We start from the raw sequence: 57671 nt of genomic DNA on the forward strand, positions 1-57671 counted from the left end.
AAATGAGCGCCGGGGTTCTGGCGTTTACGTGCGTGGAAAATACGCAGCCAAACCCACAAGTCTCGCACATAACAAAAAGCCGACCCGTGAACCTCGCAGGCCGGCTTTTTCGTTGAAGCCGCCGCGAATCCCTACTTCTGGGCCAAAAATTTCGTCGCGAGATGTACCCAATACGATGCGCCAACCGGCAGCAACTGATCGTTGAAGTCGTAGCTGGCATTGTGCAGCATGCATGGTCCCGCGCCGTGGCCCGCGTCGCGGTGCCCGCCGTCACCGTTGCCAAGGAACGCGTAGCAGCCCGGTTTCTCCAGCAACATGAACGAGAAGTCCTCGGCGCCCATGGTGGGCTCGATACCGTCGTCGACGCGATCGGGGCCCACGACTTCCTTCATTACCTGCGCGGCGAATTGCGCCTCCGCGCTGCTGTTCACCGTCGGTGGATAGTTGCGATGGAACGTGACGTCGACCGTGCACTCGTAGGCCTCCGCCGTGCTCTCTGCTATCTTGCGTAGACGGGTCTCGATAAGGTCGAGTGTTTCCGTTGTGAAGGTGCGTGCCGTCCCCGCAATCCACGCCGTGTTCGGCACCACATTCACGGCATCGCCGGCGTGAATCTGCGTAATCGATAGTACTGCTGTATCGATCGGCTTCTTGTTGCGCGTGATGATGCTTTGCAGTCCATTGGCAATTTGCACCGCAGTGAAGACCGGATCATGTCCGTTGTGCGGCAGCGCGGCATGCGATCCCACGCCTTTGATTTCGATGCGAAACTCGTTGCTGGACGCCATGATCGGCCCCGCGGTCACGCCGAAGTATCCCGCCGGCATGCCAGGCCAGTTGTGTATGCCGAACACGGCGTCCACGGGAAAGCGCGTGAACAGCCCATCGTCGATCATGGCTTTCGCACCCGCACCGCCTTCCTCCGCGGGTTGGAAGATGAACACGATGGTGCCGTCGAATTGACCGTGCTTTGCGAGATGTTGCGCTGCACCGAGCAGCATCGCCGTGTGGCCGTCGTGGCCGCACGCATGCATCTTCCCTTCGTTGTGAGAGCGATGCTCGAATGTGTTCAACTCTTGAATGGGCAGAGCGTCCATATCGGCGCGCAGGCCAATGGATCGTGCGCCGCTGCCTCTTTTTAGCACGCCGACAACCCCCGTTTTGCCCAGCCCCCGATGCACCTCGATTTCCCATTCGGCAAGCTTCGATGCAACCAGCTCGGCCGTTTGGGTTTCTTCGTAGCGCAGTTCCGGGTGGGCGTGGATCGCTCGTCGTAGGCCCTGGATTTCGCCTTGGGCGGCCTGGATTTCCGGGATCAGTTTCATGGCGGACAGTGCTCGGGGAAGTGGGCGCCCACGCTCTCAATTCGAGGCGGGCCTGGACGGACCATTCTACGCCGAACCTTTTTTTTCGCGGCAACCGCCCGGGTGTGCGCAGGTTACGCGCGCCGGACATAATAAAATTGCGGTATCGACATTACCTCCCATCGACGGATTCCTCATGAACGCCCGAGCCGAATTTGCTCGCGCAGTCTGTCCCCACGACTGCCCCGACACCTGCGCGATGCGCGTGACCGTCGAGAACGGCAAGGCCATCAAGGTGAGCGGCGACCCCGATCATCCGCCGACGCAAGGGGTGCTCTGCACGAAAGTGACCCGTTACGCCGAACGTGTGCATCACCCGAAGCGCCTCACGCAACCGATGAAGCGCGTCGGTCGCAAGGGCGAAGGGCGCTTCGAGCCGATCAGCTGGGACGAGGCATGCGCGATCGCCGCCGCCCGGCTTGGTGAAATTGCGCAGCGCGCGCCCGAAGCGATCCTGCCGTATAGCTATGCAGGAACGATGGGCCTCGTGCAGGGCGACAGTATTGCACAGCGCTTTTTCCACAAGCTCGGGGCGTCGCGGCTCGATCGCACTATCTGTGCAGCGGCGGGCGCAGCAGGTCTGCGCTACACGTATGGATCGAGCTTGGGCATGCTCACCGAGCATTTCGCCGAGAGCGAAGTGATCCTGATCTGGGGCGCGAATCCGATCGCCTCGAACCTGCATTTCTGGACGCGCGCGCAGGAAGCCAAACGCAATGGCGCGAAGCTGATCGCGATCGACCCGTATCGTTCGCTCACGGCGGAGAAGTGCCACCAGCACATCGCGCTGAAGCCCGGCACCGACGGTGCGCTCGCGCTCGGCATGATGCACGTGCTGATCATGGAAGACCGTCTCGATCACGACTACATCGCAGCGCATACGCATGGCTTCGAACAACTGAAGGCGCGCGCACTTGGCCATACGCCTGCGCGTGTCGCACAGATCTGCGGCATCGAGGAGCAGACCGTCATCGATCTCGCGCGCCTCTACGCTTCTACGCGCAAGGCGGCGATCCGCACGAATTATGGTCTTCAGCGCGTGCGTGGCGGCGGCAACGCGGTACGTGCCATCGCGTGTCTGCCGGCGCTGACTGGCGCATGGCGCGAGCGGGCGGGAGGCATGCTGCTGTCGTCGTCGGGTTGGGCGCCGGTCGATGCAAATGCGCTGCAGCGTCCCGATCTGATTCCTGGCTGGCCCAAGCATCAGCCGCGTGTCATTAACATGAACCAGATCGGCGACGCGCTCACCCATGCGGGCGACACAGCGTTCGGTCCGAAGATCGAGGCGATCGTCGTGTATAACTCGAACCCGGTGGCGGTCGCGCCGGACTCGACGAAAGTCGCTGCCGGCTTTGCGCGCGAAGATCTGTTCACGATCGTGCTCGAGCAATTCCAGACCGACACGGCCGACTATGCCGACTTGCTGTTGCCCGCCACGACCCAGCTCGAGCACCTCGACGTTCATAAGTCCTACGGCCATACGTATGTGATGGCCAATCTGCCGGCTATCGCACCGGTGGGTGAGGCGCGTCCGAACACTGAGATCTTCCGCTCGATTGCGCGCGCAATGGGCCTGAGCGAACCGGCGCTTTTCGAGAGCGACGAGGAAGTGGCCGCGCGCGCGTTCGACTGGAGCGATCCCGCGCTCGCCGGCGCCAATTGGGCGAGGCTCAAGCAGGATGGCTGGGTGAAGCTGAATATCGCCGATGCGCCGTTTGCCAACGGCGGCTTTCGCACGCCCACGGGCAAGTGCGAGTTCTACAGCGAGGCGCTCGCGAAGGCCGGCCTCGATCCAGTGCCCGACTACCTGCCGCCGTACGAGTCGGCGGACGGCGCGCCCGAGTTGGCCGCCCGCTATCCGCTCGCGATGATCTCGCCGCCCGCTCGTAACTTTCTCAACAGTACCTTCGTGAATGTCGAGAGCTTGCGGGCGACAGAAGGCGAGCCGCACCTCGATCTCCATCCCACCGACGCCGCCCGACGCGCCATCGCCGACGGCGACCAGGTGCGTGTCTTCAACGACCGTGGGTTGATGCAAGCGCGTGCTCGTGTTTCCGACCGTGCGCGCGAAGGCCTCGTGGTGGGGCTGTCGATCTGGTGGAAGAAGCTCGCACCGGACGGCCGCAACGCGAACGAAGTGACGAGCCAGGCGCTCACCGATCTGGGCGGCTCGGCCACGTTTTATGACTGCCTCGTGGAAGTCGAACGCGTGTAAACCCTGAAAAAATACCGCCTAAAAAGCGCTTGCAGTAGTTCGAGGGGACTTTCTAACTCGCTGATTCGAGGAAGAAAAGCGCCTGCTGCATGCTACGATCAGCGCTTTAGCACGACCATTCGAAAATATTCAGGAGGAGACGCCGCATGGATAAAGTCTGGCTGAAATCATACCCGCCCGGCGTACCCGCGGAAATCGACGCTAGCCAATATGCGTCCATTACGGCGCTGCTCACGGAGAGCTTCAACGCCAACCGCCCGAAGCCCGCGTTCGCGTGCATGGGCAAGTCGATCACGTACGGCCAGCTCGACGAGCTTTCGACGCGGCTCGGCGCATGGCTTCAGTCGCGGGGTATCGCGCCCGGCGCGCGCATCGCGATCATGATGCCCAACGTGCTGCAGTACCCGATCGCGCTGGCCGCGATCCTGCGCGCTGGCTATGTCGTCGTGAACGTGAATCCACTCTACACGCCGCGCGAGCTGGAGCATCAACTCAAGGACAGCGGCGCCGAAGCCATCGTCATCCTCGAGAATTTCGCGGTCACGCTGCAGGCGGTCGTCGCCCGGACGCGCGTCAAGCACATCGTGGTGGCGTCGATGGGCGATCTGCTTGGCGCGGCGAAGGGCTTCATCGTCAACTATGTCGTGCGCAACGTGAAGAAGATGGTGCCTGCCTGGAGCCTGCCGGGTCATGTGAGCTTTAACGACGCGCTCTCGGCCGGCGCGCGCATCACGTTCAAGCCTGTCGAGCAGAAGCCTGAAGACATCGCGTTCCTCCAGTACACGGGCGGCACGACCGGCGTGTCGAAAGGCGCTACGCTGCTGCATCGCAACCTCATCGCGAATGTGCTGCAATCGGCGGCGTGGACCGAGCCCGCGCTTGCGCGCCTGCCCGCCGGCACCCAGCCGGTGACGGTCGCGGCGCTGCCGCTTTATCACGTGTTCGCGCTTACTGTCTGCGGCCTGCTGACGATGCGCACGGGCGGCCTCGCCATACTGATCCCGAACCCGCGCGATATCGCGGGCATGATCAAGGAACTGCACGGCTATTCGATCACGACCTTCCCTGCGGTCAATACGCTCTACAACGCGATCCTCAATCACCCCGATTTCGACAAGCTCGACTTCTCGCATCTGCTGGTGGCCAACGGCGGCGGCATGGCGGTGCAGGAAGCCGTGGCGAAGCGCTGGTACGAGCGCACGCATACGCCGATCGTCGAAGGCTATGGCCTTTCGGAAACCTCGCCTTGCGTGACCTGCAATCCGACCAACGCGACCGAGTACACGGGCACGATCGGATTGCCGATGCCGTCGACTGAAATCTCGATTCGCGACGACGATGGCAATGAGCTGCCGATCGGCGAAGCGGGCGAGATCTGCATTCGCGGTCCGCAGGTGATGGCGGGCTACTGGCAGCGCCCGGAAGAGACGGCCAAGGTCATGACCGCCGACGGCTTCTTCAAGTCCGGCGACGTGGGGGTGATGAGCGATCGCGGCTACGTGAAGCTCGTCGACCGCAAGAAGGACATGATTCTCGTGTCGGGCTTCAACGTCTATCCGAACGAAATCGAAGATGTGGTGGCCAAGCTGCCGGGCGTGTTCGAAGTGGCGGCCGTGGGGGTGCCCGACGCAAATTCCGGTGAGGCAGTGAAGCTCTATATCGTGAAGAAGGACCCGGCGCTTACCGACAAGGACGTCTTCGAGTACTGCAAGGCGCAGCTCACCGGATACAAGCGACCGAAATCCATCGAGTTCCGCACTGACCTGCCCAAGAGTAACGTCGGCAAGATTTTGCGGCGCGAGTTGCGCGACGCGCGCGTGTAATCTCTCTGCCGACTGAGCGGCACTGAAGGGCCTCCCCGCGAGGGCGGGCCCTTTTCTGTTGGGGGGCCGGCAAGCATGCCGGGCGTAGGCCGCACCAAAGAAAAAAGGCGCCCGCAGGCGCCTTCGAGGCTGAAACAGCTGTTCTTATTAGAACTTGTGACGGATACCGATGCGAGCCGTGAGCTGGTTGTTGTTGCTCGACGGGGTCAGGCCGTTGATCGAGGCAACGGCGTTGTGACCAGTCGAGTCCGTGCCCGTAGCGTGCTGGTACACGCCGACCACGTAGACGTCGGTACGCTTGGACAGGAAGTAGTCCGCGCCGAGTGCGTACTGGAAGTACTGAGCGCCGTCGTTCTTGGTGCCGTTCGCGTAGGTCACGCTGCCGCCGTCGGTCCAGTCGAACGCGAAGCCAGCCAGCAGAGCCGGCGTGAACTGGTACTTGAAGTTCGCTTCGACGTTGTTGAACGTGGCATTTTCGCCGCGCTGGTAAGCCGGGCCGGCCTTGACGATCGCGGCCGTCTGGAACGAGTCGAGGTTGCGGAAGCTGACGTTCGAGTACGTCAGGCCGAAGGTTGCTGCACCGAACGTATAAGCGCCGCCTGCACCGATCGACTGATAGGTGTTGGCCGACTGATAGCCGCCGTAGACGGGCGTGCTGACCGGCGCCTTGGCGTCGGTGGCCGAGCCGCCGTTGTTGAACAGGCCGCCGTTTGCTGCCGGCGTGCGTGCGTTCAGGTAACCGGCTGCCAGCACGAGCGGGCCGTTGCTGTAGTTCGCGCCGAGCGACCAGATCTGGTTGTGCGTGAAGTCGCCTGCGGTGTTGCCGAAGCTGTACGTACCCGTGAAGGTCAGGCCAGCGTAGTTGGCGCTGGTGTACTTGACGGTGTTGTTCGTACGGTAGGCGTTGTTGAAGTTGTCGAGGTCACCCGGGTGGGCGCCGATGTAACCGGCCCACTGGTCGCCGGCTTCGAGCGGACCCACGTTGTCGACGAGCGCGTCGTACTGGCGGCCCATCGTGACCCTGCCGTAACTATCGCTGCTCAAGCCGACATAGGCTTGACGGCCGAACATCAGGCCGCCCTGGCCGAGTCCGCCGCTGTTCACGTCGAAGCCGTTTTCGAGCACGAAGACCGCTTTCAGGCCACCGCCGAGGTCTTCAGCACCACGCAGACCGAAGCGGCTGCCTTGCATCACACCGCTCGAGAGGTTGTACAGGTGCTTGCCACCCGCGTTCGTGTTGATGTTGAAACCTTCATCGATGATGCCGTACAGCGTGACGCTGCTTTGAGCGTGCGCCACGCCCGCAAACGCGCCCAGCGCAGCGAGCGCGAGAAGCGACTTCTTCATTGAATGATCTCCAGTGTTTTACGACTTTTATGCGTCTTGTCAGCGAGGCCGATTTATTGTCTAGCGGGGGGCCTGGCCATCCAACTTCGCGAGAAGTTGCCCGGTAATGTAGCAAACCGTTTATGCCCGACAAAGGAAAAGCCAGGCGGCACGTAAGTACCTGTTTCGTTTACACAACATGGTCTAAAATATGCGCCTGAAATCGGCTCTGCCCCGGATTGACGGCGCGAGGCGAGTTCCTGTAGTGATTTGGAACGTCCGGTCGGTCGGGTTTTTGCGCTTACGCTTTGCGGCCAGGCGCAGCGGTTTGCGGTAGATACGAAGGGAGGTTGGATGACGTTTGACGAATTGATTACCGAGTTCGATCGGGGGCTGCGCTCGATCACCGGCGTGTCGCGCATGTCGCGACCCATGCCGCAGCCGTCAGCCGATGCAGCCGATCTTCCGGCCGCCGCCGCGGATTTGTCCGCGTCGCCCGCAGCGTCTGGCGAACTCACGCCCGTCGAGCGTGCTCATGCGGCCGGCCTCATGCGCGTGAATCACGTGGGCGAGGTGTGCGCCCAGGCGCTTTATCAGGCGCAAAAGCTTTCCGCTCGCTCCCCCACGCTCAAGGCTGCGTTCGAGCAGGCCGCGCGCGAGGAGGAAGACCACCTCGCGTGGACTGCGCGCCGCCTCGAAGCACTCGACTCGCGCCCGAGCCTGCTCAATCCGCTCTGGTACGCCGGAGCGTTGGCCATCGGCCTCGCGGCAGGACGTCTTGGCGACAAGATCAGCCTTGGCTTCATGGCCGAAACCGAGCGCCAGGTGGAGCATCATCTGGACAGCCATCTCGATGCGCTGCCGCCCGCCGACCTCGAATCGCGAGCGATCGTAGAGCAAATGCGCGCCGACGAGATCGCTCATGCGAAATCGGCCACGGATCTGGGCGGCGTTGATCTGCCGCTGCCCGTGCGCTCGCTGATGCGCGTGGCGTCGAAAATCATGACCCGCACGGCGTACTACGTTTGATATGCTCCAACGGGCCGGTTTCCTGACCGGTCCGTCCAAGTCCCTGGATTTTCACCGCCTTCACTCGTCCGGATTAATCCCCGCCAAGTCCCCGCACCATCGCGGTTTTCTCCGCGCATTTCACGTATCACCTTCACAACCTTCGTTAGCTCATTCATTCATAACGGTTTTTGGTTTTTTGTCTGACTTGAACAAGCGCTGCTAAGTCCTTGTTCTAGCGGATAAATTTCGTCAAAAATCGCGTCCGCCACCTTGACCCTCGTAGGTCGTTCCTCTAAAGTGGGAGACAGTGTGAGAAAGTGTATTTTTGTGTGATTTCAGAAGCGCATTCGGGTAAATTTCCTGAGATTTAGTAGATGGGCGGCGATCGGCGCCGCATGAGGGGGAGCAAATTGTTCCAGGGGGCGTCGGCGCTGACACTCGATGCGAAAGGACGGATGTCGATTCCGTCGCGCTATCGGGATGCGCTGCAACAACAGGCAGAAGGACGGGTGACGATCACCAAGCACCCGGACGGCTGCCTGTTGCTATTTCCGCGCCCCGAATGGGAAGTGTTCCGCGCGAAAGTCGCGGCATTGCCGATGGACGCGCACTGGTGGCGCCGCATTTTTCTCGGCAACGCCTCCGACGTCGATCTCGACAGCGCGGGCCGCGTGCTCGTCTCGCCTGAATTGCGTCTGGCAGCAGGAATGGAAAAGGAAGTCATGCTGCTCGGCATGGGTAGTCATTTTGAGTTGTGGGATGCGCAGACCTACGCCGCCAAGGAACAGGCGGCGATGGCACAGGGCATGCCCGACGCCTTGAAGAATTTCACGTTCTGATCGCGGTTTAAAACGCTATGGCATCTGCGATGGGACAGGGATTGCAGCATCGCACGGTGCTGCTCGATGAAGCGGTCGATGCGCTCGTGACGCGCGCGGACGGCGTCTATGTGGACGGCACGTTCGGGCGCGGCGGCCATAGTCGCGCGATCCTCGGCCGGCTTTCCGAAGCCGGGCGTCTGATCGCGTTCGACAAGGATCCGCTCGCGATCGCCACGGCTGAACAGGTGGGCGACGCGCGGTTCTCGATCGTGCACGAGAGTTTTGCTTCACTGCGCGACGCCATGGCGGCGCGCGGGGTAGGGCGTGTGTCGGGTGTGTTGCTGGATCTCGGCGTGTCGTCGCCGCAAATCGACGACCCGGAGCGGGGTTTCAGCTTCCGCGCCAATGGTCCGCTCGACATGCGGATGGACCCGACGCGCGGCGAGTCCGCTGCCGATTGGCTCGCGCGGGCCACGTTGCAGGAACTGACGGAGGTGATTCGAGATTATGGGGAAGAACGGTTTGCTTTTCAGATTGCAAAGGCGCTTGTTGCTCGCCGGGCAGAGTCCGACCGTCTCGGGCCTCTCGACAGCACGGGCGAGCTTGCCCAAATCGTGGCTAACGCCGTCAAAACCCGTGAGAAGGGTAAGGATCCGGCAACCCGCACCTTTCAGGCTATACGGATTCACGTCAATCAAGAGCTTGCGGAGCTGCAAGTCGTTCTAGAAGCAGCCATGTCGTTGCTGGAGCAGGGGGGGCGGCTCGTGGTCATCAGCTTTCATTCGCTGGAAGACCGTATCGTGAAGCGGTTCATGCAGGCGCACTCCACGGCGCCTGCGGTCGATCGCCGTTTGCCGATTCGTGCCGTCGACCTGCCCAGCCCGCCCTTGAAGCTGGTCGGGCGCGTGTTCGCGAGCGACGAGGAAGTCGCCGCCAACCCCCGTGCCCGCTCGGCCGTGATGCGCATTGCGGAGCGCGTCACGCCATGAACCGTCTGAATATTTTCCTGCTGATCGTCGTGATGGGGTGCGCGCTGTCGGTCGTCAACTCCACCAATCAGCAGCGTCAGATGTTTTTCCAGTTGCAACGCGCGCAGTCGCAGGAGCGGCAGCTTCAGCAGGACTACGCGCAGCTTCAATATCAGCAGAGCGCGCTGTCGCGGACGTCGCGCGTCGAACAAATCGCTACCGATTCGCTCAAGATGCAGCCCGTCACGACCGGACGCACGCAATATCTGACACTCGCACCGGGCGCGGCCAGCGCCGCGGATGCGCCGGTGCCTACGTCCGCGCCTGCCCAGGGCGCGGCCGCCACGAAGGGCCGCCGTGGGGGTACGCGATGAAAAAAGGCAATAACCGCAAGAGCGTCGCCTTTACCCCGAACCCCATTCTCTCGGTGCGCTTGCCGATGTGGCGCTCGAAGTTCGTCGTGTTCATGCTGTTCATGGCGTTCGTCGCGCTGGCCGCGCGGGCGTTCTGGATTCAGGGGCCCGGCAACGCGTTCTATCAGAAGCAGGGCGAGAGCCGCTATCAGCGCACGATCGAGCTGCCCGCCACGCGCGGCCAGATTCTCGACCGCAACGGCCTCGTGCTCGCCACGAGCCTGCCCGTGCGCGCGATCTGGGCGATTCCCGAAGACGTGCCTGACGATCTCGGCGCCGACAAGCTCACGCAGCTCGGCGCGCTGCTGAACATGTCTACCAAAGAACTGCGCAGCAAGCTCTCGGTGGACAAGACCTTCGTCTACGTGAAGCGCCAGGTTCCGATCGATGTTGCGCAAAAAGTGGTGGCGCTCGACATTCCCGGTATCTATCAGCGCAACGAGTACAAGCGCTTCTATCCCGAAGGCCAGGTCACCGCTCACCTGATCGGCTTCACCAATGTCGAAGATGAAGGCCAGGAAGGCGTCGAGCTTTCTGACCAGAAGATTCTCGCGGGCACGTCCGGGATTCGCCACGTCATCAAGGACCGCGTGGGTCATATCGTCGAGGACGTGGACGAGACGGTCGTGCCGCATAACGGGCAGGACGTCGAACTGTCGATCGACAGCAAGATCCAGTACATCGCCTATTCGAACCTGAAGGCGGCGGTGGAGAAGACGCATGCCAAGGCAGGCGCTGCGATGGTGGTGGACGTGCGCACCGGTGAAGTGCTCGCGCTCGTGAACTATCCCACTTACAACCCGAACGACCGCTCGCACCTCACGGGCGAGCAGCTGCGCAACCGCATCCTGACCGACGTGTTCGAGCCGGGCTCGATCATGAAGCCGTTCACGGTCTCGCTGGCCCTCGATTTGCATCGCGTCTCGCCGACTACACTGGTGGATACGGGCGGGGGCAAATTCACACTCGATGGCGCCACCATCACCGACGACGCCGGGTTCGGCGTGCTGACGGTGGGCGGCGTGATCCAGAAGTCGTCGAACATCGGCGCGACCAAGATCGCGATGACGCTCCGGCCCGAAGAGATGTGGAACATGTATACCAGCATCGGTCTCGGGCAGGCGCCGAAGGTCGGGTTTCCCGGCGCGGCGGCGGGCCGTCTGCGTCCGTGGAAAAGCTGGCGCCGCATCGAGCAGGCGACCATGTCGTACGGCTATGGCCTGTCGGTCTCGCTGTTCCAGCTCGCGCGCGCGTACACGGCCATTGCGCACGACGGCCAGATCCTGCCGGTGACGATCTTCCGCCACCCCGGCGACGACCAGCCCGTGATCGGCACGCAGGTGTTCGCGCCCACCACGGCGCGCGAAGTGCGCACGATGCTCGAGAGCGTAGTGTCGAAGGACGGCACCTCGCCCGACGCGGCGGTGCCCGGTTACCGCGTGGGCGGCAAGTCCGGCACGGCGTACAAGCATGGTCCGCATGGCTATGACCGCTCGAAGTACCGCGCGTCGTTCGTCGGCATGGCGCCGATGCCGAATCCGCGCATCGTCGTCGCGGTGTCGGTGGATGAGCCGACGGTCGGCAGCCACTTCGGTGGCGCGGTCTCGGGCCCGGTGTTCTCAGGCATCGTCGGCGATACGCTGCGTACGCTCAACGTGCCGCCCGACATGCCGGTCAAGCAGCTCGTGGTGTCCGACGACAGCGCTTCGGCGCCTGCCGTCGCCAATGCAGCATCCTCGCCGGCCGCTTCCGTGAAGCGCACTGCGAACGTGCCGGCAAGCAAGAGTCCTGTCGGCGCGCGTCATATGACTGTCGCTGACAACGCGAAAAACCGTCCCGGAGTGGTCCGATGAGCGCCCCGCGCACCCAGCATCCCGCGCACCGGCAGATCGCGGACGCGCTCGCGTGGCTGCGCGCGCGCGTGGCGCCCGAAGCCAACCTGCACGCCGACACGCGCTCGCTCAAGGCCGGCGACGTGTTTCTCGCCTATGCCGTCGAAGGCGCCGACAACCGCCCGCATATCGAAAGCGCGCTCGCGAAAGGCGCGGCGGCGATCGTCTATCAGCCGGAGGGCCATGCGGGTTCGTTTGACGGGGCTCAGGCCCAAAACGCGCTCGCCGTGCCGCAGCTGGACGTGCTTGCGGGCGAGATCGCGAGCGGCTGGTACGGCAACCCGAGCGACGCCATGCTCGTGGTCGGCGTGACCGGCACGAACGGCAAGACTTCGTGCAGCCAGTGGGTTGCCTCGGCGCTCACGGCGATCGGCCAGAAGTGCGCCATCGTCGGCACGCTCGGCAGCGGCTTTCCGGGCCAGCTCGCGCATACCGGTTTCACGACGCCCGACGCACCGCAGTTGCAGCGCTCGCTCGCGCAGCTGCGCGAGCAGGGCGCGCAGGCCGTGGCGATGGAAGTCTCGTCGCACGCGCTGCATCAGGGCCGCGTGAACGGTACGTCGTTCAACATCGCGGTTTTCACGAATCTCACGCAGGACCACCTCGACTATCACCGCACCTTCGAAGCCTACGAGGCCGCGAAGGCGCGTCTGTTCGCGTGGCCTGGCCTGCACGCGGCGGTGATCAACGCGGATGACGCGGCAGGCCGGCGTCTTCTGGCCGCTACGCGCGGCACGCTGCGCACGATCGCCTACGGCGTGGCGACGCCTGCCGCCGATCTGCCCGCCGCCGATGCCTGGGTGCGCGCAGCCGACGTGCGCGCGACCGGCACGGGCACGGCGTTCCATCTGGAAACATCGGACTGGGGCGAGGCGAATGTCGAAGTGCAGACGCTCGGCCTCTTTAACGTGAGCAACCTGCTGGGCGTGCTCGGGGCGCTGCTCGCGGCGAATGTGCCGCTCGTCGCGTCGCTCAACGAACTCTCGAAGCTGCAGCCGGTGAACGGCCGCATGGAGCGCCTTGGCGGGCGCATCGATCAGGACGAACCGCTCGTCGTGATCGATTACGCGCATACGCCCGATGCGCTCGAAAAGACGCTCGACGCGCTGCGCCCGATCGCGGCGGCGCGCGGCGGCCAGCTCGTCTGCATGTTCGGCTGCGGCGGTGATCGCGACGCCACCAAGCGTCCGCTGATGGGCGCGATCGCCGAGCGTCTGGCCGATCAGGTCGTCGTGACAAGCGACAACCCGCGAAGCGAATCGCCGGCGGCGATCATCGACCAGATCGCGGGCGGCATGCGCGAGCCCGCAAAGGCGCGCCGCATTGAGGACCGCGCGAGCGCGATTCTGCAGGCGGTGCGCGGCGCAGCAAAAGAAGACGTCGTCGTGCTGGCCGGCAAGGGGCACGAGGCAACTCAGGAAATCATGGGCAAGAAGCGCGCGTTCTCGGATCAGGATCACGCGCGGCTTGCTCTCGCAGCTCGTCCGACTTCGGATCGGCATGGACGCGGAGGCGGTGAATGACCATGCTTACCCTGCGCGAAGCAGCGGCGCTGATTCCCGGCGCGAGCGTTCTCGGCGACGAGAATGCAACGTTCGAGCGCATTGCAACCGACAGCCGCACGGCTGGCCCCGGCGATCTCTTCGTCGCGCTCAAGGGCGACCGTTTCGACGCGCACGACTTCCTGTCCGAAGTGGCGGGACGCCATGTGAGCGCGGCGCTCGTGTCGCGCAGCCCTGGCGACTGGCGCATGCCGGCGCTGCGCGTGGACGACACGCGCACGGCGCTCGGCGCGCTCGCGCTTGGTTGGCGCCGCCGCTTCACGATGCCGCTCGTCGCCGTCACGGGCAGCAACGGCAAGACCACGGTCAAGGAGATGATCGCGTCGATCTTCGCGGTGGCCGTGGGCGAAGACGCGCGGCTCGGGACCGCGGGCAACCTGAACAACGATATCGGCGTGCCGCTCACGCTGTTGCGCCTCAATGCTGCGCACAAGCTGGCGGTAGTCGAGCTCGGCATGAATCATCCGAACGAGACGGAATTGCTCGCGAAGTTCGCCGAGCCCACCGTCGCGGTCGTGAACAACGCGCAGCGCGAGCACCAGGAATTCATGGCGACGGTCGAAGCCGTTGCACTCGAGCACGCAAGCGTGATCCATGCGCTCAAGCCGGAAGGCACTGCGGTGTTTCCCGCTGACGATGCCTACGCGGGCATCTGGCGCGTGGCGGCCACGGGGTCGAAGGTGCTCGATTTCGCGCTGCATACGGATGAGCGTGCGGTCGAAGCGGCGGTGACGGGCAAGCTCGTGGCGAATGTTGGCAACAGCGTGGGCGCAAACCGGCTCGCGATCGCCACGCCTGAAGGCCATCTCGAAGTGGAGCTGCAAGTGCTCGGCGCGCACAACGCGCACAACGCGCTCGCTGCCACCGCTGCGGCGCTGGCAGCGGGTGTTTCGCTCGATGCGATCCGCCGCGGCCTCGAAGCGTTCCAGCCGGTGAAAGGCCGCTTGCAGGTCAAACGCGCAGCGCTTGGGGAACTCGCGGGCGCGCTCGTGATCGATGACACCTACAACGCGAACCCCGACTCCGTGCGTGCGGCCGTGGACGTGCTGGCCTCGCATGCTTCGCCGCGGGTGCTGGTGCTCGGCGACATGGGTGAAGTCGGCGAAGACGGTCCCGCGTTCCACCGCGAAGTGGGCGCATACGCGAAGGAGCACGGCATCGACGCGCTCTATACGCTAGGCGTTGCCGCGCGCGACATCTCGGCGGCATTCGGCGCGAACGCGCTGCACGCCGCCGGCGTGCCCGAGCTGGTTCGCGCGCTGGCCGGCGCCGGTTACGGCGCGGGTGCAACGATCCTCGTGAAAGGGTCGCGCTTCATGCAGATGGAGCGCGTGGTGGCCGCCCTCACGAATCCGCAACTTTGCGCACCGGACGCGGCGTCCGGCGCGCACTGAAATTCGAAGGAATACAAGGCATGCTACTGGCGCTGGCGCAATGGCTGCAGAATGACGCAAGCTTCTTGCGCGTGTTCAGTTATCTGACGTTCCGTGCGGTGATGGCCACCATCACCGCGATGGCGATCGGGCTTTTCCTCGGCCCCTGGGTCATCCGTAAGCTCACCGAAATGAAGGTCGGTCAAGCGGTGCGCACCGACGGCCCGCAGACTCACCTCGTGAAGTCGGGCACGCCCACCATGGGCGGCGTGCTCATCCTGCTGGGCATCGCCGTGGCCACGCTGCTGTGGGGCGATCTCACGAACCGCTTCATCTGGATCGTGATGCTCGTGACCTTCGGCTTTGGCGCGATCGGCTGGGTCGACGATTATCGCAAGGTCGTCTACAAGGACCCGCGCGGCATGTCCTCGCGCGAGAAGTACTTCTGGCAATCGGTGATCGGTCTGTTCGCTGCGGTGTACCTCGCGTTCAGCGTGTCCGAGGCGAGCAATGTGCGCGTGTTCGACCTCTTCATGGCGTGGGTGCGCAGCGGCCTCTCGATGGGCCTGCCCGCGCGCGCGGACCTCTTGCTGCCGTTCCTCAAGTCGATCAGCTATCCGCTCGGCGTATGGGGCTTCATCGCGCTCACGTATTTCGTGATCGTCGGCGCGAGCAATGCCGTGAACCTCACCGATGGCCTCGACGGCCTCGTGATCATGCCGGTCGTGCTCGTGGGCGCGTCGCTCGGCGTGTTCGCCTACGTGATGGGCAGCTCGGTCTACTCGAAGTATCTGCTGTTCCCGCACATTCCCGGCGCGGGCGAACTGCTGATTTTCTGCTCGGCGATGGGCGGGGCAGGGCTCGCGTTCCTCTGGTTCAACACATATCCGGCGCAAGTGTTCATGGGCGACGTGGGCGCGCTCGCGCTCGGCGGCGCGCTCGGCACCATCGCCGTGATCGTGCGCCAGGAAATCGTGCTCTTCATCATGGGCGGTATTTTCGTGGCCGAAACGCTCTCCGTGATGCTGCAGGTCACCTGGTTCAAGTACACGAAGAAACGCTATGGCGAAGGGCGCCGCATCTTCAAGATGGCGCCGCTGCATCACCATTTCGAGCTGTCCGGCTGGAAAGAGACGCAGGTGGTCGTGCGCTTCTGGGTCATCACGCTGATGCTGTGCCTGATCGGCCTGTCGACTTTGAAGCTGCGTTGATCGGCACTCCATCAAGGTAAGAAAGGGAAGCAACCGATGTTTGGCGAGAAGTTTCGGGATCGGCAAAAGCCGATGGTGCTCGTGCTGGGGCTCGGCGAATCGGGTCTGGCGATGGCGCGCTGGTGCGCGCGCCATGGCTGTCGCCTGCGCGTCGCCGATACGCGAGAAGCGCCAGCAAATTTGCCCGAACTCGCCGCGCGCGGCATCGACGCGGACTTCGTCGGCGGCCCGTTCTCCACGGCGCTGCTCGATGGTGTCGAACTCGTCGCCATCAGCCCTGGCCTCTCGCCGCTCTCCGCCGACCTCGTGCCGCTGATCGCCGCCGCGCGCGAACGCGGCATCGACGTCTGGGGCGAACTCGAACTCTTCGCGCAGGCGCTGCGCCATCTCGGCGAGAGCGGTTACGCACCGAAGGTGCTCGCCATCACGGGCACCAACGGCAAGACCACCACCACGAGCCTGACGGGCATGCTCTGCGAGCGCGCGGGCAAGACCGTGGCAGTGGCCGGCAACATCAGCCCGGCGATGCTCGACAAGCTCGCTGAGGCCATCGACAACACGGCGCTGCCCGACGTCTGGGTGCTCGAGCTTTCGAGCTTCCAGCTGGAAACGGCGCACAGCTTCGCGCCCGACGCGGCGGCAGTCCTCAATATCACGCAGGACCATCTCGACTGGCACGGCGGCATCGACGCCTACGCGGCGGCGAAGGGCCGCATCTTCGGCCCGCAGACCACACGCGTGCTCAACCGCGACGACGCGCGCGTGATGTCGCTCGCGAGCGTGCAACAGAGCGGCGACGCGAAGGTCGTGACCTTCGGTCTCGACGAGCCGCGGCGCGAGGGCGACTATGGCATCTCGCGCGACAACGGCATGTTGTGGCTCGTGGCTGCGCACGACCGCGACGCTACGGACGAGCCTGTCTCCGCACGCCGGCGCAAGCAGCTCGACGCCGCGCCCGTGCATCTCACGATGAAGCGCCTGATGCCCGCAGACGCGCTGCGCATCCGCGGCCTGCACAACGCGGCGAACGCGCTCGCGGCATTCGCGCTCGCACGCGCGATCGATCTGGCGCCGGCGGCGCTTTTGCACGGTCTGCGCGAGTATCGCGGCGAGCCGCATCGCGTGGAGCTGATCGCGTCGATCGACGGCATCGACTACGTGGACGACAGCAAGGGCACCAACGTCGGCGCGACGGTAGCCGCACTCGACGGCCTCGCGCAGCGCGCCGTGCTGATCGCTGGCGGCGACGGCAAGGGGCAGGATTTCGAGCCGCTCGCGGCACCCGTGGCGCGCTGGTGCCGCGCGGTGATGCTGATCGGCCGCGATGCACCGCAGATTCGCGCGGCGCTCGAAAGCACGGGCGTCGCGCTCACCGACCACGCCACGCTGGAAGACGCCACGCGCGCGGCCACGGCACTCGCCGAACCGGGCGACGTCGTGCTGCTTTCGCCGGCGTGCGCGAGCTTCGACATGTTCAAGGGCTATGCCCATCGCGCAGCGGTATTCCGCGACACGGTGGAAGACATCGCCGCAGAACGGGGGACGATGATATGAGCTGGTCCGAACGTTTCGGCGTGCGCCTGTCGCGCGATGCAGCGGGCGGCGCATCCGCCGGCGGCACCCCGGTTGGCACATCGGGCGGAGCTGCGGGAGGCACGGCGGGCAGCGGTGCGCGCTCGCGCGGCATTTCGAGTGCCGTCAGCGGCGTGCGCCCGGCGCGCTCGCGCATGCTCGACTACGATTACTCGCTGCTGTGGGCCGTGATCGCGCTGCTCGGTCTCGGCGTCGTGATGGTCTACTCGGCCTCGATCGCGATGCCCGATTCGCCGAAGTACGCGCAGTATCACGACTACGCATTTCTGGTGCGCCACCTCGTCTCGCTCACGGTTGCCGCGATCGGGGCACTCGTGGCGTTCCGCATTCCCATCTCCACGTGGGACCGCTACGCGCCGAAGCTCTTCCTCGTCGCCCTGGTGATGCTTGTGATCGTGTTGATTCCGCACGTCGGCAAGGGCGTGAACGGCGCGCGGCGCTGGATTCCGCTCGGCGTCACGAACATGCAGCCTTCGGAAATCATGAAGCTCGCGGTGACGATCTATGCCGCGAACTACACGGTGCGCAAGCAGGAATACATGCACAGCTTCGCCAAGGGTTTCTTGCCGATGGCTTTCGCGGTGGGCGTGGTGGGCGCGCTGCTGCTGCTCGAGCCGGACATGGGCGCGTTCATGGTGATCGCCGCGATCGCGATGGGCGTGCTGTTCCTCGGTGGTGTGAACGGCAAGCTGTTCGGCGGCCTCGTGGCCACGGCGATCGGTACGTTCACGTTGCTGGTGTGGGCGTCGCCGTGGCGCCGCGAGCGGATTTTCGCGTACCTCGATCCGTGGGACGAGCGCTATGCGCAGGGCAAGGCTTACCAGCTCACGCACTCGCTGATCGCGTTCGGGCGTGGCGAGTGGTTCGGCGTAGGGCTGGGCGGCAGTGTCGAGAAGCTCAACTACCTGCCCGAAGCGCACACGGACTTCATTCTCGCCGTGATCGGTGAGGAACTCGGCTTCGTGGGCGTGCTGGTCGTGATCCTGCTGTTCTACTGGATCGTGCGCCGCTCGTTCGAGATCGGCCGCCAGGCGCTCGCGCTCGACCGCACGTTCGCCGGGCTCATCGCGAAGGGCCTTGGCGTGTGGTTCGGCGCGCAGGCGTTCATCAACATGGGCGTGAACCTTGGGCTGCTGCCGACCAAGGGTCTTACGTTGCCGTTCGTGAGCTATGGCGGCTCGGGCATTTTGCTCAACTGTATTGCGGTTGCCGTGCTGCTTCGCGTGGATTATGAAAATCGTGTGCTGATGCGTGGGGGGAAGGTATGACCCCCATGCAACAGCGCACGATTTCGGCGAAGGCGCGAAGCGCAGTAGCCAAAACGGATTTTTCGTCATTCATGCTGATGCGTGGGGGGAAGGTATGACCGCAGCAACGCGCACGCTCATGGTGATGGCCGGCGGCACCGGGGGACACGTGTTCCCGGGGCTCGCTGTCGCGCATCGCATGGAGCAGTGGGGCTGGCGCGTAGTGTGGCTCGGCAATCCTGCGGGCATGGAGGCGACGCTCGTGCCCAAGCACGGCATTCCGATGGAATACGTGCGCTTTGGCGGCGTGCGCGGCAAGGGCATCAAGACCAAGCTGATGCTGCCGTTAAACATGCTGCGCGCGTGCAAGCAAAGCCTCGCGGCGCTGCGTCGTGTGAAGCCCGACGTCGTGCTAGGCATGGGCGGTTACATCACGTTCCCGGCGGGCGTGATGAGCGCGCTCTCCGGTCGCCCGCTCGTGCTGCACGAACAGAATTCCATCGCGGGCCTCGCAAACAAGGTGCTCGCGAAGCTCGCGAAGCGTGTGCTCGTGGCGTTCCCTGGGGCGTTGCCGCACGCCGAGTGGACCGGCAATCCGATCCGCGCGGAACTCGAGCACGTGGTGCAGCCGCAGGTGCGCTACGGGCAGCGCAGCGGTCCGCTGCGCGTGCTGGTGATGGGCGGCAGCCTCGGTGCAGCCGCGCTCAACGAAGTCGTGCCGCGCGCGCTTGCGCAACTGGCGCCGGCCGAGCGTCCGCACGTAGTGCATCAGGCGGGCGCAAAGCATATCGATGCATTGCGTCAGAACTACATCAACGCCGGAATCGAACCCGGTGACACGGTGCAACTCGTGCCGTTCATCGACGACATGGCAAGCGCTTACGAAAACGCGGATCTCGTGATCTGCCGCTCGGGCGCAATGACGGTGGCCGAGATCGCGGCCGTGGGCGTGGCGGCGCTGTTCGTGCCGTTTCCCTACGCGGTCGACGACCACCAGACCACCAACGCGGCGTTTCTCGCGCAACAGGACGCCGCCCGCGTGGTGCAGCAACGCGAGCTTTCGGTAGAGGCGCTCGCGGACTGGCTCAAGCAGCAAACCCGAGCATCGCTCGCAGACATGGCCGGGCGCGCTCGCGCGCTCGCAAAACCCGACGCCGCCGATCAGGTCGCGCGCATCTGCGCAGCCGTGGCGGGCGCCAGTCCGGGAGGAAAGTAATGAAACACATCGTCAAACATATTCATTTCGTTGGTATCGGCGGCGCGGGCATGAGCGGGATCGCCGAGGTGCTCGTCAATCTCGGCTATCACGTGAGTGGCTCTGACCTCGCGAAGAACGCGGTCACCGACCGCCTCGCCGCGCTCGGCGCGCGCATCGCGATCGGCCACGCCGAAGAGAACATCGAAGGCGCGAACGCAGTGGTCGTTTCCACGGCAGTGCGCAGCGACAATCCCGAAGTGCTGGCGGCGCGCCATCGCCGCATTCCGATCGTGCCGCGCGCGGTCATGCTCGCGGAGCTGATGCGCCTGAAGCAGGGCATCGCGATCGCGGGCACGCACGGCAAGACCACCACCACGTCGCTCGTCGCGAGCGTGCTGGCCGCGGGCGGACTCGACCCGACCTTCGTGATCGGCGGGCGCCTGATTAGCGCGGGCGCCAATGCGCGCCTCGGCACGGGCGACTTCATCGTCGCGGAAGCCGACGAATCGGACGCCTCGTTCCTGAATCTGTTCCCGGTGATCGAAGTCATCACGAACATCGACGCCGACCACATGGACACCTACGGGCACGACTTCGCGCGCCTGAAGCAGGCGTTCATCGAATTCACGCACCGTCTGCCGTTTTATGGCATCGCGGTGCTGTGTGTCGACGACCCTAACGTGAAGGAAATCCTGCCGTTCGTCTCGAAGCCGATCATCCGCTACGGCTTCGCGCCCGACGCCCAGGTGCGCGCGGTCAACGTGGTCGCGCGCGACGGCAAGATGTACTTCACGGCGATGCGCGAAGACGCGCCATCGATCGACATCGTGCTGAACCTTCCGGGTACGCACAATGTCCAGAACGCGCTGGCTGCGATTGCGATCGCGACCGAGCTCGAAGTGAAGGACGCGGACATCCAGCGCGCGCTCGCCGAATTCAACGGCGTGGGCCGGCGCTTCCAGCGCTATGGAGAAATTCCGGTCAACGGCGGCGGCAACTACACGTTGATCGACGACTACGGCCACCACCCGGTCGAAATGGCCGCGACGATCGCAGCGGCGCGCGGCGCGTTCCCTGAGCGCCGTCTCGTGCTGGCGTTCCAGCCGCACCGCTACACGCGCACGCGCGACTGCTTCGAAGATTTCGTGCGTGTGCTCTCGACCGTCGACGCGCTCGTGCTGACCGACGTATACGCAGCAGGCGAAGCCCCTATCGTGGCCGCCGATGGCCGCGCGCTGGCACGCGCGATTCGCGTGGCGGGCAAGGTCGAGCCGGTGTTCGTGGAAACAGTGGATGAAGTGCCGGACGCGCTGGCCGCGGTGGTCCGCGACGGCGACGTGGTGATTACGATGGGTGCGGGTTCGATCGGCGGCGTGCCGGGCCGGATCGCACAACCGGAACAGAAGGCGTGAGTGAAATGAGCAGCATCGATCCGAAGCAATTTGGCAAAGTGGCAGTCCTGTTCGGCGGCGTGTCCGCGGAGCGCGAGGTGTCGCTCAAGTCCGGCACGCTGGTGCTTCAGGCGCTCAAGAGTGCTGGCATCGACGCGCATCCGTTCGATCCGTCCGAGCGGCCGCTGTCGGCGCTCAAGGATGAAGGCTTCGTGCGCGCGTTCAACGCGCTGCACGGCGGCTATGGCGAGAACGGTCAGATCCAGGGCGCGCTCGACTTCTACGGCATCCGCTATACGGGTACGGGCGTGCTCGGCTCGGCGCTTGGCCTCGACAAGTTCCGCAGCAAGCTCGTGTGGCAGCAACTGGGCATTCCCACGCCGCCGTTCGTCGCGGTGCTGCGCGGCGACGACTACGCCGCTCGCGCACCGGAGCTCGTCGCGAAGCTCGGCTTGCCGCTATTCGTGAAGCCCGCGAGCGAAGGCTCGAGCGTCGCGGTCATCAAGGTGAAGCAGGCCGAAGCCCTCGTGCCCGCGATCGAAGAAGCCGCGAAGCACGACAAGATCGTGCTGGTGGAGAAGAGCATCGAAGGCGGTGGCGAGTACACCGCGTGCGTGGCCGGCGATCTCGACCTGCCGATCATCAAGATCGTGCCGGCGGGCGAGTTCTACGACTACGACGCGAAGTACATCCTGGACACCACGCAGTATCTGATTCCCTGCGGCGTTGCGCCCGAGAAAGAAGCGGAGCTCAAGAAGCTCGCGCGCCGCGCGTTCGACGTGCTCGGCTGCACCGACTGGGGCCGAGCAGATTTCATGATGGACGGCGCGGGCAATCCGTATTTCCTGGAAGTGAACACGGCGCCGGGCATGACCGATCACTCGCTGCCGCCGAAGGCCGCTCGTGCGGTGGGCATCGAGTATCGCGATCTCGTGGTGCGGGTGCTTGCGCTCACGCTCAAGAATTGAACCGCTGAATAACCTCTGACCAACGAATTGCAGTCCGCGCATTGAATCGACAATCTCGACATGTGGAATAACGTACGCCAGCTCAATCTCGCCGCCAACGCGTTGCACGCGCTGCTCGTGCTCGCGCTCGTGGCGGCTGGCGGCTACTGGCTCGTGCAGCGCCCGAACTTTGCGCTGCGCGAGATCCGCATCGAGGGCGACACCGAGCACATCAACGAACCGACGGTGCGCGCGAGCGTGGTCGGGCGCCTGAAGGGCAACTTCTTCACGGTGAACCTGGATACCGCGCGCGCCGCGTTCGAGCAGATGCCTTGGGTGCGCCACGCGAGCGTGCGCCGCGTCTGGCCGAATGCGCTCGCAGTGAGCCTCGAAGAGTACAAGCCGCTCGGCACGTGGGGCAGCGACCAGCTCGTGAGCGTCGACGGCGAACTCTTCACCGCGAACCAGGGCGAGCTCGACCAGGACCTGCCCGCGTTCGATGGCCCGGATGGCACCGCACCTGAAGTGGTGGCGCGTTATCGCGACTTCCAGAAGTGGTTCACGCCGCTCGGCATCGAGCCTGAAGAGGTGACGCTTTCGCCGCGTTACGCGTGGAGCGTGAAGCTCTCGAACGGCATGCAGGTCGAACTCGGGCGCGAGCGCAATGCCACCACGCTCGCCGAGCGCACGCATCGGCTCATCGTGGCATGGACGCCGCTCACGCAACGTTGGGGGAAAGATATCGAATATGCGGACTTGCGCTATCCGAACGGTTTCGCCATTCGAGCGGCCGGCATGCGCTTCATTAGCGACACGCCGCCCTCAGGCAAGAAGTAACAGCACATCACACGCAACGAGCACGATATGAGTAAAGACTATAAGGATCTGCTGGTCAGCCTCGACATCGGGACGTCGAAGGTGGTGGCCGTCGTCGCCGAAATGAAGGGCGATGGCCACTACGAAGTGATCGGCCTCGGCCAGAGCGAATCGAAGGGTCTCAAGAAGGGCGTGGTGGTGAACATCGAGGCCACGGTGCAGTCTATCCAGCGTGCGCTCGAAGAAGCGGAACTCATGGCCGACTGCAAGATCACTAATGTGTTCACCGGCATCGCGGGCAGCCATATTCGCAGCTTCAATTCGAGTGGGATGGTCGCCATCAAGGAGAAGGAAGTCACGCAGACCGACGTCGCGCGCGTGATCGAAACGGCGAAGGCGATCAACATCCCGACCGACCAGCAGGTGCTGCATATCCTCACGCAGGAATTCATCATCGACGGTCAGGAAGATGTGCGCGAGCCGATCGGCATGAGCGGCATCCGCCTCGAAGTGAAGGTGCACATCGTCACGGGCGCGGTGAGCGCGGCGCAGAACATCGTGAAGTGCGTGCGCCGATGCGGTCTCGAAGTGAACGATCTGGTTTTGCAGCCGCTGGCTTCGTCGCTGGCGGTGCTCACCGACGACGAGAAGGAACTCGGCGTGGTGCTGGTGGATGTGGGCGGCGGCACGACCGACATCGCGATTTTCAGCGAAGGCGCGATTCGCCATACCGCGGTGATTCCGATCGCGGGCGATCAGGTGACGAGCGACATCGCCATGGCACTGCGCACGCCCACGCCCGACGCGGAAGACATCAAGGTGGGCTACGGCATCGCCAAGCAGGCGCTCGCCGATCCCGACGAAATGATCGAAGTGCCGGGGCTCGGCGAGCGCGGTCCGCGCACGCTGTCGCGCCAGGCGCTGGCGGCCGTGATCGAGCCGCGCGTGGAAGAGCTGTTCTCGCTCGTGCAGCAGGTGGTGCGCGAGTCGGGCTATGAAGAGTTGTTGAGTTCGGGCGTCGTGCTCACGGGCGGCGCCGCGATGATGCCGGGCATGGTGGAGCTTGGCGAGGACATCTTCTTGAAGCCGGTGCGCATTGGCGTGCCGGAGTACGCGGGCGGTCTCGCCGACGTCGTGCGCAATCCGCGCTATTCGACGGCGATGGGGCTGCTCGTCGAGGGCCGCGCGCAACGTATGCGTGGTCGCAAGGTCGCCGTGCAGTCGGGGTCGATGGGCCAGGTTTTCTCTCGCATGAAAGACTGGTTCCTCGGCAACTTCTGACGCAGTGGCTGACGCAACGGATAAAGCAGTTCGCGTACGCGAAGGGTAAGAGCAGAGACCGAATTAGCGCTGGTGCCGGCGGCTGGCGCGCAGGAATGGGTTGCCCGATCCACTCCTGAATAACGGCCGAGGTGCGGATATCTTTTTCTTGACGGAGGCAACATGGAATTCCAGATGCTGGAAACGGAAACCAACGGCACCATCATCAAGGTGGTGGGCGTCGGTGGCGCTGGCGGCAATGCCGTGCAGCACATGATCAACCGCGGCGTGCAAGGCGTCGACTTCATTGTGATGAACACGGACGCTCAGGCGCTCTCGCGTTCGCGCGCGTCTGCCGTGATCCAGCTGGGCAACACGGGTCTGGGCGCTGGCGCGAAGCCCGAGATGGGCCGCGCGGCAGCGGAAGAAGCACGCGAGCGCATCGCCGACGCACTGCGTGGCGCGCACATGGTGTTCATCACCGCGGGCATGGGTGGCGGCACGGGTACGGGCGCAGCACCGGTGGTCGCGCAGATCGCCAAGGAAATGGGCATTCTGACCGTTGGCGTCGTGAGCAAGCCGTTCGAATTCGAAGGCGGCAAGCGCATGCGCGTGGCAGAAGCCGGCTCGCAGCAACTGGAGGATCACGTCGACTCGCTGATCGTCGTCCTGAACGACAAGCTGTTCGACGTGATGGGCGACGACGCCGAAATGGACAAGTGCTTCCAGTGCGCGGACGACGTTCTGAACAACGCGGTTGCAGGCATCGCCGAAATCATCAATGTGGATGGCCTCGTGAACGTCGACTTCGAAGACGTGAAGACGGTCATGGGCGAGCAGGGCAAGGCGATGATGGGCACTGCCACGGTGGCCGGCGTCGATCGCGCGCGCCTCGCGGCGGAACAGGCCGTGGCGAGCCCGCTGCTCGAAGGCGTCGATCTGTCGGGTGCGCGCGGCGTGCTGGTCAACATCACGTCGAGCCGTTCGCTGCGCCTGTCGGAAACGCGTGAAGTGATGAACACCATCAAGAGCTACGCGGCCGACGACGCCACGGTGATCTTCGGCGCGGTGTACGACGACGCGATGGGCGATGCGCTGCGCGTGACGGTGGTGGCCACGGGCCTCGGGCGTGCAGCGAACAAGCAGCAGGCAGCGCCGATGACGTTGCTGCGCACCGGCACGGACAATCAGCCCGTTGCCGCTGTCCAGCACTCCTACGCGCCGCAGCAAGGCCAGACCGCCGATTACGGCGCGCTCGACACGCCGGCAGTCTGGCGCACGTCGCGCGACACCGCGGCTTCGCACGTCCAGGCGCTGCAGGAAAAGGGCGTCGACACGTACGATATCCCGGCGTTCCTGCGCAAGCAGGCCGACTAAGGCGCGCTGCGAGCGCAATTCTGCTGCGGTGCGGCGCCAAGCGGTATAGGTGCGCCCGCCCGCAGACGGAATGGCCGGCATGGTGCTGCAATGAAGGCGAGGAAGTGCCTCGGCGCCGCATCCGCGAGGATGCGAGGCAGGGCTGCCTGTCCGCTGCGTTTTGACGTGCGGCAAGTAGTGCAGGCATTCTCAGCCGGTAGCACAATGACGAGGTTTTTGGCGCGAGGTGTTCAACCGGGCGCCAACCGGGTCGCGAGCGTGCCGGAGCCGCATCGATGTGAAGGACGAGTCATGATCAAAGTGGGTGATACGCTGCCCGACGCAACGCTCTTCGAATTCATCGAAGACGAGCGTTCGGGCTGCACGCTGGGGCCGAACAGCTTCGGCGTGCGCGAGCAGACGGCGGGCAAGCGCGTGGTGATCTTCGGATTGCCGGGTGCCTTTACGCCGACTTGTTCAGCAAAGCATGTGCCAGGTTATGTCGAGCAGTACGAAGCGCTTCGCGCGGCGGGCGTCGACGAAATCTGGTGTGTGTCCGTCAACGACGCGTTCGTGATGGGCGCGTGGGGGCGCGATCAGCGGACCTCGGGCAAGGTACGCATGATGGCGGACGGCAGCGCGGCGTTCACCCGGGCGCTCGGTCTGGAGCAGGATTTGTCGGCGCGTGGCATGGGGGTCCGTTCCCAGCGCTACGCCATGGTGGTCGACGGCGGCGTAGTCAAGACGCTGAATGTCGAGGTACCCGGCAAGTTCGAAGTCAGCGATGCCGCGAGCATATTGGCCGCATTGAGCCCAACGTGAGCGCATTTGCCGCGTCTTCGTTGCCTTGGTGCAACGGGCCGGCGGCGCAAATGTGACGGGCAATTACCGCAAGCCGTGCGGGCCGCTGGCCGGGAACGCCTCCGTTCCGGTCATCGGCCCGTCTTGCAATCTGTGAGCGTAACAACGGGAAACAGATTGTCACGCCTGGGGTAACGACGGATTCCACAGACTTGGAGTATAATTCGCGCTATGAATTAAAAAGTCCCGATTGGGATTTTCAATGAGCAGAAAATTATGTTGAAGCAGCGAACCATCAAATCGATCGTGAAGACGGTCGGCATCGGCCTGCACTCGGGCCGCAAGGTCGATCTGACGCTACGTCCGGCGGCGCCGGATACGGGCATCGTGTTTTCGCGCGTGGATTTGCCGACACCGGTGGATATTCCCGCATCGGCGATGTCGATCGGCGACACGCGCCTCGCTTCTGTGCTGCAGAAAGACGGCGCACGCGTTTCGACCGTTGAGCACCTGATGTCCGCGTGTGCGGGCCTTGGTATCGACAACCTCTATATCGACGTCACGGCGGAAGAAATTCCGATCATGGACGGCAGCGCATCGTCGTTTGTGTTCCTGATCCAGTCGGCTGGCATCGAAGAACAGAACGCGCCCAAGAAGTTCATCAAGGTGAAGAAGCCCGTGGAAGTGCGCGACGGCGACAAGTTTGCCCGCCTGGACCCGTATTTCGGCTTCAAGCTGAAGTTCACCATCGACTTCCGCCATCCGGCCGTCGACAAGACGGGCCAGGCGCTCGAAGTCGATTTCGCGAATACCTCGTACGTGCGCGAGATCGCGCGTGCGCGTACCTTCGGCTTCGCGCATGAAGTCGAGATGATGCGCGAGCTGGGCCTTGCGCGCGGCGGCAGCATGGACAACGCGATCGTGCTGGACGAATACCGCATCCTCAACAACGACGGCCTGCGCTACGACGACGAGTTCGTGAAGCACAAGATGCTCGACGCCATCGGCGACCTGTATGTGGTGGGTCATCCGCTGCTGGCTTCGTACGATGCGTACAAGTCGGGCCATGGCCTGAACAACCTGTTGCTGCGCGAGCTGCTCGCGCATGAGGACGCTTACGAGATCGTCACGTTCGGCGACGCGCAGAAAGCGCCGCGCGGCTTTGGTTACGAGGCGCAAACGGCGTTTGCCTGATGTTTTTGTAACGTTTGCCCGATTCGCGGGGGGTGTTGGCACCGGCCGCGCAAAAAAAGGTGGCTTGATGCCACCTTTTTTGTTTTCTCTTCGGCTTGCTCAGCGTCGTTTCAAATGACGTGCGGCCATCTTCGCGAGCGCTTCTTGCAGCGGGGACGGCGGCAGGTTCTCACTGAGCGCGGCGAGCGCGGCTGCGCCCGCCGGCGTCATGCGCGCCTGCTTCGGCAATGGCGCGTCTTTTACCGCCTGCGGGCGCACGCGGATGCGCACGCCGTCCAACGCCCAGCCGCGCGCCTGCAAATCGGCCACGAGGCGCGGCTCGAGGTGCCGCAGTCGGGCAGCCAGCGCGTTGTGCGCCGCGAACAGGGCGAGCTTGCCGTCCTTGATGAAACCGGGTTCCACGCTCGCGGCCAGATAGTCGGGCAGCAGCGCGTCGAGATCGCGCTGGATGGCCGCGATCTGCTCGACGCCGGCGCGCAGCGGGGCGAATGCATCGGTGCGGCTCAGAACTTCGGCGAGCGGCTGCGGCGTGCGTGGCGAGGCAAATTTGCGCGACTTAGCCGGCCTGGCAGCAGGGCCTGACGCAGCCGAAGTACCTGAAGTACGCACAGGAGCGGCGGCTGCGGCATCCGGCCTTGAAAACGGCGAGAAACGGCTCATGTGAGGAGAAGATAGGGCGCGCGGGCTGCGCGGTGTGATTGCCATTGTAGCCTGCGCACTTTGCCCTAACGCGCCTTGCCGCCGTTTGGCCAGGTCCCGCCTGGCCACAAGCTGACGAGCCATGCGGGACGAATGCGCCTGCCGGCTGCGCCGGGGGCTCGCGGGGCGCGCCAGCGCGGGCGTTGCGCGCGGCATCCTTCAAGCGGCCGACACCGGCGGTGACCAGGGTGCGTGCTAAAATGCCCGATTCGAATCCACCAATTTGGGCTTAAGCCGCCGAGGTCCTTCCGATCCGGGTGCGTGGCGCGAGAATCGTTTGCAAACCCGGCGTAATCCGGGGGCTGAACCAGCCGCAAGCGCCGCAAGCGAACTGCGCAGGAATCCCGACCGAAGCCGCGACGCAGACACCGATCCGATGACCACCGGTTTCTTACAGAAAATCTTTGGCAGCCGCAATCAGCGCCTGATCAAGCAATACCAGAAGAAGGTCGCGGCGATCAACGCGCTCGAACCGACGATCGAGCAATACACCGACCAGCAACTGCGCGCAAAAACGGCCGAGTTCCGCGAGCGTGTGGCCAATGGCACATCGCTTGACGAGCTGCTGCCCGAAGCGTTCGCCGTTTGCCGCGAGGCCAGCAAGCGCGTGCTGAAAATGCGCCACTTCGACGTGCAGCTGATCGGCGGCATGGTGCTGCATTACGGCAAGATCGCTGAAATGCGCACCGGCGAAGGCAAGACGCTCGTCGCCACGCTGCCCGTGTATCTGAATGCGTTGTCAGGGCGCGGCGTGCACGTGGTCACGGTGAACGACTACCTCGCCCAGCGCGACGCCGAGTGGATGGCGCGTCTGTACAACTTCCTCGGGCTGTCCGTCGGCATCAATCTGTCGCAGATGGACCACGCCATGAAGCAGGAAGCATACGCTTCAGACATCACCTACGGCACGAACAACGAGTTCGGCTTCGACTATCTGCGCGACAACATGGTCTACGAGACCGAGGCGCGCGTGCAGCGCGCGCTGAACTTCGCCGTAGTCGACGAAGTGGACTCGATCCTGATCGACGAAGCGCGCACGCCGCTCATCATCTCGGGCCAGGCCGAAGATCACACCGAGCTCTACGTGCGCATGAACGCGCTGCCGCCGCTGCTCGAGCGCCAGATCGGCGAAGAGAAGGCCGACGGCACGGGCGTCGAAAAGCCGGGCGACTACACGCTCGACGAAAAGGCGCGCCAGGTGTTCCTCACGGAATCGGGCCACGAGAAGGCCGAGCGCCTGCTCGCCGAATGGGGGCTGATCGGCCAGGGCGAGAGCCTCTATGCCGCGCAGAACATCACGCTGATGCACCACGTGTACGCCGCGCTGCGCGCGCACACGCTGTTCTTCAAGGATCAGCACTACGTGGTGCAGAACGGCGAAGTGGTCATCGTCGACGAATTCACGGGCCGCCTGATGTCGGGCCGCCGCTGGTCGGACGGTCTGCACCAGGCCGTGGAAGCGAAGGAGCACGTGAAGATCCAGAGCGAGAACCAGACGCTCGCCTCAATCACGTTCCAGAACTACTTCCGCATGTACGCGAAGCTTTCGGGCATGACCGGCACGGCCGACACCGAGGCGTACGAATTCAACGAGATCTACGGGCTCGAAACGGTCGTGATCCCGACCAATCGCCCACCCAAGCGGATCGACAAGCAGGACCAGATCTACAAGACCGCGAAGGAGCGCTATGACGCGGTGATCCGCGACATTCGCGATTGCCACGAGCGCGGTCAGCCGGTGCTGGTCGGCACGACCTCGATCGAGAACTCCGAGTTGCTCGCCGACTTGCTCGTGAAGGCCGGTCTGCCGCACGAGGTGCTCAACGCGAAGCAGCACGCACGCGAAGCAGCCATCGTGGCCGAAGCGGGGCGCCCGAAACGCATCACGATCGCCACCAACATGGCGGGCCGCGGCACTGACATCGTGCTGGGCGGCAACGCGGAAAAGCAGGCCGCGTTCATCGAAGCCGACGAAACCATTCCCGCCGACGAAAAAGCGCGCCGCATCCAGCAGCTCCACGACGAGTGGCAGGCGCTGCACGATCAGGTGAAGGCCGCGGGCGGCCTGCACATCATCGGCACCGAGCGCCACGAGTCGCGCCGTATCGACAACCAGTTGCGCGGCCGCGCGGGCCGCCAGGGTGACCCGGGTTCGTCGCGCTTCTATCTGTCGCTCGAAGACCCGCTGCTGCGCATTTTCGCCGGCGACCGCGTGCGCGCGATCATGGACCGTCTCAAGATGCCCGAAGGCGAGGCGATCGAGGCGGGCATCGTGACGCGCTCGATCGAGTCGGCACAGCGCAAGGTCGAAGCGCGCAACTTCGATATCCGCAAGCAGCTGCTCGAATACGACGACGTGTCGAACGACCAGCGCAAGGTGATCTACCAGCAGCGCAACGAGTTGCTCGAAGCGAACGACATCACCGAAACCATCGGCGCGATGCGTCATGGCGTGATCACCGACATCGTGCGCCAGTTCGTGCCGCAGGGCAGCATCGAAGAGCAGTGGGACGTGCCCGAGCTCGAAGAAGTGCTGCGCAACGAGTGGCAGCTCGACCTCGCGATTCAGGAGATGATCAACGAGTCGTCGTCGATCGACGCCGATGAGATTCTCGAAGCCGTGCTCGCCGCCGCCGACGAAGCCTACGAGCAGAAGGTCGCGCTCGTGGGCCGCGAATCGTTCAGCGCGTTCGAGCGCTCGGTCATGCTGCAGACGCTCGACCGCAGCTGGCGCGAGCACCTCGCGGCGCTCGACCACCTGCGCCAGGGCATTCATCTGCGCGGCTATGCGCAGAAGAACCCGAAGCAGGAGTACAAGCGCGAGGCGTTCGAGCTGTTCGCCGCGATGCTCGACGCCGTGAAGACGGAAGTCACGCGCATCGTCATGAACGTGCAGATCCAGTCGCCGCAGCAACTCGAAGAAGCTGCCGAGCAAATCGAAGAGCGTGCCGGTCATCTGGAGAACGTCGAATTCCGCCATGCCGAATTCGCCGAAGCCGACGCGGCGCCCGCGGTCGCCGGGCCCGTGGCGGCGGACGCCGCAGCGGCCATGGTCGGCGCGGCCATGACTCATGCGCACGCCGCCATGCCGGACGGCCAGGACGTGCCGAAGGTCGGCCGCAACGATCCGTGCCCGTGCGGCAGCGGCAAGAAGTACAAGCAGTGCCACGGCAAGATCTCGTGATGGGCGCGGCGGCGCGTGTGCATTTTTTGCACGGCGCGCGCCGCTCGCCGCATGACGCGGTTTGACCGTTGACTCCGGTGGCCCGCGCTTTTTGGCGGGCCTTGTGTTTTGAATCCCGAATGCCGGCCCGGCTGACAGACGCCATGGCCGGCATTGCCATTTCGACAGGTCGCCACCATGGCTGTCAATTTCCCCTCGATCGATCCCGCACAACTTCATCCGGTCGCCGGCGTGACGCTCGGCTGGGCGGAAGCCAATATCCGCAAGCCCAACCGCAAGGACGTATTGGTGATTTCCGTCGATGAAGGCGCGAGCGTCGCGGGCGTGTTCACGCTCAACCGCTTCTGCGCCGCGCCGGTGACGGTCTGCCGTGAACATCTCGCGAAGGTGCGCGCGGGTGACAAGGGGATCAGGGCGCTGGTCATCAACACCGGCAACGCGAACGCCGGCACAGGCGAGCCGGGCCTCGTGAACGCGCGCGAAACTTGCGACGAGCTCGCGCGCCTCGCGGGTATCGAGCCTTCCCAGGTGCTGCCGTTCTCGACCGGCGTGATTCTGGAGCCGCTGCCGATCGAGCGCCTGAAGGCCGGCTTGCCCGCCGCGCTCGCGAACCGCAAGGCCGCGAATTGGTACGACGCCGCTCAGGCAATCATGACGACCGACACGCTGCCGAAGGCCGCGTCGCGCCAGGTCACGATCGACGGCCATACGGTCACGCTCACCGGCATCAGCAAGGGCGCGGGCATGATCAAGCCCAATATGGCGACCATGCTCGGCTTCCTCGCGTTCGACGCGAACGTCGCGCAGCCCGTGCTCGACGAACTCGTGAAGTACGTGGCCGATCGCTCGTTCAACTGCATCACGATCGACGGCGATACATCGACCAACGACTCGTTCATCCTGATTGCCTCGGGCAAGTCGAGCCTGCCCGCGATCACCTCGACGGACTCGCCCGCCTACGCCGCGCTGCGCGACGCCGTGACCGAAACCGCGCAGACGCTTTCGCAGCTGATCGTGCGCGATGGCGAAGGCGCGACCAAGTTCATGACCGTGCAGGTGGAAGGCGGCAAGGACGTGGCCGAATGCCGCCAGATCGCCTATGCGATCGGCCACTCGCCGCTCGTGAAGACCGCGTTCTACGCATCGGATCCCAATCTGGGCCGCATTCTGGCCGCGATCGGCTATGCGGGGGTGACGGATCTGGATGTCGAAAAGATCGACCTCTACCTCGATGATGTGCTCGTCGCCAGGGCCGGCGGGCGCAACCCCGACTACCGCGAGGAAGATGGCCAGCGCGTGATGAAGAAGAGCGAAATTCTGATTCGCGTGCTGCTTGGCCGGGGCGATGCGCAGGCCACCGTGTGGACCTGTGATCTGTCGCACGACTATGTGAGCATCAACGCCGACTATCGTTCCTGATTCGATTTCCATGGACAAGCTCGAACAGTTTCTGACCCGTGCCGAAGCGCTGCTCGGCCGCCTCGAAGCCGTGCTGCCGCCGACTGCACCCGAAGTCGACTGGAACGCGGCAGTCGCATTTCGCTGGCGCAAGCGCCAGGGGCGCGGATACTTGCAGCCGGTGCCGGCCATCTCGACGATCTCGCTCGACGATCTGCAGAACATTGATCGGCAGAAGGGTCTCATCGACCGCAACACGCGCCAGTTCGTGCAGAAGAAGCCCGCGAACAACGTGCTGCTGACGGGCGCGCGCGGCACCGGCAAGTCGTCCCTCATCAAGGCTTGCCTGAACGCATATGCGCAAGACGGCCTGCGCCTGATCGAAGTCGACAAGGATGATCTGCACGATCTCGGCGATATCGTCGATTTGATCTCGATGCGCCCCGAGCGCTTCATCGTGTTCTGCGACGACCTCTCGTTCGAAGAGGGCGAGTCGGGCTACAAGGCGCTGAAGGTGGCGCTGGATGGCTCCGTGGCCGCCCAGGGCGACAACGTGCTGATCTACGCGACCTCGAACCGCCGCCACTTGCTGCCCGAGTACATGAGCGACAACGAGTCGTACAAGCACATGCCCGACGGCGAGATTCATCCGGGCGAAGTGGTGGAAGAGAAGATCTCGCTTTCCGAGCGCTTCGGCCTGTGGGTGAGCTTCTATCCGTTCAAGCAGGACGACTACCTGACGATCGTTGGCCACTGGCTGCGCCACTTCGGTTGCGGCGACGCCGAAGTCGAATCGGCGCGCGGCGATGCGCTCGTCTGGGCGCTGGAGCGCGGTTCGCGCTCGGGCCGCGTGGCGTGGCAGTTCGCGCGCGACTGGTCGGGCAAGAAGGCGCCAGAGGCATGAGCGATCAGACGAAGGATCCGGCGCGCCCGGTAACGGAGGTTGCCGTGGGCGTGCTGGTGCAACCCGACGGCCGTTATCTGCTGGCCCAGCGTCCCGAAGGCAAGCCTTACGCGGGCTATTGGGAGTTCCCGGGCGGCAAGCTCGAAAAGGACGAATCCGTCGAGGCCGCGCTTGCGCGCGAACTGCACGAGGAACTGGGTATCGACGTGAAAGCGTGCCATTTGTGGCACACGCTCGAACACGACTACCCGCACGCTTACGTGCGGCTCTACTTCTGCAAGGTAACGGAGTGGAGCGGCGAGCCGCATGGCCGCGAGGGCCAGGCGTTCGTCTGGCAATCGCTGCCCGCGAGCGTCGAGCCGCTCTTGCCGGCGACTATTCCTGTGCTGGAATGGCTGGCGGCCGAGTAAGCCCGCTTCTCCAGTCGACGGCCAGAACGACAAAAGCCGCTGCGCAAACAACGTGCAGCGGCTTTTTTTTGCGCCCTGCGCGGGCGCGGCGCTTTCATGAACCTGGCGACGGGGCCCGCCCGGGCTTACTGGCGCGTGTCCGTGGGCGGGGCTTCGTCGTCCGGCGGCGTATCGTCCTCGTTGCCGCCGATCCGGTACTTTTCGGCAGCCCACGCGCCAAGATCGATCTGTTTGCAGCGTTCGGAACAGAACGGGCGAAAGCGGTTTTCCGGCACCCAGCGGACATCTTTGCCGCAGGTCGGGCATTTGACGACAGTGATCATTCGTTAGATGGGCAAGAACAGCAAAAACAGCGCGCTTCACCAAGCGCGCAATTCATTCACAGGCTGCACAGCGTGAGTTGAAACGGAACATCCTGATCAACGGCGCGCGGACGCAAATTGCCGTCCTGCACGGTAAAGCGCACCCAGAGCATGTACTTGTTGGCGCTAGCTTCGGGAATGACGTGCAATTCCGGTGCCACGCGAACCTGCATCAATTGATACGTGCGGCCGGACAGCATTTGCTGATAGCTGCCTTGCATCGCCATCACCTTCGATGCCTGGCCGGACTCGCGCGCAAGGCGCAGCACGATGCTCGCGGCGTCGCGCAGCGGCAAAAGGGGCGTGACCCACTTGGCGATGTCCTGGCGGCGCTGGTCGGCATGCAATTGCTGCCAGGCGTAATACGAAGGCAGGTCGAACTTGCAGGTGCCGCCCGGAATGATCGCGCGGCTGCGGATGCTGGTGAGCCATTCGTTGTCCGCGAGATGCTGGCCGGTTTTGCCCTGCATCTGCGTGAGGCCCGCGAGCGTTTGCTCGATTTCGCCAAGGACGGCTTCGAGCGCGTTCTGTTCGATGCCGGGATTGCCGCGGAACGGTGCGAGCGTCTGACGTTGCCTTTCGAGTTCCTTCATGAGGTCCGACTTGAGGTCGGCGCGGCCCGCGACTTCCGCGATTTCGAAGAGCGTCGTGAGCGCAACGTGATGTTCCCTCGGATCCTCCTGGGTCAGGAAAAACGTGAAACGCTCGAAGAGATCTTCGAGGCGCAGCAGCGTCCGGATTCGCTCGTTGAAGGGATACTCGTAAAGAATCAAGCGGGCTCGCCTCGGACGTGGTCGGTGAAGGATTGCAGCACATTCTAATGCCGGGAGTCTGTGGTCGCAATCGCGCGCCGTCCGTGCAAGCGCCCGATCCAGCGCATTTTTCCGACGAATGGGCATGGCTTGAGCCGCGAAACGCCGAGCCCCGCTGCATTGCGCGACGCGTGCGCTTTGGCGAGTGCTTTTACCCTTCTTTACCCTTCGTTACGCACGCGAAAGTATGAGGTAGCGCTGATGCAGCATTTCGACGTCCTGCGCGAGCGTTTCCAGCGTGGCGCCGTCGTTGACGATTACATCGTCGGCGGCCGCGAGGCGCGCTTCGCGCGTGGCCTGGCGTGCGATGATCGCGAGCACTTGTTCGCGCGTGAAGCCGTTGCGGTTCATCACGCGCGCGATTTGCGTTTCCACGCTGCAATCCACGGCCAGAACGCGATCGACACGCGTTTTCCAGCTGCCGGACTCGACGAGCAGCGGCACCACCACGATTACATAAGGCCCTTTGGCCTCGCGCGTCTCGCGTTCGGTTTCCGCGCGGATCAGCGGATGCGTAATCGCCTCGAGCCGCTTGCGCGCCGACTCATCGCCGAACACGAGCGCGCGCATGCGTGCTCGGTCCATGGAGCCGTCTGCTGCGACGAATTCAGGGCCGAATTGCGAGGCGATCGAGGGCATCGCGATGCCGTGCGGCGCGGTGATGCGGTGCGCGATTACGTCCGTATCGACCAGCGGCACGCCGCGCGCAGCGAACAGGTCAGCGACGGTGGATTTGCCGCTGCCGATGCCTCCAGTCAAGCCAACCGCAATCATCGATTCACTCCTCTACACAAATACAGCATAAAGCGGCGTGCCCGCAAACAACGTGACGAGTGCGCCGGCGGCGAGATACGGCCCGAAGGGCAGCGGCTCCTCGAAGCGCATGCGTCCGGTCAAGGTGGCGGCGAGGCCCACCACGGCGCCGGTCACCGCGGCGATCACGACGATCTGCGGCAACGCGGCCCAGCCAAGCCAGGCGCCGAGTGCGGCGAGCAGCTTGAAGTCGCCGTGGCCCATGCCGTCGATGCCGCGCAGCAGGCGGAACATCCAATAGACGCACCAGAGCGCGAGGTAGCCCGCTATCGCGCCAATCACGGCGGCGTGCAGATCGGAGAAGGTCCCGGCAAGATTCACGAGCAGCCCGGCCCAGACGAGCGGCAGGGTGATCGCGTCGGGCAGCAGATGATGTTCGAGGTCGATGGCGCTCGTCGCAACGAGCGACGCGCACAACGCGAATGCAGCAAGTGCCTTGCCCGTGGGGCCAAACGCAAGCAACGCAGAGGCGGCACACGCCGCGCCGGCGAGTTCGATCAGCGGGTAGCGCAGGCTCACGCGTGTGCCGCACTGCGAACAGCGGCCGCGCAGCGCGAGCCAGCTCAGGACGGGGATGTTCTCCCACGCGCGCAACACGTGACCGCAATGCGGGCAAGCGCTGCGTGGCAGCCACAGGTTGTAGCGCGCAGGCAGTCCGTCATTTGGGTTGCAGTCCATGCAGGGCTCGTCGCTCGCGGATGCCTGGCCGAATGCTTCGGCGGCGTCCGCGCGCCACGCGCGCTCGAGCATGATCGGCAGTCGATGCACGACCACATTCAGGAAGCTGCCGACAACAAGGCCGATCACGATCGCGAAGCCCATCAGTACGCCCGGCGGCAGCGTGCCAAGCGTTGCAGCGAAGGATGCGGTTGAATCGACGGACGCGATCGATGCAAACGGCGCGACAGGCACAGTCGAATCCATCATGGAAGATGCAGGCGCGGCGGCGACGGCAGACGAAAGGAGGGCTGGCATGGGCGGAGGACCGTAATCTGGCAGCGATGCTACACCACGTTGCCGAGTTGGATGATGGGAAGATACATCGCGACGACGAGGCCCCCGACCAGCGCGCCGAGCACCACGATCACGAGCGGCTCGCACAGGCTCGCGACGAGCGCGATCTTTTCGTCCACCTGACGGTCTGCGAGCGCGGCCACGTCGAGCAGCATGGCGTCGAGCGCACCCGATTCCTCGGCGACGGCAACGGGCTGGATCACGTCGGCCGGAAAGCAGCCTGCTGAACGCATGGCCGAGGCGAGGCGCTCGCCATGCCGCAGCCGCGCGCTGATACCCCCGCTTGCGTGGTCGAAGAAGGCGTTGCCGCTTGCATGCGCGAGCGAGTCGAAGGCATCGGCTAGCGGCGTGCCTGCGGCAAGCAGCGTGCCAAGCGCACGGCTCCAGCGTGCGGCGCACAGCGTGGTGAGCAGCGCGCCCACGAGCGGCAGGGCGAGCACGATGCGCGCGAACGTGAGGCGCGACGCTTCGGAGCGCCGCAACAGCGCGTGCAGCGCGAAGATGGCGCTGGCGGCACCGATGGCGGCGGGCCCGCTCCCGCGCGCGGCGGCGGCCGAGAGCATCAGCACGAATTGCGTTGGGGCGGGCAGCGCCGCGCCGAAACCGTCGAAGATCTGCTTGAAGGTAGGCACGACCCAGACCAGCAGCGCCGTCGTAATGGCAAGCGCGAGCAGCAGCACCGCGACCGGGTAGGTGAGCGCCGCGCGCACCTTGGCGCGCTGCATGGCAGCGCGCTCGCGATCGTCGGCAATGCGGGCGAGCACCGCAGCGAGTGCACCGGAAGCCTCGCCGACGGCAACGAGCTGGCAGTAGAGCGCACCGAACCGGGAAGGGTGTTGCGCGAGCGAGTCGGAAAAGCGCATGCCTGCAGTGATCTCGCGCGCGAGCGCGGCGGCGATGCGGGGCAGGCCGCGCGGCCCCGGCGCCTGGGCGAGCAGTTCGAGTGCGTTTGCGAGCGGCAAGCCGGCGCGCAGCAGGCTGGCGAGCTGACGCGTGAAGCGCGTGATGTCCGCGCTCGCGCGCGGCGCGGGGCTGGGCCGCGCCGCTCGAGCACGGTCGCGGTGATGCGCTCGCGCCGGAGCGCGCCGCGTGCCGCCGCCGCGTCGAAAGCGATCAACGTGCCGCTTCGCACCGTGCCCGCGGCGTCGAGGCCGCGCCATGCGAAGCGCCAGTCGGACGGCGGCGGTGTGGGCTTCATGATGGAGTGTCCGTTGCGCAGAGCGCTTCGGCGAGGCTTGTCGTGCCGTCGCGCACACGTGCGAGCGCCGCGTCGCGCAGCGTAGCGACGCCTTCCACGCGAGCCTGGCGCGCGATCTCGTGCGCGCTGCGTTGCGCGACGATCAATTCGCGCATGGCAGTGCTGACCGGCATCACCTCATGAATGCCAATGCGTCCCCGGTAGCCGATGCCATGACACGCCTCGCAGCCGCGCGCGACAAAGGGTTGGGCTTCGTTCTGCGCGTCGTCGCCCTGGCTGCAAGCGAGGCCGGCTGCATCAAGCGCCGCCGCCGATTCATCGGCTCTCGCGCGGCATTGCGGACACAGGCGCCGCACGAGCCGCTGTGCCGTGACGAGCCGCAACGCAGCGGCGAGGTTATATGGCTCCACGCCGATGTCGATGAGCCGCGCTACCGCAGCGGGCGCATCGTTGGTATGCAGGGTCGAGAGCACGAGATGCCCGGTCTGTGCTGCCTTGACAGCGACGCTGGCGGTTTCTTCATCGCGAATCTCGCCGATCATGATGACGTCCGGGTCCTGGCGCAGCAGCGCGCGCAGCGCCAGTGCGAAGGTGAGCCCGGCCTTCTCGCGCACATTGACCTGATTGATGCCCGCGAGCTGAATTTCCGCAGGATCCTCGACGGAGCAAAGATTGCGCGACGCATTGTTGAGCATCTGGAGAAAGCAATAGAGCGATAGTGTCTTGCCGCTGCCGGTCGGACCTGTGACCAGCACGAGGCCGTGCGGCGCACTGATTGCCGCATCGAGCGTTTGCTGCTGCGTTTTGTCGAGGCCGAGCGCTGCGAGCGAGAGATCGACAGGCAAGGCTTCGAGCCGGCGCAGCACGAGCTTTTCCCCATGCAGCGTAGGCAATGAGTTCACCCGGTAGTCTTCGTGCGCCTGTGTTGCGCCGCGCGGCGCGAGCCGCAGGCGCCCGTCCTGGGGAATGCGGCGCTCGGCGATGTCCATGCGCGCGAGCACCTTGATGCGCGTGACGAACGCGTCACGCAGGTGCGCAGGAGGTCGCGCGGTTTCGTGCAATACGCCATCGATGCGCAGGCGGATGCGCCAGCCGTGTTCTAGCGGCTCCACATGCAGATCGGAGGCGTTGCGCCGTGCGGCTTCGCGCAGCGTTTCAGAGAGCAGGCGCACGGCCGGCGCGTCGTCGGGTGCCGCAGAGGTTTGCATGGTGAAGCCGGCTCGTGCGGTGCCGACAGAGGCCGCGCCATCGGTGGCGAGCGCTGCGCAGACCCGCGCAGTGCCTTGTGCGATGAAACGATCAGGAATGGAAAACATCGGTTGCCGGCCCGAAGCCGCCGTGAGCGAGAGACGGCTTCATCATCGGCTGGCGCAGGAGTGCGCGCCATTCAGCCGAACGGCTAGCGTCCCGGCAGCAGCTTCCTGGCTTTTTTCAGCGCGCCCGCGCCTTTATTCGGCTTCGTGCCCGGTTTGAAGAGCTTGACCGTGCGCACTGCCTGATCGTCGCTGCGCAGCACTTCGAGCTTCACGTCACCGATCTGCACGCACACGTCGCCCTCGGGAATTTCTTCGAGTACTTCGAGGATGAGGCCGTTGAGCGTTTTGGGTCCATCCGTCGGCAGCTTGATATGCAGCCAGCGATTGAGTTCGCGCAGGGGCATGCTGCCCGGCACGATGCACTCGCCCTGATCGTTCCAGCCGCCGCGCCCCGTGCCGCTGCGCGGCATGGTGGTCGTGAACTCGCCGATCAGCTCTTCGATGATGTCCTCGGGCGTGACGAGCCCTTCCATCTCGCCATATTCGTTCACAACGAGCGCGATGCGATGACGGCTTTCCTGGAAGTACTGAAGTTGCTGGAACACGGGCGTGCCGGTCGGCACGAAGTACGGCTCGGCGAGCAGCTCGCGCAGGGTCTCCCGCTCGAAGTCCTGGTTGTGCAGCGCGGCCAGCGTCTTGCGCACGTGCAGCACGCCGAGCACGCGGTCGATGTCGCCTTGATAGACGACGAGCTTGTTGTGATAGCAGGTTTCGAGTTGATGCAGGATGTCTTCGAGCGGCGCGTCGTAGTCGAGTGCCTCGATGCGCCGGCGCGGGATCATCACGTCGTTGACGGTGATGTTCTCCAGATCGAACAGGTTCAGGAGGATGCTGCGGTGCTTGGTGGGCATGAAGCTGCCCGACTCCAGCACGATGGTGCGCAACTCTTCGGTCGAGAGCCGCTGCTCGTGCGCTTTGCTCGTGTTGATGTGCAGCACGCGCAGGATGCCGTTCGCGAACATGTTCACGAACCAGATGACCGGCTTGGTCACGCGCATGAGCGGCGCGATCAGCAGGCTCGCCGGCAGCGCGATTTTCTCGGGGAAGGTGGCGCCGACGATCTTCGGCGTGATCTCCGCGAAGACGATGATGAGGAACGCCACGATGCCGGTGGCGATCGAGAGCACCAGATTGTCGTGGCCGAACGTGTGCAGGGCGATCGAGGTGGTCAGGACCGGGATGATGGTGTTAAAGAGGTTATTGCCGATCAGGATGACCGAGAGCAGCAGGTCCGTGCGTGCGAGCAGGTTTTGCGTGGTCTTGGCGCCTAGTGCGCCGTGGTTCGCCAGATATTTCAGCCGATGGCGGTTGAGTGCCATCATCGCCGTTTCGGAGATGGAGAAGAAGCTGGAGCAGATGAGCAGGACGAAAATGGCGCAAATCTGCGCCCATAAAGGGAGGTGGTCCACGCTTCGAGACTGTGAGGGGAGAGGATGGGGAAACTATAGCAGAGGGGTGCCGCTGCACTGGCGCGCCGGGCCCCGCGTTGGCCGTGGGGATAAGGCTTCCGAATGTGGGCCCGAAGTGTGCCTGATCGCGTGCAGGCGTCTTTGCGGCAGACGAAAAAAAAGACCGTGCAACAAGTGCACGGTCTTTTTCTGAAAACTGGTCGGGGTGAGAGGATTCGAACCTCCGGCCTCTACGTCCCGAACGTAGCGCTCTACCAGGCTAAGCTACACCCCGTTTCAATCACCCTTCAAACTTGCTTCGTCTTATTAAGACTGGCGCGTCGTCGAGTAAGAACATAATTCTAGCAGGCTATCTTTGTAAATGGAAGGGGGGAATGACGAAATTGCTGTTGCGGCAGCCTGGGCTTCGGCCTTCGCGCATTGCAGCGTATGGTCGAGCGCGCCCGAACACGTGATGGCCGCGAAAATTTCGTCGAAGCGCGTCGTGCCGCCTTGCTCGATTGCCTCGCGCGCGAGCGCCGCCTCAGCAGCCGTGCCGTGCTCGATCAACCAGATGAGCGGCAGCGTGGGCTTGCCTTCGCGCAGGTCGTCGCCGGCGTTCTTGCCCATCGATTCCGGAGTGCCGGTGTAGTCGAGCCAGTCGTCCATGATCTGGAACGCCGTGCCGATGCGCCGGCCATATTCGGCAGCGGCTTCTTCCGTGCGCGCATCCGTCCCCGAAAGCACCGCGCCCAGTTGCGCCGCGGCTTCGAAGAGCTTGGCGGTCTTGTAGCGGATCACTTGCATGTAGCGGCCGGTGTCGACGTCGGCGTCATGCATGTTCAGGAGCTGCAGCACCTCGCCTTCGGAGATGATCGTCGTGGCCGCCGAGAGGATCTCCATCACGCGCATTTTGCCCACGCCCACCATCATCTCGAACGAGCGCGAATACAGGTAGTCGCCCACCAGCACGCTGGCGGCGTTGCCGAACAGGGCGTTGGCCGTCTGGCGGCCGCGCCGCAGGTCGGATTCGTCGACGACGTCGTCGTGCAGCAACGTGGCCGTGTGGATGAACTCGACGACAGCCGCGAGCGTATGGCGATGGGCGCCACGGTCACCGAGCGCGCCGGCCACGAGCAGCAGCAGTGCCGGACGCAGCCGCTTGCCTCCGGCACCGATGATGTACTCGGAGATCTGGTTGATCAGCATCACCTCGGACGCCAGACTCTGCCGGATGACACGGTTGACCTGCTCCATGTCACTGGCAACGGGCGCGAGCAGGGTGGCTGCGCTGGGGGAATGGGTGGCGGTGGACGACATGATGGCAAATAGAGGTAGTGCCGCGGATTATAAGGCGAATCGGCGCTGCGCCGGACGCTGCCCTGGCGTTTGGCCAGGGTTTCCTCGATGCTTCCCTCTATCCGATCCAGGTTTGGCCGCAGAGACGAGGTGTCAATACCTTTTGACCGTGCAGCTAACTCTATGTATAATCGACAGTTTCTGGGCGCGCAGTGCGTCCGGGATTATTGAAGAGTGAGGTTCTCAATGTACGCGGTCATAAAAACCGGCGGCAAGCAGTACAAGGTTGCCGTTGGCGAAAAACTCAAAGTAGAACAGATACCGGCTGACATTGACGCAGAAATCACGCTCGACCAGGTTCTCGCAGTGGGCGAAGGCGAATCGATTCAGTTCGGTACGCCGCTGGTCAGTGGGGCTTCCGTCAAGGCCACCGTTGTGTCGCACGGTCGTCACGCCAAAGTGACCATCTTCAAGATGCGTCGCCGGAAGCACTACCAGAAGCATGGCGGCCACCGCCAGAACTACACCGAACTGCGCATCGACGCGATCAACGCGTAAGCGCACGCAGGTAAAGGAGCAAACAAATGGCACACAAAAAGGCAGGCGGGTCGTCACGTAACGGCCGCGACTCAGAGTCGAAACGACTTGGCGTCAAGGTGTACGGCGGCCAGGCAATCCTCGCCGGCGGCATCATCGTTCGCCAGCGCGGCACGCGCATGCACCCGGGCCTGAACGTCGGCATCGGCAAGGACCACACGCTCTTCGCGCTGGTCGACGGCCACGTCTCGTTCACGACCAAGGGCGCAATGAACAAGCACACGGTCAACGTCGTTCCGGCAGCGGCCTAAGTACTTAGCCGCTCGCAATCGACGCAAGGAAGGCCCCGCGAAGTTTGCGGGGCTTTTTGTTTATGCGCTTGTCCGGGCGCGTTCGATCCGCTTCGACCGGGTTGAACGGTCGTGCAGGCCGTTCGGTCAGGTTGGCCGGTGAGGCCGCCGCGGGCAAAATAACGACATTCACGGGACGGAGTAACTCATGAAGTTCATTGACGAAGCGAAGATCGAAGTCATCGCCGGCGATGGGGGCGATGGCAGCGCGTCGATGCGGCGCGAGAAGTTCGTCCCGTTTGGCGGGCCGGACGGCGGTGATGGCGGGCGAGGCGGCAGCGTCTATGCAATTGCCGACCGCAACATCAATACGCTGATCGACTACCGCTATACGAAAAAGCATCTGGCACGCAACGGCGAAAACGGCCGCGGCTCGGACTGCTATGGCAAGGGCGGCGACGACATTACGCTGCGCATGCCCGTCGGCACGACTATCACCGACCTCGACACGGGCGAGCTGATCGCCGATTTGACCGAGCACGACCAGCGTGTGATCGTCGCGAAGGGCGGCGCGGGCGGCCTGGGCAATCTGCATTTCAAGTCGTCCACGAATCGCGCGCCGCGCCAGAAGACCGACGGCAAGCCCGGCGAGCGCCGCATGCTCAAGCTCGAGTTGAAGGTGCTGGCCGACGTCGGCCTGCTCGGCATGCCGAATGCGGGCAAGTCCACGTTCATTTCCTCGGTGTCCAACGCCAAGCCGAAGATCGCCGACTACCCGTTCACCACGCTCGCGCCAAACCTGGGTGTAGTGCGCGTGGGCCCAAGCAAGAGCTTCGTGATCGCCGACATTCCGGGCCTGATCGAAGGCGCCGCCGAGGGCGCGGGCCTTGGCCATCAGTTCCTGCGCCATCTGCAGCGCACCAATCTGCTGCTGCATCTTGTCGATCTCGCACCGTTCGACGAAACCGTCGACCCGGTTGCCGAGGCAAAGGCGATCGTCGAAGAGTTGCGCAAGTACGACGAACTGCTCTATGAGAAGCCGCGCTGGCTCGTGCTGAACAAGCTCGACATGGTGCCCGAGGAAGAGCGCGCGGCGCGCATCGCCGACTTCGTGAAGCGTTTCGAATGGGGCGGCCCAGTTTTCGAAATTTCGGCGCTGACCGGGCAGGGTTGTGAGAATCTTTGCTATGCGGTGTATGACTACACCGCAGCGCATTCGGACGCGCGCCGCGCTGCCGAGGCCGAAGACCTCGCTTCCGACGTGCGCTTTCGCGAGGGTCGCCAGGGCGATCAGGGCGCAGCGCAGTCGCAGGAATAAACCGCCGTACCCGCCGGCGCGCAGGCCGCGCCGGCGGCTTCAAGATAACTTCGCGCATCATCAGTCATTTGGGGAGACAGCGCAGCATGCGTTCCGTCATCGCCGATTCCCGGCGTCTGGTAGTGAAAGTCGGTTCGAGCCTGGTCACGAACGATGGTCGTGGGCTCGATCACGCGGCCATCGGCCGCTGGGCCGAGCAAATCGCGGCGTTGCGCGAACAAGGCAAGGAAGTCGTGCTCGTGAGTTCCGGCTCGATCGCCGAAGGCATGCAGCGTCTTGGCTGGACGAAGCGTCCACGCGAAATTGACGAGTTGCAGGCCGCTGCCGCGGTCGGCCAAATGGGGCTCGTGCAAGTCTATGAGAGCCGTTTTGCCGAGCATGGTATCCGCACGGCGCAGATTCTGCTCACGCATGCCGACCTCGCGGACCGCGAACGCTATCTGAACGCGCGTTCCACACTGCTCACGCTGCTGCGCCTCGGCGTGGTGCCGATCATCAACGAGAACGACACCGTGGTCACCGACGAAATCAAGTTCGGCGACAACGACACGCTCGGCGCGCTGGTGGCGAACCTGATCGAAGGCGACGCGCTCATCATTCTCACCGACCAGAGCGGCCTCTATACCGCCGATCCGCGCAAGGATCCGTCCGCCACACTCGTGCAGGAAGCCGATGCGGGCAAGCCGGAGCTCGAGGCGATGGCTGGCGGCGCGGGTTCGAGCATCGGCCGCGGCGGCATGCTCACGAAGATTCTCGCGGCCAAGCGCGCGGCGAACAGCGGTGCGAACACCGTGATCGCGAGCGGGCGCGAGGCCGAAGTGCTGGTGCGGCTGGCCTCGGGCGAGGCGATCGGCACGCAACTCATCGCGCGCACCGCGCGCATGGCCGCGCGCAAGCAATGGATGGCCGATCATCTGCAGGTTCGCGGCCACGTGGTGATCGATGACGGCGCCGTGCAGAAGCTCAAGGCGGACGGCAAGAGTCTTCTGCCCATCGGCGTGGTTGGTGTGCAGGGCGCTTTCGCGCGCGGCGAAGTCATTGCCTGTCTGAATGGCGAGGGCCGGGAAGTCGCGCGCGGCCTCACCAATTACAGTAGCGCCGAAACAAAGCTCATCCAGCGGCATCCGAGCGGCGAGATCGAGAGCGTTCTCGGCTACATGCTCGAGCCGGAGCTCATTCATCGAGACAATCTCGTACTGATCTGAAGGCGCTTACTCCAGTCCGATGGCTGGGGCGTGCTCGAGATGACAAAAAGCCGCAGCGGTCGTCAACCGTTGCGGCTTTTTTCATGTTCATGGCGAACGGAGGCCTGAGCGGCCCCGGTGTCAGCGCACGAGCGTCGACTGGGTGCGTCCGTAGCGAATGTTCTCGACGATCGTCGACGCCTTGCCGACCGGCATCTTGTTCGCGCAGAAGTAGTCCTGATAAAGCGCCGAGTGATAGGCGTTGAGCGTGCCATTCTCGATGCGCGACCAGTCGTTCGCCACGGTCTGGTCCCAGCCGTTGTGATCGGCGTCCAGGCTCGCGTAGAGGCGCCACTCGTAGGTATCGCAGCGGATCCCTTCGTAGTTGACGTTGCGTGCGCCAGTCGGGCTCGTGATGACGATGGTGTAGCGCACGACGCCGTCGGTGCCCACGGTGAGCGATGCCGGATCGATCGAGAACTTGAGCGGCGTATTGTTCGAGACGACGAAGCCGAGAAGCGGCGTGTTGGCCTGCGGCAGCGCCGGCAGTCCTTCGAGCTTGTTTTCCTGCCAATTGCCTTTGCGATCGAGCAGGTAGACGAAAGCGCTGTCGTCCTTGTTGGAGGGGGTAGAGCTGCCGCAGCCGGCCAGCAGGACGCTGCTTGCGGCCGCGGCGCACACCGCGGCAAGAGCCAATCGTTTCAAATTGATTTCCTTCGATGCACCGGCGCCGCGCGCAGGAATGCGCGGCGCCGGTGTTGGCAGTTCGGGCGTTGAGTACGACGTTGCGAGCGGGTCGTGTTACCTTTGCTCGCCCGGCGCAGGCTCGATCATACTCCCCGCCGTGCCGCAATCGCTTTCGAGCGCCGTGTGGCTGGCGGCGTCGGCCAGCGACGGCTCGAGTTGCACCGCTTCGGCGTGCGCGGACGTGACGATGCGCGGGTAGCGCACCTCGTGGCCGTGCACACCGCCGCCCCGCGCGGGGCGCGGCATGACCGGGCGCCGCAGGAAGCGCGATAGCTCGGTCAGGGCGAGCTGATAGACATCGCGCTTGAACTCGATGACCGCTTCGAGCGGCACCCAGTATTCGTTCCAGCGCCACGCGTCGAACTCGGGATGCTCCGTCGCCCGCAGGCAGATATCGCAATCGCGCCCGACCATGCGAAGCAAAAACCAGATCTGCTTTTGCCCTCGATAATGGCCGCGCACCTCGCGCTTGATGAACTTGTCCGGCACCTCATAACGCAGCCAGTCGCGTGTGCGACCGATAATTTTGACGTGCTCCGGATGCAGCCCGGTTTCCTCGTGCAACTCCCGATACATCGCCTGCATGGGGGTTTCACCATACTTGATGCCCCCTTGCGGAAACTGCCAGGAATGTTCGCGTAACCGTTTGCCCCAAAACACTTCGTTTCGTGCGTTCAAGAGGATGATGCCGACGTTCGGGCGAAACCCCTCACGATCCAGCATACAACCACCTTCGAATCCTTTAAAATTGCTTTGATTATAAACAGATAACGGCCCTTCCGCACCCGATGGCCATTCGCGCCCCAGAACATTGGACCGTTTCGCGAGGCGCGCGCAAACCGTGTTGGCCGCAAGCGCGTCCGGTGTCATCCGCGCGGCGCCCGCGGCCTTGTCATAATGTCGGGTCTGTGAACTCCACCGTTGGACTCTTTCGGGCGGCCTATCGTCGGGCCGCCGCCTTTGGAAAACTCTGAATGAAAGCCTCCCGTTTCTTTATCGGCACCCTGAAGGAAGCGCCGGCTGACGCCGAAGTTGTCAGCCACAAGTTGATGGTCCGCGCGGGCATGATTCGCCGCGTTGCGGGCGGCATCTACAACTACCTGCCGATCGGCCTGCGCTCGATTCGCAAGGTCGAGCAGATCGTGCGCGAGGAAATGAACCGCGCCGGCGCAATCGAGCTGCTCATGCCGGCCGTGCAGCCGGCCGAGCTCTGGCAGGAGTCGGGGCGCTGGGAGCAATACGGGCCGGAACTGCTGCGCTTCAAGGACCGCAAGCAAAGCGATTTCGTCATGGGGCCGACGCACGAGGAGGTCGTCACCGACATCGCGCGTGGCCAGATCAAGAGCTATCGCCAGTTGCCGGTGAACTTCTACCAGGTCCAGACCAAGTTCCGCGACGAAATCCGTCCCCGTTTCGGCGTGATGCGCGGCCGCGAGTTCATCATGAAGGACGCGTATTCGTTCGATAAGGACGTCGACGGCCTGAAGCTTTCGTATCAGAAGATGTATGACGCTTACGTGCGCATCTTCACGCGATTGGGCCTGCATTTCCGCGCGGTCGCGGCCGACAACGGCTCGATCGGCGGCAGCGGCTCGCACGAATTCCACGTGATCGCGGAAACCGGCGAAGACGACATCGCATACTGCCCGACCTCCGAGTTCGCGGCCAACGTGGAAGCGGCAGAAGCGCTGCCGCTCGTCGCCACGCGCGGCGCGGCTACCGAGCCGCTCACGAAGACCCCGACGCCGGGCGCGGCGAAATGCGAGGCGGTTGCCGAGATGCTCGACATTCCGCTCGAACGCACCATCAAGTCGATCGTGCTCGCGACGGACAACGAAGGCGCCGAACCCACGATCTGGCTGCTGATGCTGCGCGGCGACCACTCGCTCAACGAGATCAAGGCGGGCAAGCTCGAAGGCCTCGCGGGCTTCCGCTTCGCGACCGAAGCCGAGATCGTCGAGTGGTTCGGCACGCCGCCGGGCTACCTCGGGCCGCTCAACACGAAGAAGCCCGTGAAGGTGGTCGCCGACCGGACGGTCGCGAACATGAGCGACTTCGTGGTGGGCACGAACGAAGTCGACTTCCACACCACGGGCGTGAACTGGGGCCGCGATTTGCCGGAGCCGGTCGTCGCCGATATCCGCAACGTGCAGAAGGGCGATCCCTCGCCGGACGGCAAGGGCGTGCTCGACATCTGCCGCGGCATCGAAGTGGGACACGTGTTCCAGCTCGGCACCAAGTACTCCGACGCAATGGGTGCGACGTGCCTCGCCGAAAACGGCAAGCCCGCACCGATGCAGATGGGCTGCTACGGCATTGGCATCACGCGTATTCTGGGCGCGGCGATCGAGCAGAACTTCGATGAGAAGGGCATCATCTGGCCGGAATCGATCGCGCCGTTCCAGGTCGTCGTATGCCCGATGGGCATGGACCGCAGCGAACTCGTGCGCGAGCACGCCGAGCGCGTCTACGACGAACTGCTCAAGGCCGGAGTGGACGTGATCCTCGACGACCGTGGCGAGCGTCCGGGCGTGATGTTCGCCGACTGGGAGCTGATCGGCGTGCCGCATCGTCTCGTGATCGGCGAGCGTGGCCTGAAGGAAGGCAAGATCGAGTACCAGGGCCGCCGCGACACCGAAGCCACGCTGCTGCCGGCCGAAGAGGCCGCGCAGTCAGTGGTGCAGAAGATCCAGGCCGCACTCGCGGTTTGATGCGCCCCGGTCTGGCGCGACCCGATGTCGATGTCTATTGCTAACTGAGCCAAAGGAGCGTCGCGAGCGTGGAATACAGCTTCATGTCCGCGACGGTCCTGCTGCTGCTCATTACCGATCCGCTCGGCAACATCCCGCTTTTCATCGGGTGCCTGCATCACGTGGCGCGGGAGCGCCGGGCGATCGTGATCCTGCGCGAGGTGGCGATCGCGTTCGTGATCCTGCTCGTCTTCATGGTGGCCGGCAATGCCTTCCTGAGGATGATGGGGCTCACGGACACGTCGCTGCGCATCGGCGGCGGCATCGTCCTGTTTCTGATCGCGCTGCGCATGATTTTCCCGCATCCGGGCGGCCCGTTCGGCGGGAGCGACAAGGGCGGCGAGCCGCTCATCGTGCCGCTTGCGATTCCCGCGCTTGCGGGGCCTTCGGCGCTCGCCACGGTCATGCTGCTCACGTCGCAGGCGCCGGGCAAGCTGTTCGAGTGGATCGGCGCGCTGGTCGTGACGATGGCGATCTGCGCGATCGTGCTGCTGCTCGCGGAGCGTATTCAGCAATGGCTCGGCGAGCGCGTGGTGACGGCTTTCGAGCGGCTGATGGGCCTCGTGCTCGTGGCGATTTCGGTGGAGATGATTCTCGCGGGGATCAGCACGTTCGTGCATCACCTTTGACGCTGTTACCTGGTCGTTGATTGCGCCGAAGAGCAAAAAAGCAGCCCGTGGGCTGCTTTTTTCATGGTGCTGGCCTCATGCGCACCAAGCCGATGTCGCGTTTCAAGCGCCTTCGGTCAGCGCGCGGATGGTCGGCAGATTGCGCCAGTAGCCCTTCGCGTCCATGCCGCAGCCGAACACATAGCGGTCCGGCACCGAAAAGCCGCAGTAATCCGGATGCAGCGGCTTGGCCTTCGAGAGAATCTTTTCGCACAACACAGCCGAGAGAAAACGCTTCGCGCCCATGTCCATGATGCGGTCGCGGATCGCGGCCATGGTCTCGCCTTCGTCGAGGATGTCGTCCAGCACGAGCACGACGCGGTCCTTCACCGACTCGCGCGGCGCCACGCGCCACTGCATTTCCGCGCTGCCCTTGATGGCGTTGCGGTAGCGCGTGAGGTGGATGTAGTCGAATTCGAGCGGGAAGTCGAGGTGCGGCAACAGCATGCCGGTGAACACGGCAGCCGCCCATCACCGACAGCACGAGCGGAAAGTCCTCGCTGACCTCGGCGCGGATGGAGTCGGCCATCCGGCCGATCGACGCATTGACTTCGCCTTCCGTAACGATTTCTTCGGAGTGGCGGAAAATGTGGAGGGCTTCTTCGCGATTCATGACTGTGGTGAGGCTCTAGTTGTAGCTATTGTCCATCAACGCATGCCGGGCATCATGCCCTTCATGCCGCGCATCATTTTCTGCAGATTGCCGCCCTTGAGCTTCTTCATCATGGTGCGCATCTGGTCGTACTGGTTCAGCAGGCGGTTGACCTCCTGGACCTGCACGCCCGCGCCGGCCGCGATGCGGCGCTTGCGCGTGGCCTTGATGAGTTCGGGCTTGGCGCGCTCGGCGGCGGTCATCGAGTTGATGATGCCTTCCATGCGGCGCATCTGCTTCTCGGCCTGGCCCATGTCGGCGCCCGAGGCGGCCTGCTGGAACTGCGCGGGCAGCTTGTCCATGAGCGACGAGAGGCCGCCCATCTTCTTCATCTGCGAGAGCTGCGCGCGGAAGTCGTTGAGGTCGAAGTCGCCGCCTTTCTTGACCTTGTCGGCGAGCTTCTGTGCGGCTTGAACATCGACGCCGCGCTGCGCTTCCTCGACGAGCGCGAGAATGTCGCCCATGCCGAGGATCCGGTTCGCCATGCGGTCCGGATGGAACACTTCGAGGCCGTCGAGCTTTTCCGCGACGCCGACGAACTTGATCGGCTTGCCCGTGATGTGGCGCACGGAAAGCGCCGCGCCGCCGCGCGAGTCGCCGTCGAGCTTGGTGAGCACGACGCCGGTGAGCGGCAGGGCGTCGTTGAACGCCTTCGCGGTGTTGACCGCATCCTGGCCGAGCATCGCGTCGACCACGAAGAGCGTTTCAGCCGGCTTGAGCGAGGCGTGCAGCGCGGCGATCTCGTTCATCATCGCCTCGTCGATGCCGAGGCGGCCGGCCGTGTCGACGAGCAGCACGTCGTGATAGTGGCGCTTGGCCCAGTCGACGGCCGCCTTGGCGATGTCGACCGGCTTTTGATCGGGCTGCGAAGGGAAGAAGTCGGCGCCGACCTGTTCCGTCACCGTCTTCAACTGCGCGATGGCGGCAGGGCGGTAGACGTCGCAAGAAACGGTGAGGACCTTCTTCTTGTACTTCTCGCGCAGGAGCTTGGCAAGCTTGCCGACCGTGGTGGTCTTGCCGGCGCCTTGCAGACCCGCCATCAGGATGACCGCGGGCGGCGTGACGGCGAGATCGAGCTCGGCGGCCTTGCCTTCGTAATCGCCGCCGATCACGGCGGTCAGCTCGCGCTGCACCACGCCGACGAGCGCCTGGCCCGGCGAGAGGCTGGCGAGCACTTCCTCGCCGAGCGCCTTCTCCTTCACCTTGGCGATGAATTCGCGCACGACGGGCAGCGCCACGTCCGCTTCCAGCAGCGCGAGGCGTACTTCGCGCAGCATTTCCTGCGTGTTGGCCTCGGTCAGCCGGGCCTCGCCGCGCAGCGTCTTGACGACGTGCGCCATCCGTTGAGTGAGATTGTCGAGCATGGGGAGCGGTGAGCAGTGCGGCCCGGCGCACGCGCGCGAAAGCGGGAATCGATGGCGATTCGTCGCGATCCGTCGCGGAGAGGGGGCCTATAGTAAACTTCGAACATGGATATTGTACTGTATGCCCTCACCGTGCTCCTGTACGGCGGTTTGTGTGCCGCCGACTGGCGGGCATTGCGCCGCGCGAGCACCGCGCCGCTCTTCGGCAGCGTGCCGCCGGTGGCGGTTGCCGCCGGCGCGCCGGGTGTTGCCGGTGCTTCGAGCGTCTCCTCGGGGAGTTCGGGTGCTTCGCACGATGGTGCGCCGCGCGCGCGCAGTTTCGGCCCGCTTTCTCGCGCGCTGCTTTTCGTGGCGCTCGCGGCACATGGCGTACTGCTGCACATGACGATCTTCCCTGCCCATGAAATGGTGTTCGGCTTCGCGTTCGCGTTGTCGGCCATGTTCTGGCTCGGCGCGGGGATCTACTGGATCGAGAGCTTTTTCTTCGCGCTCGACGGGCTGCGCTTGCTGCTGCTGCCGCTGGCCGCCGTGGCCGCGATTCTGCCGCTCGTGTTCGGCGGCGTGCGCGTGCTGCCTTACGCGGCTGCGCCCATGTTCAAGCTGCACTTCGTCATCGCCAATGTCGCCTACGGACTCTTCGCGATTGCCGCGCTGCACGCAGTGCTGATGCTCGCGGTCGAGCGCCGTCTGCACGCGCTCAAGGGTGCGGGTTTCCAGCGCAACGGCGGCAATCGCGCTGGTAACCGCAGCGCCGGATGGCTCTCGAACTGGATCGAGACGCTGCCGCCGCTCCTCACGATGGAGAAACTGCTGTTCCGTCTGATCGGCGCGGGTTTCGTGCTGCTCACGGCCACGCTGGTCTCGGGCATCGTGTTCAGCGAGCAACTGTTCGATCGTCCGCTTTCACTCGATCACAAGACGGTGTTCGCGATTCTCTCGTGGCTGATGTTCGGCTCGCTGCTCACCGCGCGCAAGATTTCCGGCTGGCGCGGCCGCGCCGCGCTGCGCTGGGTGATCGCATCGTTCGTCGCGCTCCTGCTCGCCTATGTGGGTAGCCGCTTCGTGTTCGAGGTGCTGCTGCATCGTCCCATCGTCTGACGCGAGGCGCAGTGCTTCGCTACTGGCGTACATCACACGCTGATTCCATGAGACAGATTCTTCTTCTTATCCTGCTGTTCATCGTTGGGCAGTGGTTCTTCAAGTCGCTGCGCAATTCGCAGCATTCGCGTCCAGGCGCCGACCCGCGACAGGGCGGGGCAAGCGGTGCTTGGCGCGCGGGCAATGGCACCGGCGCTGCTGGCGGTCCTTTCGGTGCGAATAGCGCGGGCGCTGGCAACGCGGCCGGCAATCGCACTGGCAACGGCGCGTTGCCCGAGCCGATGGTCCGCTGCGCGGAGTGCGGCGTTCATGCGCCGCGCAACGAGTCGGTGAGCGTGGGCGCGCAAACCTTCTGCTGCGCCGAGCATGCGCGTGCGTACGACGCGCGCAAGACCCGTCAGAATCGTCCCGCGCGATGAGCGCGACCCCGTCGTCCGCGGAGCCCGGGTTCGCCGTCGATGCGCAGGGCTGGGTTGCTGGCGCGCGCCGTCTGCCGACGTTCAACTTCGAGGCGCGTCCTGCGGGTGCGGTCCCCACGTTGATCGTGGTGCACAACATCAGTTTGCCGCCCGACACCTTTGGCGGCCCGGAGATCGCGGACCTGTTCCTCAATCGTCTCGATTGCGATGCGCATCCGTATTTCGATGCACATCTGCGCGGCGTGCGTGTTTCCGCGCACTTCGTGATTCATCGCGACGGCATGCTCGAGCAATTCGTCTCGTGCGCCGAACGCGCATGGCACGCGGGGCTGTCCAGCTTCCTCGGACGCGAGCGTTGCAATGACTTCTCGATCGGCATCGAACTCGAGGGCAGCGATACGCGCGCGTTCGAGCCCGCGCAATATGCGACGCTCGCGCCGCTCGTCAGGGCACTGGCGGCTCACTATCCAATCGATGCGCTAGCGGGACATTCTGACATTGCGCCGGGCCGGAAAACGGATCCCGGCCCGCATTTCGACTGGGCGCGCTTGCAGCGCGAGACGCAACTCGACGACACCTTCTTCCCCTATATCCACCCGCGCGTAGAGAGCGACCAACACGACGCGTCGTCGTGACCCACCCAGGCGCAACGTTAGACCCGCGACCTGCACACAAAAGAGGCATTCGGCAGGCGCGCAGCGAGGGTGTACGCGCGCTGCTCGAAGACCACTTGCCGGTGCGCCCGGCGGTAACGCCCGCGCTGTCTGGGCTGGCGTCTTGTCAAGATGGGACCATTAAAAAAAGGCGTTTGACCCGTCTGGAACTTCTACTATACTTCGTACCCGAAGCACGGCTTTACACCATATGTTGTGTTTTTCTGCGGCGCCCCGCTCTGACGAGCATGGCGCCGCACGCATTAGCGGCGTACGAAAAATTGTGCGGTGCAACGGGTGCAAGAAGCCGGCAGCACCGCCTGCAATCGAGAGTAAAGGTACAGCCAATGATCGCGGCATACACGATGAAGACCGAAGCAATCCGTGACTCATCTGCCTTGTCGCATCCGGCAGCCTCGCCAGGCTGGCTTTTCTTCTCCGCCCAATCGACCGCGCACACGGGGGCGCGGCGTCCGATTTAACTCGCGAAAACCTTTCGCTCATTTCCAGGACCAGGAGCTTTGCACATGCAAACGACCGATAACGTCTCGACCCAGTACGAAGGCGCGCCTGCTGCGCGCACGCTGGGTGGCCAGCCGCAGGACGGCCAGGCCGGCGCGACGCAGTTCGCCGACCATAAGGTGATCCGCCGTAACGGCAGCGTGGTGGGCTTCGAGCCGTCGAAGATCGCCCTCGCGATGACCAAGGCATTCCTGGCCGTCAATGGCGGGCAGGGCGCTGCTTCGGCGCGCGTTCGCGAACTCGTCGAGCAGCTCACGCAGAACGTCGTGCGCGCACTTGTGCGCAGCCGTCCGAATGGCGGCACGTTCCACATCGAAGACATCCAGGACCAGGTCGAGCTCGCGCTTATGCGCGGCGGCGAGCACAACGTCGCGCGCGCCTACGTGCTGTATCGCGAGAAGCGCAACCAGGAGCGCGCGCATGCGCCGGAAGCGGCAGCCGCAGCGCCTGGCATCAACGTCACCGACAACGGCGTGACGCGTCCGCTTGACATGCACGCGCTGCGCGCGCTGATCGTCTCGGCTTGCGACGGTCTCGGTGATGCCGTGAACGCCGACCCGATCGTCGCGGAAACGGTGAAGAACCTGTACGACGGCGTGCCGATGTCGCAGGTCTACGACTCGGCGATTCTCGCTGCGCGCACGATGATCGAAAAGGATCCGGCGTATAGCCAGGTCACCTCGCGCATTCTGCTGCACACGATCCGTCGCGAAATTCTCGAAGAGGAGGTCACGCAAGCCGACATGGGCTGGCGTTACGCGGAGTACTTCCCGCAGTTCATCAAGCGCGGCGTCGAAGCTGGCCTGCTCGACGACAAGCTCCAGCAGTTCGACCTGAAGCGTCTGGGCAATGCGCTCGACGCGAGCCGCGACCTGCAGTTCGGCTACCTCGGCCTGCAGACGCTGTACGACCGCTACTTCCTGCACGTGCACGGCACGCGCATCGAAATGCCGCAGGCATTCTTCATGCGTGTCGCGATGGGCCTCTCGCTCAACGAGATCGACCGCGAAGCGCGCGCGATCGAGTTCTACAACGTGCTCTCGTCGTTCGACTTCATGTCGTCCACGCCCACGCTGTTCAACTCGGGCACGCACCGCTCGCAGCTTTCGTCGTGCTATCTCACGACGGTTGCCGACGACCTCGACGGCATCTACGAAGCGCTCAAGGACAACGCGCTGCTATCGAAGTTCGCGGGCGGCCTCGGCAACGACTGGACGCGTGTGCGCGCGCTCGGCTCGCACATCAAGGGCACCAACGGCAAGTCGCAAGGCGTCGTGCCGTTCCTGAAGGTGGTCAACGACACGGCCGTGGCCGTGAACCAGGGCGGCAAGCGTAAGGGCGCGGTGTGCGCGTACCTGGAATCGTGGCACCTCGACATCGAAGAATTCCTCGAGCTGCGCAAGAACACCGGCGACGACCGCCGCCGCACCCACGACATGAACACGGCGAACTGGATTCCCGACCTGTTCATGAAGCGCGTGATGGAAGGCGGCGAGTGGACGCTGTTCTCGCCCTCGACCTGCCCGGACCTGCACGACAAGTTCGGCATCGAGTTCGAGCAGGCTTACACGGCTTACGAAGAGAAGGTCGCGCGCGGCGAGATCAAGCTGTTCAAGAAGATCCCGGCAGCGCAAATGTGGCGCAAGATGCTCGGCATGCTGTTCGAAACGGGCCATCCGTGGATCACGTTCAAGGATCCGTGCAACATCCGTTCGCCGCAGCAGCACGTGGGCGTCGTCCACTCGTCGAACCTGTGCACGGAAATCACGCTGAACACCAGCGACAGCGAAATCGCCGTGTGCAACCTGGGCTCGGTGAACCTCGTCGCGCACATGGTCGAACAGGCCGACGGCACGTTCGCACTCGACCACGACAAGCTCAAGCGCACCATCAGCGTGGCGATGCGCATGCTCGACAACGTCATCGACATCAACTACTACGCGGTGTCGAAGGCGCGTAACTCGAACCTGAAGCACCGTCCGGTGGGTATGGGCATCATGGGCTTCCAGGACTGCCTGCACGTGCTGCGCACGCCGTTTGCTTCGCAAGAGGCCCTGGAGTTCGCCGACCGCTCGATGGAAGCCGTCTGCTACTACGCGTACTGGGCGTCGACGGAGCTGGCAGCCGAGCGCGGCCGCTACTCGACGTATCGCGGCTCGCTGTGGGATCGCGGCATCCTCCCGCAGGACACGCTCAAGCTGCTCGCCGAGCAGCGCGGCGGCTACGTCGAAGTCGACTCGAGCGAGTCGATGGACTGGGCCTCGCTGCGCGAGCGCATCGCCACGCACGGCATGCGCAACTCGAACTGCATCGCGATCGCACCTACGGCCACCATCTCGAACATCATCGGCGTGTCGCCGTGCATCGAGCCGACGTTCCAGAACCTCTACGTGAAGTCGAACCTCTCGGGCGAATTCACAGTGGTGAACGACTACCTCGTGCGCGACCTGAAGGCACGCGGCCTGTGGGACGAAGTCATGGTCGCCGACCTGAAGTACTTCGACGGCATGCTCTCGCGCATCGACCGCATCCCGGCCGACCTGCGCGCGGTGTACGCGACGGCGTTCGAAGTCGACCCGACGTGGCTCGTCGAAGCGGCTTCGCGTCGCCAGAAGTGGATTGACCAGGCGCAGTCGCTGAACATCTTCATGGCGGGTGCATCGGGCAAGAAGCTCGACGAGATCTACAAGCTCGCCTGGATCCGCGGCCTGAAGACCACGTACTACCTGCGCACGATGGCGGCCACGCACGTCGAGAAGTCGACGGTCGCGCACGGCGCGCTCAACGCAGTGCCGACCGGCGGCAACGGCGGCGGTGCGGGTAGCGCAGGCGGCGCTGGCTTCGGCGCGGCAGGCGGTGCTGGCAACGGCACGGACTCGAGCGTGATGCA

Annotated in this window: 47 protein-coding genes, 1 tRNA gene and 2 pseudogenes (1 of these 50 running past the window's edge); 34 read left to right on the forward strand and 16 right to left on the reverse strand. The window is 64.3% G+C overall.

The features are described from left to right. Positions 1-131: 131 nt before the first annotated feature. Positions 132-1325, reverse strand: coding sequence for a M20 aminoacylase family protein (locus PWP93_RS00005; RefSeq protein ID WP_421043022.1), 1194 nt, complete (start codon positions 1323-1325; stop codon positions 132-134). A 175-nt stretch (positions 1326-1500) separates the two neighbouring features. On the opposite strand from PWP93_RS00005, the gene PWP93_RS00010 reads away from it, so the two are divergent. After that, a complete protein-coding gene (locus PWP93_RS00010; RefSeq protein WP_421043023.1) occupies positions 1501-3579 on the forward strand; it encodes a molybdopterin-containing oxidoreductase family protein in 2079 nt (692 codons plus the stop codon). A 146-nt stretch (positions 3580-3725) separates the two neighbouring features. Continuing rightward, positions 3726-5402 carry a long-chain fatty acid--CoA ligase gene (locus tag PWP93_RS00015; protein ID WP_421043024.1) on the forward strand — a complete coding sequence of 559 codons (1677 nt, stop codon included), beginning with the start codon at positions 3726-3728 and terminating at the stop codon, positions 5400-5402. 147 nt (positions 5403-5549) lie between these two features. Here PWP93_RS00015 and PWP93_RS00020 read toward each other — a convergent pair whose 3' ends face one another. Then, positions 5550-6749 (reverse strand): porin, encoded by a 1200-nt coding sequence (locus PWP93_RS00020; RefSeq protein WP_421043025.1) that lies wholly within the window; start codon positions 6747-6749, stop codon positions 5550-5552. A 333-nt stretch (positions 6750-7082) separates the two neighbouring features. Here PWP93_RS00020 and coq7 point away from each other — a divergent pair, with 333 nt between their 5' ends. The 18 genes from coq7 to lpxC all read left to right on the forward strand — a co-directional run bounded on the left by coq7 (position 7083) and on the right by lpxC (position 27782). After that, entirely contained in the window at positions 7083-7757 is a 675-nt protein-coding gene (gene coq7 / locus PWP93_RS00025; protein WP_421043026.1) for a 2-polyprenyl-3-methyl-6-methoxy-1,4-benzoquinone monooxygenase, read from the forward strand. A gap of 392 nt (positions 7758-8149) precedes the next feature. Continuing rightward, positions 8150-8578: a division/cell wall cluster transcriptional repressor MraZ gene (gene mraZ / locus PWP93_RS00030; RefSeq protein ID WP_027818006.1), complete on the forward strand. Its 429-nt coding sequence runs from the start codon at positions 8150-8152 to the stop codon at positions 8576-8578. A gap of 17 nt (positions 8579-8595) precedes the next feature. After that, the gene (gene rsmH, locus PWP93_RS00035) at positions 8596-9549 is read left to right on the forward strand and encodes a 16S rRNA (cytosine(1402)-N(4))-methyltransferase RsmH (RefSeq protein WP_421043027.1); all 954 of its coding nucleotides are present in this window, start codon (positions 8596-8598) and stop codon (positions 9547-9549) included. Continuing rightward, a complete protein-coding gene (gene ftsL / locus PWP93_RS00040; protein ID WP_421024820.1) occupies positions 9546-9902 on the forward strand; it encodes a cell division protein FtsL in 357 nt (118 codons plus the stop codon). The genes rsmH and ftsL overlap by 4 nt, the downstream gene beginning before the upstream one ends. Beyond that, entirely contained in the window at positions 9899-11794 is a 1896-nt protein-coding gene (locus PWP93_RS00045; protein WP_421043028.1) for a peptidoglycan D,D-transpeptidase FtsI family protein, read from the forward strand. Before ftsL ends, PWP93_RS00045 begins: the two co-directional genes overlap by 4 nt. Beyond that, entirely contained in the window at positions 11791-13356 is a 1566-nt protein-coding gene (locus tag PWP93_RS00050; protein WP_421043029.1) for a UDP-N-acetylmuramoyl-L-alanyl-D-glutamate--2,6-diaminopimelate ligase, read from the forward strand. The genes PWP93_RS00045 and PWP93_RS00050 overlap by 4 nt, the downstream gene beginning before the upstream one ends. Continuing rightward, on the forward strand, positions 13353-14789 hold the full coding sequence (locus PWP93_RS00055) for a UDP-N-acetylmuramoyl-tripeptide--D-alanyl-D-alanine ligase (protein ID WP_421043030.1): 1437 nt from the start codon (positions 13353-13355) through the stop codon (positions 14787-14789). Before PWP93_RS00050 ends, PWP93_RS00055 begins: the two co-directional genes overlap by 4 nt. Positions 14790-14809: 20 nt before the next feature. Then, positions 14810-15979, forward strand: coding sequence for a phospho-N-acetylmuramoyl-pentapeptide-transferase (mraY, locus tag PWP93_RS00060; RefSeq protein ID WP_129562891.1), 1170 nt, complete (start codon positions 14810-14812; stop codon positions 15977-15979). 36 nt (positions 15980-16015) lie between these two features. Further along, positions 16016-17533, forward strand: a complete 1518-nt coding sequence (gene murD, locus PWP93_RS00065; RefSeq protein ID WP_421043031.1) for a UDP-N-acetylmuramoyl-L-alanine--D-glutamate ligase — start codon at positions 16016-16018, stop codon at positions 17531-17533. Then, positions 17530-18840 (forward strand): putative lipid II flippase FtsW, encoded by a 1311-nt coding sequence (gene ftsW, locus PWP93_RS00070; protein ID WP_421043032.1) that lies wholly within the window; start codon positions 17530-17532, stop codon positions 18838-18840. The genes murD and ftsW overlap by 4 nt, the downstream gene beginning before the upstream one ends. A gap of 94 nt (positions 18841-18934) precedes the next feature. After that, positions 18935-20035, forward strand: a complete 1101-nt coding sequence (gene murG, locus PWP93_RS00075) for an undecaprenyldiphospho-muramoylpentapeptide beta-N-acetylglucosaminyltransferase (RefSeq protein WP_421043033.1) — start codon at positions 18935-18937, stop codon at positions 20033-20035. Further along, positions 20035-21429, forward strand: coding sequence for a UDP-N-acetylmuramate--L-alanine ligase (murC, locus tag PWP93_RS00080; protein WP_421024813.1), 1395 nt, complete (start codon positions 20035-20037; stop codon positions 21427-21429). The genes murG and murC overlap by 1 nt, the downstream gene beginning before the upstream one ends. A gap of 5 nt (positions 21430-21434) precedes the next feature. After that, entirely contained in the window at positions 21435-22376 is a 942-nt protein-coding gene (locus PWP93_RS00085) for a D-alanine--D-alanine ligase (RefSeq protein ID WP_421043034.1), read from the forward strand. Positions 22377-22436: 60 nt separating this feature from the next. After that, positions 22437-23192, forward strand: a complete 756-nt coding sequence (locus PWP93_RS00090) for a cell division protein FtsQ/DivIB (RefSeq protein ID WP_421024811.1) — start codon at positions 22437-22439, stop codon at positions 23190-23192. 27 nt (positions 23193-23219) lie between these two features. After that, a complete protein-coding gene (gene ftsA, locus PWP93_RS00095; RefSeq protein ID WP_421024810.1) occupies positions 23220-24452 on the forward strand; it encodes a cell division protein FtsA in 1233 nt (410 codons plus the stop codon). A gap of 162 nt (positions 24453-24614) precedes the next feature. Continuing rightward, positions 24615-25808 carry a cell division protein FtsZ gene (ftsZ, locus tag PWP93_RS00100; RefSeq protein WP_035532933.1) on the forward strand — a complete coding sequence of 398 codons (1194 nt, stop codon included), beginning with the start codon at positions 24615-24617 and terminating at the stop codon, positions 25806-25808. A 291-nt stretch (positions 25809-26099) separates the two neighbouring features. Beyond that, positions 26100-26609 carry a peroxiredoxin gene (locus PWP93_RS00105; RefSeq protein ID WP_421043035.1) on the forward strand — a complete coding sequence of 170 codons (510 nt, stop codon included), beginning with the start codon at positions 26100-26102 and terminating at the stop codon, positions 26607-26609. 255 nt (positions 26610-26864) lie between these two features. Continuing rightward, positions 26865-27782, forward strand: coding sequence for a UDP-3-O-acyl-N-acetylglucosamine deacetylase (gene lpxC / locus PWP93_RS00110; RefSeq protein WP_035532937.1), 918 nt, complete (start codon positions 26865-26867; stop codon positions 27780-27782). Between the two features lie 99 nt (positions 27783-27881). Here lpxC and PWP93_RS00115 read toward each other — a convergent pair whose 3' ends face one another. Next, the gene (locus tag PWP93_RS00115) at positions 27882-28442 is read right to left on the reverse strand and encodes a DciA family protein (RefSeq protein ID WP_421044960.1); all 561 of its coding nucleotides are present in this window, start codon (positions 28440-28442) and stop codon (positions 27882-27884) included. A gap of 415 nt (positions 28443-28857) precedes the next feature. On the opposite strand from PWP93_RS00115, the gene secA reads away from it, so the two are divergent. The 4 genes from secA to PWP93_RS00135 all read left to right on the forward strand — a co-directional run bounded on the left by secA (position 28858) and on the right by PWP93_RS00135 (position 34377). Next, complete coding sequence (gene secA / locus PWP93_RS00120) at positions 28858-31665, forward strand: preprotein translocase subunit SecA (protein WP_421043036.1); 2808 nt, start codon at positions 28858-28860, stop codon at positions 31663-31665. Positions 31666-31842: 177 nt separating this feature from the next. Then, entirely contained in the window at positions 31843-33084 is a 1242-nt protein-coding gene (gene argJ / locus PWP93_RS00125) for a bifunctional glutamate N-acetyltransferase/amino-acid acetyltransferase ArgJ (RefSeq protein ID WP_421043037.1), read from the forward strand. A gap of 10 nt (positions 33085-33094) precedes the next feature. Beyond that, positions 33095-33967, forward strand: coding sequence for an ATP-binding protein (locus tag PWP93_RS00130; RefSeq protein ID WP_421043038.1), 873 nt, complete (start codon positions 33095-33097; stop codon positions 33965-33967). Next, positions 33964-34377: an NUDIX domain-containing protein gene (locus PWP93_RS00135; protein ID WP_421043039.1), complete on the forward strand. Its 414-nt coding sequence runs from the start codon at positions 33964-33966 to the stop codon at positions 34375-34377. Before PWP93_RS00130 ends, PWP93_RS00135 begins: the two co-directional genes overlap by 4 nt. Before the next feature lie 125 nt (positions 34378-34502). Here the strand turns inward: PWP93_RS00135 and yacG are convergent, their stop codons facing one another. From yacG to PWP93_RS00180, 9 genes and pseudogenes are all read right to left on the reverse strand, one after another. After that, positions 34503-34700: a DNA gyrase inhibitor YacG gene (yacG, locus tag PWP93_RS00140; protein WP_035532945.1), complete on the reverse strand. Its 198-nt coding sequence runs from the start codon at positions 34698-34700 to the stop codon at positions 34503-34505. A 56-nt stretch (positions 34701-34756) separates the two neighbouring features. Then, positions 34757-35512, reverse strand: coding sequence for a cell division protein ZapD (gene zapD, locus PWP93_RS00145; RefSeq protein WP_421043040.1), 756 nt, complete (start codon positions 35510-35512; stop codon positions 34757-34759). A 210-nt stretch (positions 35513-35722) separates the two neighbouring features. Next, a complete protein-coding gene (gene coaE / locus PWP93_RS00150; protein ID WP_421043041.1) occupies positions 35723-36325 on the reverse strand; it encodes a dephospho-CoA kinase in 603 nt (200 codons plus the stop codon). Positions 36326-36337: 12 nt separating this feature from the next. Then, entirely contained in the window at positions 36338-37288 is a 951-nt protein-coding gene (locus tag PWP93_RS00155; protein WP_421044961.1) for a prepilin peptidase, read from the reverse strand. Between the two features lie 80 nt (positions 37289-37368). Then, positions 37369-38576 (reverse strand): annotated as a pseudogene (locus PWP93_RS00160) (type II secretion system F family protein). Continuing rightward, positions 38573-39784, reverse strand: a complete 1212-nt coding sequence (locus tag PWP93_RS00165) for a GspE/PulE family protein (protein ID WP_421043042.1) — start codon at positions 39782-39784, stop codon at positions 38573-38575. The pseudogene PWP93_RS00160 and the gene PWP93_RS00165 overlap by 4 nt, the downstream one beginning before the upstream one ends. A gap of 191 nt (positions 39785-39975) precedes the next feature. Continuing rightward, positions 39976-41301, reverse strand: a complete 1326-nt coding sequence (locus tag PWP93_RS00170; RefSeq protein WP_421043043.1) for an HlyC/CorC family transporter — start codon at positions 41299-41301, stop codon at positions 39976-39978. A 197-nt stretch (positions 41302-41498) separates the two neighbouring features. Beyond that, a tRNA-Pro gene (locus PWP93_RS00175) sits at positions 41499-41575 on the reverse strand. Between the two features lie 32 nt (positions 41576-41607). Beyond that, the gene (locus tag PWP93_RS00180; RefSeq protein WP_421043044.1) at positions 41608-42600 is read right to left on the reverse strand and encodes a polyprenyl synthetase family protein; all 993 of its coding nucleotides are present in this window, start codon (positions 42598-42600) and stop codon (positions 41608-41610) included. A 225-nt stretch (positions 42601-42825) separates the two neighbouring features. Here PWP93_RS00180 and rplU point away from each other — a divergent pair, with 225 nt between their 5' ends. The 4 genes from rplU (at position 42826) to proB (ending at position 45929) form a co-directional block, all read left to right on the forward strand. Beyond that, positions 42826-43137 carry a 50S ribosomal protein L21 gene (gene rplU, locus PWP93_RS00185; RefSeq protein ID WP_004194344.1) on the forward strand — a complete coding sequence of 104 codons (312 nt, stop codon included), beginning with the start codon at positions 42826-42828 and terminating at the stop codon, positions 43135-43137. A 26-nt stretch (positions 43138-43163) separates the two neighbouring features. After that, positions 43164-43427 (forward strand): 50S ribosomal protein L27, encoded by a 264-nt coding sequence (gene rpmA / locus PWP93_RS00190; protein WP_035532959.1) that lies wholly within the window; start codon positions 43164-43166, stop codon positions 43425-43427. Positions 43428-43614: 187 nt separating this feature from the next. Beyond that, complete coding sequence (cgtA, locus tag PWP93_RS00195; RefSeq protein WP_421043045.1) at positions 43615-44724, forward strand: Obg family GTPase CgtA; 1110 nt, start codon at positions 43615-43617, stop codon at positions 44722-44724. A gap of 86 nt (positions 44725-44810) precedes the next feature. Then, the gene (proB, locus tag PWP93_RS00200; RefSeq protein ID WP_421024796.1) at positions 44811-45929 is read left to right on the forward strand and encodes a glutamate 5-kinase; all 1119 of its coding nucleotides are present in this window, start codon (positions 44811-44813) and stop codon (positions 45927-45929) included. A 120-nt stretch (positions 45930-46049) separates the two neighbouring features. On the opposite strand, the gene PWP93_RS00205 is transcribed toward proB, so the two are convergent. After that, positions 46050-46613, reverse strand: coding sequence for a CNP1-like family protein (locus PWP93_RS00205; protein ID WP_421024795.1), 564 nt, complete (start codon positions 46611-46613; stop codon positions 46050-46052). 96 nt (positions 46614-46709) lie between these two features. Further along, positions 46710-47378 (reverse strand): RNA pyrophosphohydrolase, encoded by a 669-nt coding sequence (locus tag PWP93_RS00210; protein ID WP_421044962.1) that lies wholly within the window; start codon positions 47376-47378, stop codon positions 46710-46712. A 251-nt stretch (positions 47379-47629) separates the two neighbouring features. Here PWP93_RS00210 and PWP93_RS00215 point away from each other — a divergent pair, with 251 nt between their 5' ends. Further along, on the forward strand, positions 47630-49366 hold the full coding sequence (locus tag PWP93_RS00215) for a proline--tRNA ligase (RefSeq protein ID WP_421024794.1): 1737 nt from the start codon (positions 47630-47632) through the stop codon (positions 49364-49366). A 68-nt stretch (positions 49367-49434) separates the two neighbouring features. After that, positions 49435-50034, forward strand: coding sequence for a MarC family protein (locus tag PWP93_RS00220; RefSeq protein WP_035532969.1), 600 nt, complete (start codon positions 49435-49437; stop codon positions 50032-50034). A gap of 102 nt (positions 50035-50136) precedes the next feature. Here the strand turns inward: PWP93_RS00220 and PWP93_RS00225 are convergent. Next, positions 50137-50686: pseudogene (locus PWP93_RS00225) on the reverse strand (hypoxanthine-guanine phosphoribosyltransferase). A gap of 35 nt (positions 50687-50721) precedes the next feature. Beyond that, positions 50722-52089, reverse strand: a complete 1368-nt coding sequence (gene ffh, locus PWP93_RS00230) for a signal recognition particle protein (RefSeq protein ID WP_421043046.1) — start codon at positions 52087-52089, stop codon at positions 50722-50724. Between the two features lie 105 nt (positions 52090-52194). On the opposite strand from ffh, the gene PWP93_RS00235 reads away from it, so the two are divergent. The 4 genes from PWP93_RS00235 to PWP93_RS00250 all read left to right on the forward strand — a co-directional run. Continuing rightward, a complete protein-coding gene (locus tag PWP93_RS00235; RefSeq protein ID WP_421043047.1) occupies positions 52195-53187 on the forward strand; it encodes a cytochrome C assembly family protein in 993 nt (330 codons plus the stop codon). A 47-nt stretch (positions 53188-53234) separates the two neighbouring features. Next, on the forward strand, positions 53235-53606 hold the full coding sequence (locus PWP93_RS00240) for a PP0621 family protein (RefSeq protein ID WP_421043048.1): 372 nt from the start codon (positions 53235-53237) through the stop codon (positions 53604-53606). Continuing rightward, positions 53603-54241: a 1,6-anhydro-N-acetylmuramyl-L-alanine amidase AmpD gene (ampD, locus tag PWP93_RS00245; RefSeq protein ID WP_421043049.1), complete on the forward strand. Its 639-nt coding sequence runs from the start codon at positions 53603-53605 to the stop codon at positions 54239-54241. Before PWP93_RS00240 ends, ampD begins: the two co-directional genes overlap by 4 nt. A gap of 545 nt (positions 54242-54786) precedes the next feature. Then, positions 54787-57671, forward strand: partial view of a ribonucleoside-diphosphate reductase subunit alpha gene (locus PWP93_RS00250; RefSeq protein ID WP_421043050.1) — the 5' portion only. It continues 100 nt past the right edge of the window; only the first 2885 of its 2985 coding nucleotides appear in the window; its start codon is at positions 54787-54789; its stop codon lies beyond the right edge, outside the window.

Source organism: Paraburkholderia sp. A1RI-2L (genome assembly GCF_048957375.1).
Classification (GTDB): Bacteria; Pseudomonadota; Gammaproteobacteria; order Burkholderiales; family Burkholderiaceae; genus Paraburkholderia.

What these genes read in the sequence shown, in the direction of transcription:
- PWP93_RS00215 (WP_421024794.1), top strand. Translation starts at nt 47,630, where the DNA reads ATGAAAGCCTCCCGTTTCTTTATCGGCACCCTGAAGGAAGCGCCGGCT.
- PWP93_RS00085 (WP_421043034.1), top strand. Translation starts at nt 21,435, where the DNA reads ATGAGCAGCATCGATCCGAAGCAATTTGGCAAAGTGGCAGTCCTGTTC.
- PWP93_RS00240 (WP_421043048.1), top strand. Translation starts at nt 53,235, where the DNA reads ATGAGACAGATTCTTCTTCTTATCCTGCTGTTCATCGTTGGGCAGTGG.
- rpmA (WP_035532959.1), top strand. Translation starts at nt 43,164, where the DNA reads ATGGCACACAAAAAGGCAGGCGGGTCGTCACGTAACGGCCGCGACTCA.
- PWP93_RS00020 (WP_421043025.1), bottom strand. Translation starts at nt 6,749, where the DNA reads ATGAAGAAGTCGCTTCTCGCGCTCGCTGCGCTGGGCGCGTTTGCGGGC.
- murC (WP_421024813.1), top strand. Translation starts at nt 20,035, where the DNA reads ATGAAACACATCGTCAAACATATTCATTTCGTTGGTATCGGCGGCGCG.
- rsmH (WP_421043027.1), top strand. Translation starts at nt 8,596, where the DNA reads ATGGCATCTGCGATGGGACAGGGATTGCAGCATCGCACGGTGCTGCTC.
- rplU (WP_004194344.1), top strand. Translation starts at nt 42,826, where the DNA reads ATGTACGCGGTCATAAAAACCGGCGGCAAGCAGTACAAGGTTGCCGTT.
- PWP93_RS00210 (WP_421044962.1), bottom strand. Translation starts at nt 47,378, where the DNA reads ATGCTGGATCGTGAGGGGTTTCGCCCGAACGTCGGCATCATCCTCTTG.
- PWP93_RS00180 (WP_421043044.1), bottom strand. Translation starts at nt 42,600, where the DNA reads ATGTCGTCCACCGCCACCCATTCCCCCAGCGCAGCCACCCTGCTCGCG.
- murG (WP_421043033.1), top strand. Translation starts at nt 18,935, where the DNA reads ATGACCGCAGCAACGCGCACGCTCATGGTGATGGCCGGCGGCACCGGG.
- murD (WP_421043031.1), top strand. Translation starts at nt 16,016, where the DNA reads ATGTTTGGCGAGAAGTTTCGGGATCGGCAAAAGCCGATGGTGCTCGTG.
- PWP93_RS00090 (WP_421024811.1), top strand. Translation starts at nt 22,437, where the DNA reads ATGTGGAATAACGTACGCCAGCTCAATCTCGCCGCCAACGCGTTGCAC.
- PWP93_RS00165 (WP_421043042.1), bottom strand. Translation starts at nt 39,784, where the DNA reads ATGCAAACCTCTGCGGCACCCGACGACGCGCCGGCCGTGCGCCTGCTC.
- PWP93_RS00045 (WP_421043028.1), top strand. Translation starts at nt 9,899, where the DNA reads ATGAAAAAAGGCAATAACCGCAAGAGCGTCGCCTTTACCCCGAACCCC.
- PWP93_RS00135 (WP_421043039.1), top strand. Translation starts at nt 33,964, where the DNA reads ATGAGCGATCAGACGAAGGATCCGGCGCGCCCGGTAACGGAGGTTGCC.
- PWP93_RS00235 (WP_421043047.1), top strand. Translation starts at nt 52,195, where the DNA reads ATGGATATTGTACTGTATGCCCTCACCGTGCTCCTGTACGGCGGTTTG.
- ffh (WP_421043046.1), bottom strand. Translation starts at nt 52,089, where the DNA reads ATGCTCGACAATCTCACTCAACGGATGGCGCACGTCGTCAAGACGCTG.
- cgtA (WP_421043045.1), top strand. Translation starts at nt 43,615, where the DNA reads ATGAAGTTCATTGACGAAGCGAAGATCGAAGTCATCGCCGGCGATGGG.
- PWP93_RS00115 (WP_421044960.1), bottom strand. Translation starts at nt 28,442, where the DNA reads ATGAGCCGTTTCTCGCCGTTTTCAAGGCCGGATGCCGCAGCCGCCGCT.
- ftsL (WP_421024820.1), top strand. Translation starts at nt 9,546, where the DNA reads ATGAACCGTCTGAATATTTTCCTGCTGATCGTCGTGATGGGGTGCGCG.
- PWP93_RS00010 (WP_421043023.1), top strand. Translation starts at nt 1,501, where the DNA reads ATGAACGCCCGAGCCGAATTTGCTCGCGCAGTCTGTCCCCACGACTGC.
- PWP93_RS00050 (WP_421043029.1), top strand. Translation starts at nt 11,791, where the DNA reads ATGAGCGCCCCGCGCACCCAGCATCCCGCGCACCGGCAGATCGCGGAC.
- PWP93_RS00155 (WP_421044961.1), bottom strand. Translation starts at nt 37,288, where the DNA reads ATGGATTCGACTGTGCCTGTCGCGCCGTTTGCATCGATCGCGTCCGTC.
- PWP93_RS00055 (WP_421043030.1), top strand. Translation starts at nt 13,353, where the DNA reads ATGACCATGCTTACCCTGCGCGAAGCAGCGGCGCTGATTCCCGGCGCG.
- proB (WP_421024796.1), top strand. Translation starts at nt 44,811, where the DNA reads ATGCGTTCCGTCATCGCCGATTCCCGGCGTCTGGTAGTGAAAGTCGGT.
- ftsZ (WP_035532933.1), top strand. Translation starts at nt 24,615, where the DNA reads ATGGAATTCCAGATGCTGGAAACGGAAACCAACGGCACCATCATCAAG.
- argJ (WP_421043037.1), top strand. Translation starts at nt 31,843, where the DNA reads ATGGCTGTCAATTTCCCCTCGATCGATCCCGCACAACTTCATCCGGTC.
- lpxC (WP_035532937.1), top strand. Translation starts at nt 26,865, where the DNA reads ATGTTGAAGCAGCGAACCATCAAATCGATCGTGAAGACGGTCGGCATC.
- PWP93_RS00015 (WP_421043024.1), top strand. Translation starts at nt 3,726, where the DNA reads ATGGATAAAGTCTGGCTGAAATCATACCCGCCCGGCGTACCCGCGGAA.
- mraY (WP_129562891.1), top strand. Translation starts at nt 14,810, where the DNA reads ATGCTACTGGCGCTGGCGCAATGGCTGCAGAATGACGCAAGCTTCTTG.
- PWP93_RS00130 (WP_421043038.1), top strand. Translation starts at nt 33,095, where the DNA reads ATGGACAAGCTCGAACAGTTTCTGACCCGTGCCGAAGCGCTGCTCGGC.
- coq7 (WP_421043026.1), top strand. Translation starts at nt 7,083, where the DNA reads ATGACGTTTGACGAATTGATTACCGAGTTCGATCGGGGGCTGCGCTCG.
- ftsA (WP_421024810.1), top strand. Translation starts at nt 23,220, where the DNA reads ATGAGTAAAGACTATAAGGATCTGCTGGTCAGCCTCGACATCGGGACG.
- secA (WP_421043036.1), top strand. Translation starts at nt 28,858, where the DNA reads ATGACCACCGGTTTCTTACAGAAAATCTTTGGCAGCCGCAATCAGCGC.
- PWP93_RS00005 (WP_421043022.1), bottom strand. Translation starts at nt 1,325, where the DNA reads ATGAAACTGATCCCGGAAATCCAGGCCGCCCAAGGCGAAATCCAGGGC.
- PWP93_RS00105 (WP_421043035.1), top strand. Translation starts at nt 26,100, where the DNA reads ATGATCAAAGTGGGTGATACGCTGCCCGACGCAACGCTCTTCGAATTC.
- coaE (WP_421043041.1), bottom strand. Translation starts at nt 36,325, where the DNA reads ATGATTGCGGTTGGCTTGACTGGAGGCATCGGCAGCGGCAAATCCACC.
- yacG (WP_035532945.1), bottom strand. Translation starts at nt 34,700, where the DNA reads ATGATCACTGTCGTCAAATGCCCGACCTGCGGCAAAGATGTCCGCTGG.
- ftsW (WP_421043032.1), top strand. Translation starts at nt 17,530, where the DNA reads ATGAGCTGGTCCGAACGTTTCGGCGTGCGCCTGTCGCGCGATGCAGCG.
- ampD (WP_421043049.1), top strand. Translation starts at nt 53,603, where the DNA reads ATGAGCGCGACCCCGTCGTCCGCGGAGCCCGGGTTCGCCGTCGATGCG.